The sequence below is a fragment of the Microbacterium oleivorans genome, assembly GCF_023715745.1.
Lineage (GTDB): Bacteria > Actinomycetota > Actinomycetes > Actinomycetales > Microbacteriaceae > Microbacterium > Microbacterium oleivorans_D.
Genome location: NZ_JAMBOV010000001.1, coordinates 964,470 through 1,020,632, shown reverse-complemented (window position 1 = coordinate 1,020,632; position 56,163 = coordinate 964,470). Strand labels below are relative to the sequence as shown.

The following is a 56,163-nucleotide window of genomic DNA, read 5'->3' as shown; positions in this document are numbered from 1 at the left end:
GGTGGGGGTCGGGGTGGGCGTCGCACCGGGCGAGGCGGTCGGCGCCGGAGCGGGTGACATCGTCGGCGTCGGGCTCGGCGTGGCGGTGGGCGAGGCGCTCGGCGACGGTGAGGCCGACGGCGTCGGAGTCGGCGGTGTGCCGGCGACGGCCGGCCCGGCGGTCAGGACGAGGACCGCGGTCAGCCACGCCGCGGTGAGGGTGGTGGTCCGCCGCACCATCGCACGGACCGGGGACGAATCACCGCGAGTCATGTGCCCACCGTAGGTGCCGGAGACCGCTCTCACCATGGGGGTGCGCGGCGAGGCGGCATCCGGGTATTTTGCACGGCCCTCCCGCGGACCGTGATCCACGCGGCGTCGTACCGTCGGATCATCACCGTGGAAGGACCAAGCCCGTGGACTTTCTGGACCCGCTCATCCTGGCTCGCCTGCAGTTCGGACTGACGACGCTCTACCACTACCTCTTCGTGCCGTTGACGCTCGGCATGGCCCTGACCGTGGCGATCTTCCAGACGATCTGGCACCGCACGGGTGACGTGAAGTGGCTGCACCTCACGCGTCTGTTCGGCAAGATCTTCCTCATCAACTTCGCGATGGGCGTCGTGACCGGCATCGTGCAGGAGTTCCAGTTCGGCATGAACTGGTCCGCCTACTCGCGTTTCGTCGGCGATGTCTTCGGTGCGCCGCTGGCCTTCGAGGGCCTCATGGCGTTCTTCTTCGAGGCGACCTTCATCGGCCTGTGGATCTTCGGGTGGGACAAGCTGCCGCGCCGCATCCACCTGCTGACCATCTGGGCGACGGCGTTCGGCTCCATCCTCTCGGCGTACTTCATCCTCACCGCCAACGCCTTCATGCAGAATCCGGTCGGCTACACGCTCAACCCCGAGACCGGCCGTGCCGAACTGACGGACTTCTTCGCGCTGCTCACCAACCCGGTCGCCCTCGCGGCGTTCCCGCACACGATCTTCTCGGCGTTCATGTTCGCCGCCGCCGTCATCATCGCCGTCGCCGCCTGGCACCTGCGCCGTGGACAGCACGTCGAGACGATGCGACCGGCCCTGCGCTACGGCATGTGGTTCATGATCATCTCGTTCGCCGGCACCGCCATCAGCGGCGACCAGCTCGGTCTCGTCATGGTCCAGACGCAGCCGATGAAGATGGCCGCCGCCGAGGCGCTGTACGAGAACGCGTGCGGGGCGGACGCATCCTTCTCGATCTTCTCGATCGGCACACCGGACGGCTCGCAGGAGATCTGGTCCCTGCGCGTGCCGTACCTGCTGTCGTTCCTGTCGACGCACACGCTCGACGGCTGCGTCGAAGGGCTCAACGATCTGCAGGATCTCTACACACAGAAGTTCGGTGCCGGCGTCGACTACCGTCCCGAGATCTGGGTGACCTACTGGTCGTTCCGCTGGATGATGGGATTCGGCGGGCTCGCGACCCTCATCTCCGTGGCCGGCCTCTGGGTCACCCGGAAGAAGGCGACGCGTCCCGTCGCCGGGTGGATGTGGCGCGTCGCGATCTGGTCGGCCCCGCTGCCCCTCTTCGGCAGCCTCGTGGGCTGGGTGTTCACCGAGATGGGCCGCCAGCCCTGGATCGTCTTCAGCCTCATGCTGACCGAGGACGGTGTGTCGCCCGGCGTGCCCGGGTGGACCGTGCTCATCTCCCTCCTCGCGTTCACAGCCATCTACGCGTCGCTCGCCGTCGTCGAGTTCCGCCTCATCCTGAAGGCCGCGCAGAAGGGGCCCGACCCGCTGCCCGGGCCCGACGACCCCGACCCGCGCGACCTGCCTGTCGATCAGACCCCCTCGACGGTTTACTAGGAGCCCGCCATGGATCTCGCCTACCTCTGGTTCTTCGTCGTCGGTGCCTTCTTCGTCGGCTACTTCGTGCTCGACGGATTCGACTTCGGCGTCGGGATGAGCCTGCCGTTCCTCGGCCGCGACGAGGTCTCCCGGCGCCAGGTGATCAACACCATCGGCCCGGTCTGGGACCTCAACGAGACGTGGGTCATCGTGGCGGGCGCCTGCCTGTTCGCAGCGTTCCCGGAATGGTACGCGACCCTCTTCAGCGGCTTCTATCTGCCGCTCCTGCTGATCCTGCTCGCGCTCATCCTGCGCGGCGTGTCGTTCGAGTACCGCCACCAGCGCGAGGGGCTGCGCTGGAAGCGCGGGTTCGACCGGATGATCGTCATCGGGTCGGTGGTTCCGGCCCTCCTCTGGGGCGTCGCCTTCGGCAACATCGTGCAGGGGGTGCCGATCGACGCCGACAAGGAGTTCACCGGGTCGCTGCTCACCCTCCTGAACCCCTACGGACTGTGGGTCGGGGTCACGACGCTGCTCCTCTTCTTCCTGCACGGCGTCTACTTCGTCGGGCTGAAGGCCGACGGACGCGTCCGCGACGACGCCCATGTCCTCGCCCGCCGGGTCGCGATCCCCACGATCGTGTTCGCCGCGGGGAGCGTGGTCTGGACCGCGGCCATCGCGATGGACCGCGGCGCCCCGGCACTGGCGGCCGTGATCGGATGCGGCGTCGCCGCCGCCCTCGCGCTCGTCGCCTCCGCGGTGGCCAACCTGCGGCGCCGGGACGGCTGGGCCTTCGGCCTCGGCGCCGTCACGATCGTGACGGCCGTCCTCACCCTGTGGTTCGCACTCTTCCCGTTCGTGATGCCGTCCTCGACCGACCCGGCGTTCTCGCTCACGATCGAGAACGCCTCGAGCAGCGACTACACCCTCGGCGTCATGACCTGGGCGGCGGTGATCTTCCTGCCCGGCATCCTCGCCTACCAGGCGTGGACCTATTGGGTCTTCCGCAAGCGCATCTCGCGGGCGCAGATCGAGAAGGCGGATGCCGCGGCCGCTCACTGAGCGGTCGGAGGAGGATCGATCCATGACCCCTGAGGTCGAACGGCGGCAGCCGCCCGTGGACCCGCGACTGTGGCGGTATGCGACGGCATCCCGCTCCTTCTTCGTCGTCATCGCCCTGCTCGCGCTGGCGCAGGCTGCGGTGGTCGTCGGGTTCGCGTTCCTGACGACCCGGGCCATCGTCGACGCGACGGCGGGGCGCGCCCTGTCCGGAACACTCCTCGCCCTCGCCGCCGTGGTCCTCCTCCGCTCGGCGCTCTCCCTCGCACGGGAAGGTGTCGCGGCACGCGCGTCGGCACGGGTGGAGTCCCAGCTGCGGACGGCCCTGCTCGACGGCATCACCCGCCTCGGTCCGGGCTGGACGGCGACGCGCAGCACGGCACAGCTCGCGCTCATCGCGGGCCGCGGCCTCCACGCCCTCGAGCCGTACGTGGGTCGCTACCTGCCGCAGCTCGTGCAGACCGCGATCGCCACTCCGGTGATCCTCGCCGTGATGTGGAGCGCCGACGCCGTCTCGGGACTCACGGTGCTGCTCACCCTTCCCCTGATCCCTATCTTCATGGTCCTCATCGGACTCGCGACCCGCACCGTCCAGCGACGGCAGTGGGACACGCTGAGCCGTCTCGCCACCCGCTTCTCGGAGACCGTGCAGGGGCTCGCGACACTCACCGTCTTCGGGCGCCAGCACCGTGCGTCCGACGCGATCGACCGTGTCACCGACGACTACCGTCGCGAGACGATGACGGTGCTGCGGGTGTCGTTCCTGTCCGGGTTCGCCCTGGAATTCCTCGCCTCGATCTCGGTCGCGATCGTCGCGGTCACCATCGGGTTCCGCCTGCTCGACGGATCGCTCACCCTCGGGGTCGGACTCTTCGTCCTCCTCCTCGCCCCCGAAGCGTTCCTGCCCCTGCGTCAGGTCGGCGTCCAGTTCCACGCGTCGAGCGAGGGGGTCGCCGCGACACGGGACGTCTTCGCCGTCCTCGACGAAGCCGCAGCGGTGAGCGGGTCCACCACCTCGGCGGCGCCGCTCGGAGACGCCCCGCACGAGCTGCGGATGGAGGCCGTCCGCGTGCGCGACCTGCCGCCGGTCGAGCTCGGTGCGCGCTCGGGCGAGATCGTCCTCATCGAGGGTCCGAGCGGATCGGGCAAGTCGAGCCTGCTCCACGCCCTCCTCGGTTCCGCTCCCGCCACGGGGCGCATCGAGCTCGACGGCACCGATGTGCGCACCCTCCCACCCTCCCGGTGGCTGGCCTGGGCGGGCCAGCGGCCCGGACTCGCTGCGGGCAGCGTCGCCTCGAATCTCTCGCTCGGCGACGCCGACATGCCGCGTGAGACGATCGCCGAGGCGCTGGCGCTCGTCGGTCTCGCCGACCTGGATCCCCAGCAGGTCCTCGGCGTCCAGGGGGCGGGCCTCTCGGGCGGACAGGCGCAGCGTGTCGCCGTCGCCCGGGCCCTCGCCCGCCACCTGCGCGGGCACGCGCCCGTCCTCGCCCTCGATGAACCGTCGGCGGCGCTGGACGCCGCGGCCGAGGAGCACCTGTGGCGATCGCTGCGCGCCATCGCGGATGCCGGGGCGCTGATCCTGCTCGTCTCGCACCGCGTGAGCGCCCGCGCGATCGCGGACCGCGTGGTTCGGCTGACCGCTACGGAGGTGCCGGTGTGACCACGACCCGGGAGGTTCTGCGGGCCGCCGTTCCGCCGCCGCGCCGGTTCTGGCCGGCTCTCGCCTCGGGCTTCCTCTCGGAGGCCTCGGCGGTCGCCCTGTTGGCGGTGAGCGGGTGGCTCATCGTGCGCGCGTCCGAGCAGCCCCTCGTCCTCTACATCACGACCGCCGTCGTCGGCGTGCGCGCCTTCGCCCTCTCGCGAGCCGCCTTCCGCTACACCGAGCGCCTCGCCGGGCACGACGCCGTGCTGCGTCAGCTCGCTCGCTCCCGCACCGACCTCGTGCGGCGCCTGCTCCCCCACGCCCCGGCGGGACTCGCCTCAGCGGGGCGCGGTGACACGTCGGCCGCGCTCGTCGACGACGTCGACGAGCTGCAGAACCTGCCTCTGCGCGTCCTCCTGCCGCTGGTGTCCTCGGCGACGGTCGCCGTGGGCGCCGTCGTGCTCGTCGCGGTGGTGTGGTGGCCGGCCGCGGTGGCCCTCGCCCTCTGTCTGATCGGCGCCGGGGTCGCGGCGACGGCCTGGGGGTGGGCGGCCGGAGCGCGCGCCGAGCGCGCCATCGCTCCGCTGCGTGCGAACCTGCGTGATGCGGTCCTCGACCATCTCTCGCGCCTCGACGTGCTCGTCGCCTACGGCGCGGAACGGGCGTCGCGTACCGCCGTGCAGGATGCCGACGCCGCTCTGCGCCGTGCACTGCTGCGGCGCACGACCGCACAGGCAGGAACCGCCGCCGTGGTATCGCTCGCCGCGGGCGCCGCGACGGTCCTCGCCCTCCTCGTCGCTGCTCCGGCCGCCGGGACAGGCGACCTCAGCGGTCCCGCCCTCGCCGTCGCCGTGCTCGTTCCGATGGCGGTGTTCGAGGTGTTCACCGCCGTTCCGCTGGCCGCCTCCGCATGGCGGCAGGTCCGGGCGTCGGCCGCCCGCGTCGCACAGGTCGTTCCGGCCGCGGTGCCGCCGGAGATCCCGGCGGCGGGGGCGCCGACGGCGCAGGCGCCGCCGCTGGGCGACGGTATCCGGCTGCGCGGGGTGACGGTCCGCTGGCCGGGCGCGGCACGCGACGCCCTCTCCGGCATCGACCTCGACGTGCACCCGGGCGAGCGGATCCACATCGTCGGCCCCAGCGGAGCGGGCAAGTCGACCCTCGCCCATGCGCTCGTCCGGTTCCTCTCCGTCGCGGGCGACTACACGGTCGGGGACCGCGCTGTGCAGGCCATCGCCCCCGACGACCTCCGGATGACCGTGGGGCTGTGCGAGCAGCATCCGATGCTCTTCGACGAGGACATCCGCCAGAACCTCCTCTTCGCGCGTGACACCGCATCCGACGACGAGCTCATCGCCGTCCTCGAGCGTGTCGGCCTCGGCGGATGGCTCCGCTCACGCGGCGGCCTGGACGCGCGGGTCGGCGAGCGCGGCGCGCTCGTCTCGGGCGGGCAGGCGCAGCGCATCTCCCTCGCCCGCGCCCTCCTGCGGGGCTTCCCCGTGCTGATCCTCGACGAGCCGACGGCCGGAGTCGACCCTGCCGCCGCAGACGCACTGCTCACGGACCTGCTCGGCGCTGTCGGCCCCTCGCAGGCGGTGGTGCTCATCTCGCACACCGACGTGCCGGCATCCCTCATCGACCGGACAGTCCGGATCGAGGACGGACGCGTCACCGCGGCGTGAGGTCGCTCAGGCGGTGGGCGCCTCGCGCTCGGCGGCGGCGGCGATGCGGTTCGCCATCCCCTTGAAGATGAAGCCGTGGAACGGCAGGACCGCGAACCAGTACAGGCGCCCCGCGAGGCCCTTGGGGAAGAAGACGGCACGCTGGTCGTACCGCGACCCTGATGCCTGGGGACGCGCGCGCAGCTCGAGCCAGGCGAGCCCCGGCACCTTCATCTCCGCGCGCAGGCGCAGAAGGCGCCCCTCTTCGACCGCCTCGACGCGCCAGAAGTCGATCGCGTCCCCCGCCGCGACCTTGCCGCGGCTGCGACGCCCGCGCTGCAGACCCACACCGCCGACGAGTCGGTCCATCCAGCCACGCACGGCCCAGAGGAACGGCGACGAATACCACCCGTTCTCGCCGCCGATGCCGACGATCACGCGCCACAGCTGCTCGGGGCTCGCCGACGTCGTCGCACTCTGCTCGTCCGTGAAGACGAGCCGTCCCGCCCACTCGGGGTCGCTCGGGAGCGGATCGCTCGGCACCGACGAGACCTCGGCGTCCTGCCAGCTCGTCTCCACCGCGTCGGCCTCGACCTTGCGCAGCGCGAGCCGCACCGCCTCGCGATAGGAGGTCAACCCGCCCTCGGGCCGTGGCAGCAGGTCGTCGACCGCGTGGTCGTCCATGATGCACTCGTTCTGCAGCGACGCGATGAGCGGACGCGCGATCGCCCGCGGGACGGGGGTGACGAGATTCACCCAGTGCGAGGCGAGACCCGGGGTGAGGACGGGCAGGGCGGCGATCGCCCGCTGGCGCAGCCCCGCCTCGACGGCGTACCCGTTCATCATCTGTCCGTAGCGGAGCACATCGGGCCCACCGATGTCGACGGCGCGGTTCACGTCGGGCGCGACCCGAGCCGCCGCGAGCAGGTAGTGCAGGACGTCGCGGACCGCGATCGGCTGGATGCGGTTGCGCACCCACTTCGGTGCGGGCATGTACGGGAGGACGTCGGTGAGGTGCCGGACCATCTCGAACGAAGCGGACCCCGATCCGATGACGACACCGGCCTGCAGGACCAGCGTCGGCACACCGCTGCGGAGAAGCACCTCGCCCACCGCAACGCGCGAGCGCAGGTGGGGGCTCAGATCCACGCCGGCCGGGTGAAGACCGCCCAGGTACACGATGCGACCGACGGATGCCTCGGCCGCCGCATCCGCCACGGTCTCCGCCGCGCGGAGGTCCTTCGTCTCGAAGTCGGCGCCGCCGCCCATGGAGTGGACGAGGTAGTAGAGCACATCGACGTCGTCGACCGCCCGCCCCACGGCATCCGCATCCTCCGCCGCCCCCTCGACGACCTCGACCTCGCTCCCCCAGACGAACGCCGCCAGTCGGGCCGGCGTGCGCACGAGGACCCGGACCCGGTAGCCAGCCGCCAGCAGACGCGGCACGAGCCGGCCGCCGAGGTACCCGGTCGCTCCGAGGACGAGCGCGCGCGGCGCCGACCCGTCCGTGCGGGGCTGGGCGACGAGGGCGGATTCGCGGCCGGTGGGGGCGGAGAGCTCGCTCATGTCGCCACGATAGACCGGCTGCGGGAGGGTGCGGCCCCCGCTCAGGGATCGGGTTTTGTCAAGGGACACACCCCCGGATGCGGCGGCCGGAACACCTGCGTACCGTGGAGAGATGGCCAGGTCATCCCGTCATCCGGTACACCCGTCCTCCGAAGCCCTCACCCGCTCGGCCGCCCCACCTCGCCTCGACGTGGACGACGTCGTGGTCGTCGACACGAGACGGGTGCGGACCGCCATCAGCGGCACCGTCGTCGGCAACTTCATGGAGTGGTTCGACTTCGGCATCTACGGCTATCTCGCCGTCACCATCTCGGTGGTCTTCGCCGATGACCTGCCCGCGCCCTGGAACCTGCTGGTCACCCTCCTCGGGTTCGCGATCTCCTTCCTCGTCCGCCCCATCGGCGGGCTCGTGCTCGGTCCCCTCGGCGACCGCATCGGGAGGCAGAAGGTCCTCTTCTTCACGATGGCGATGATGGCTGCCGCGACCGCGCTCATCGGCGTCCTCCCGACGAGCGCGCAGATCGGTCTCTGGGCGATCGTGCCCCTCTACGTCCTCAAGATGATCCAGGGCTTCTCGACGGGCGGCGAGTACGCCGGCGCCACGACATACGTCGCGGAGTTCTCCCCCGACAAGCGTCGAGGCTTCTGGTCGTCCTGGCTCGACCTCGGCTCGTACGTCGGCTTCGCCGCCGGCGCCTCCGTCGTCGCCCTGACGACGGTGATCACCGAGTCGGTGTGGGGCGAGACCGCGATGACCGATTTCGGCTGGCGCATCCCGTTCCTCGTCGCGATCCCGCTCGGCATCGTCGCGATCTGGTTCCGCCTCAGGATCCCCGAAACCCCCGCGTACGAGAACGCCGCCGAGACCGAGGGGGACGTGGACCGCGACGACCCGCTCGCACGCCACGGCATCGGCGGCATCCTCCGTCACCACTGGCGCGAGGTGCTGATCGGCATCGCGATCGTGGCGGCGACGAACACCGCCGGGTACGCCCTCACGAGCTACATGCCGACCTACCTCGAGAAGGAGGTCGGGGTCTCGAACCTGGGCGCCGCCGTCGCCACCGTCCCCGTGCTCATCGTCATGTCCGCCTGCCTGCCGTTCATCGGCACCCTCAGTGACCGCATCGGCCGGCGACCCGTCTACATGATCGCCGCCGGCTCGACAATCGTGCTCATGATCCCGGCCTTCGCCATCATGCAGATCGGCCAGGAGTGGGCGGTCTTCGTCGCCCTCGGGATGGTGGCGATCCCCGTCGCCTTCTACGTGGCGGTGTCGGCGTCGACGCTGCCCGCACTGTTCCCGACCGCCTCACGGTTCGGCGCGATGGCGATCGCCTACAACGTGTCGGTGTCGCTGTTCGGGGGCACCACGCCGCTGTTCAGTCAGGCGCTCATCGACGTCACGGGCAACACCTTCATGCCGGCGTTCTACATCATGTTCTTCGCCCTGCTCGGCGGCATCGCCCTGCTGTCGATGAAGGAGACCGCGAAGCGGCCGCTCCTGGGCTCGGTGCCCACCGTCGAGACGCGCGAGGAGGCGATCGAGGTCGTCGAGCGTCAGGACGAGGACCCGCTCATCGACACGTCGACGATGCCGATCCCGATGCACCGCTCATAGCGTGACGCCGTACGCGCGCGACCCGGCGGGCGACGGCAGCGGCGCGAGGCCGAGACGCGTGTAGAAGGCCATCGCCCCGGTGTTCTCCGCCGACGCCACGAGGTGCAGCCCCCGGACGCCCCGCTCGCGCAGGGCGGCGAACAGGGTCTCGATGAGGCGGCGCCCGGCCCCCTTGCCCTGCGCGAGCGGCAGCAGATCGATGTGCAGGTGCGCCGGAAACTCCGCGGCGTACCGCTCGGGCTTCTCGCCGCGACTGTAGGCGTAGAGGAGGGTGCCGTCCTGCCGGGTCACCTCTCGCTCGGGCTTGGGCCACCGGTGGAGGTGGCGCGGCCACCAGTCGTCGTGGAACCACCGCTCGAAGGCATCGGTGTCAGGGGCGGCGACGACGTATCCCGACACGGTGCCGTCCTCCTCCTCGACGACGAAGGCCAGATCGGGGTGGCGCTCGACGTAGGGCAGCACCCAGATGTGCGCCCAGATGGCGTCGTACTCGAAGATGCCCGTCGCGTCGCCACCGGCATCCGCGGTCCGCAGGCAGATCTCCGCCAGGGCGGGCTCGTCCCCCGGCCGGAAGGGCCGGATGCGGGATGCCGCGCTCATCGGCGGCCGTTCCCGAACACGCCGCGGATGACGCTGCCGATGATCGTCTGCGTCGTCTTGGATCCGAGGATCTGCTCGAGCGGCGAGGATTCGGCGCGACGCGAGGTCCGGGTCCTGCCCCCGCTGCTGCGCAGGATCCGGTCGTACTCGCGCTGCGCGTCGCGCTCGGCCTTCTCCTGCGCCTTGTCCATGGCGGCCTTCTGCTTCGCGTACTCCGCGTCGGCCTTCGCCTTGTCGGCGGCGGCCTTCGCGGCATCCGCTTCGGCGTCCGCGGCGGCCATCTTCGCGGCGAGGATCTCGCGCGCGGACTCGCGGTCGACCGGCGTGCCGTAGGTCGCCAGCAGCGGCGACGCCGCGACGGCGGCCTGCACGGCGGCGGCGGGAGTCGGGGACATGAGCCCCTGCGGTGCCCGCAGACGCGTCCACGCCACGGGTGTCGGTGCGCCGTTCTCGTTCATGACGGTGACGATGGCCTCGCCTGTGCCGAGTTCCTGCAGGACCCGCTCGAGGTCGTAACCCGACGTCGGATACGTCCCGACCGTCGCGCGCAGGGCTTTCGCGTCGTCGGGGGTGAAGGCGCGGAGGGCGTGCTGGATGCGGGAGCCGAGCTGCCCGAGCACGTCACCCGGTACGTCCTTCGGGGTCTGCGTCACGAAGAAGACGCCCACCCCCTTCGAACGGATGAGGCGGACGGTCTGGACGATCGCCGCGGTGAACGCCTTCGACGCGTCGCGGAACAGCAGATGCGCCTCGTCGAAGAAGAACACGAGCTTCGGCTTGTCGGCATCCCCCACCTCGGGGAGGATCTCGAACAATTCCGCCAGCAGGTACATGAGGAAGGTCGAGAACAGCTCGGGCTTGTCGGCGATGCCGGGCACCTCGAGGAGCGAGATGACCCCACGTCCGTCCGGAGCGGTGCGCAGGAAGTCGCGGACGTCGAACTCGGGCTCGCCGAAGAAGACGTCGGCACCGCCGTCCGCGAACGTGATCAGTTCGCGGAGGATGACCCCCGCCGTCGCCGAGGAGAGGCCGCCGAGCGTCTTCAGCTCGGTCTTGCCCGCGTCGCTGGTGAGGTGGGTGAGCACCGCCCGCAGGTCCGACAGGTCGACGAGCGGCAGTCCGTGCGCGTCGGCGTAGTGGAAGACGAGGCCCAGACTCGACTCCTGCGTCTCGTTCAGCCCGAGCACGCGGCTCAGCAGCAGCGGGCCGAATCCGGTGACGGTCGCGCGGACGGGGACGCCGGTGCCGATCCCGCCGAGTGCGAAGTACTCCGTGACGGATGCCGCGGGCTCCCACGCCTGCCCGATCGCCTCGGTGCGGGCCAACAGCTTCGGAGTGGACTCGCCCGCCGTGGCGACCCCCGTCAGGTCGCCCTTGATGTCCGCGGCGAAGACCGGGACGCCTTTGGCGGCCAACTGTTCGGCGAGCCCCTGCAGAGTGCGGGTCTTCCCCGTGCCGGTGGCCCCGGCGACGAGTCCGTGACGGTTGGTCATCGCCAGCGGGATCCGGATCTGCGCCTCTCGGACAGGGTCGCCGTTGACGAGCGCACCGAGGTCGAGGGTCGCCTCCTCGAACCTGTAGCCCGCTACGATCCGCGCGACCTCGTCGGCATCGAGGGGACCGCTCGCGGACTCCGGGGCCGCCGGGGCGGCGTCGGCGACGGGCTCCGTCGACGCGGCGGGCCTCGCCGGTTCGACGGGCTCGGTCGACGCAGCGGGCTCGGGTGCCGCGACGGAGTCCGTCGGCGCGGCATCCGTCTGCGTCCGCGCTGCCGCCGCGCGGGCGGCGGCCAGTGCCGCCTGCGCCTTCGCGAGCTTCAGCTCCGCCTCTGCGGCGGCGGCCTCTGCCTCGAGACGGGCGAGTTCGGCGGCGGCTTCCTCGGCGCTCATGCCGCTCAGCCTAGCGAGAGCCGGCGCTCGCGTTCGCGGACGACCGGGATCGTCAGAGTCGCGGCGACGAGGAGCGTCGTGGCGACCCCCAGCACCGTCCCACCCAGCGTGTCGGTCAGCCAGTGCGCGTGAACCTGGGTGCGACTGAACGCCATGAGCAGCGTCCACGCGAGTCCGACGACGACCACCCAGACGCGGGGGAAGAGGATGACCGCGACGGTGGCGATCACGGCGGCGTTCGCCGTGTGACCGGACGGGAACGACCCGTGGTCGGAGATGACGAGCATCTCCTCGGGGCGGACCCGACTGAACAGCCCCTTGAGGAACTGCACGACGAGGGCGCCGGCGATGGACGCCGCGAGGAAGAAGACGGCACCCCAGGGCCGCCGGAACAGGAACAGGAGCGCCGCGCCCGCCAGGGGCACGACGTACGTGCCGATGACCCCGGCGCCCAGGACGTTCATCAGCAGCGCGACGGGACGGATGCCGGGCAGGAACGTCGCCACGTAGCTGTTCCACCACGCGTCGAGGTCGATCAGCTCGGAGTCCGTCGACTCGACGGCGATCCCGGTCGCCACAGCCGCGACGAGGAGGATGGCGCCGATGACCGCGAGGCGCAGACCGATGCTGATCTCATGTTCGTGCGTGGGGACCGTCATCGCCCCATCCTGGCCGACATCGTCGTCCCGGACGCACCCCTTGCGCGCGCGGGACTCCATGCCTCCCACGTCACGAGACGCTATGAAACCCGCTCCCCCGGGGCTCGTGCAGATGCAGGCGAATAAGATCTTCGGGAGCGCGCCCGCGCCCATTCATCCCGACCGACGAGGCCACCCCCATGACCCCGAACGATCCCACCGGCAAGCGGACCAGCGGCAACCCCGCGACGCAGGCGCAGCTGAACCTCACCGTGAAGCAGCAGCGCGAGCAGCAGAAGCAGCAGAAGCTCGCCGAGTATCAGCGGCAGCTCGCCAAGCGCCGCCGCACGAAGACCACCTGGTGGATCGTCGGCGCCACCGCCGCCGTCGTGATCGTGGGCCTCGTGGTCGCCTCGGTCGTCCTCACTCCCCGCCCGGTGACCGTCGCGCGCGGTGACGGCGACGGCTCGGGCATCTCGGGTGTGCAGACCTTCGAGCACACCGCGAACCACGTCGAGGGCGCCGTCGACTACGAGCAGACGCCTCCCGCCGGCGGCGACCACAACGCGGTGTGGCTGAACTGCGGCGTCTACGATCAGCCCGTCCCGAACGAGAACGCCGTCCACGCCCTCGAGCACGGCGCCGTCTGGATCACCTACGACCCGGCTCAGGTCGACCAGGCCGGTATCGACGCCCTCGACGCACAGCTGCCGTCGGACTACACGATCCTCTCGCCCTACGAGGACATGGATACCCCGATCGCCGTCAGCGCATGGAACGCCCAGCTCAAGGTCGACTCCCCGGACGACGAGCGCATCGGCGAGTTCATCAAGGCCTACTGGCGCAACGTCAACGGTCCCGAGCCGGGTGCCGCGTGCACCGGCGCCCTGGACGCACCCGGCAAGCAGTGACCGACAGCACCGTCGGCGACGAGCCGGGCGTCGGGCGCACCCTCCCGCCCTGGTGGGTCGTGGTGCTCGTGGGCCTCGCCATCGCCGCGGTGGCGTTCGCGATCGGTCGCTTCTCGACGTTCGGCATCGCCGGCTCGACCCCGGGTGAGGGCTCCGCGGATGCTGGTTTCGCCCGCGACATGCAGATGCACCACGCGCAGGCCGTCGACATGGCGATGACCATCTACGCCGAGACCGAGGACGACGAGCTCCGCGCCCTCGCGTACGACATCGCGACCGGGCAGTCGTCGCAGCGCGGCGAGATGCTGGACTGGCTGGTCCGATGGGGGCTGCCGCAGTACGACGATCAGCCGATGGCCTGGATGGCGGCATCCGATTCCGCCGGCCACGCCCACGGCGGCAGTGACGGCGAGCCGCTGTCCGACGAGGAGGTCCGCGAGCAGATGGGCATGGCCTCGGATGCCGAGTTGACCGCGCTCAAGACGGCCACCGGTCAGGAGGCGGACTGCTCGTTCCTCACTCTGATGATCCGCCACCACCGGGGTGCGATACCGATGGCGGAGGCCGCGGTCGACCTCGCCTCGGACGAGCGCGTCCGCACGGTCGCCGAGACCATGATCAAGGGGCAGACGTTCGAGATCCAGGCGATGACCTCGATGCAGGAGCGCCTCGGCTGCGGCGGCTGACACGCAGACATACGAAGAGGGGGATGCCGGTGACCACCGGCATCCCCCTCTTCGTCGTTCGGGGCTCAGCCCTTCGTCGCGCCCGCGAGCAGGCCGCGCACGAAGAAGCGCTGCAGTGCGAAGAACACGATCAGCGGCACGATGATCGAGATGAACGTACCGGCCGACTGCAGGAACCAGCGGTTGCCCCAGGTTCCCGACAGCGAGTTCAGCGCCTGGGTGATGGGCAGGGCGCCGGGCGAGGCGAAGATCGTCGCGACCAGCAGGTCGTTCCAGACCCACAGGAACTGGAAGATCGCGAACGAGGCGATCGCCGGAGCGGCCAGCGGCAGGATGATCCGGAAGAACACCTGACCGTGACCGGCGCCGTCCACGCGGGCCGCCTCGATGACCTCACCCGGGATCTCCGCGATGAAATTGTGCAGCATGAACGTCGCCAGCGGCAGCGCGAAGATCGCGTGCGCGATCCAGACGCGGGCGAAGCTGTACTGCACGTCGTTGAGACCGAAGCCGGGGAAGATCGGCACCTCGTTGATCGTGAGGCCCTCCGAGAAGAGCGAGAGCAGCGGCACGAGCGCCATCTGCAGGGGCACGATCTGCAGGGCGAACACGAAGACGAACAGCGCGCTCCGCCCCTTGAAGTCGATCCACGCGAACGCGTAGGCCGCCAGAGCCGCCATGACGATCGGGAACACCGTCGCGGGGATCGTGATCGCGAGGGAGTTCACGAACGCCGCGGCCAAGGTGGTGGAGGTGCCGCCCGAGTTCAGCGCCTCGAAGTAGTTGTCGAGGGTGAAGTCGGGGTTCGTGAACACCGTCCACCATCCGGTCGACTGGGTGTCGGCTCCGGGTCGGAACGAGGTGACGAAGAGGCCGAACGTCGGGATCGTCCAGAAGATGGCGATGATCACGGCCGCGATCGTCGCACCCTTCGAGGTCAGCTTCCTGTGGGCGATCGCCTCGTTCTTGCGGGTGTCGCGCGCGACCTGACGGGCCGTGCGGTTGTCGACCGGTGTGGTGGGTGCTGCGACGGTCATCAGCGGATCTCCCTCTGCTTGGCCATCGATCGGGCGTTGTAGATGATCAGCGGCAGGACGAACAGGAACAGGACGACGGCCAGGGCCGAGGAGTGCCCGTAGCTCTGGAACCGCTGCTGCTGGTTGACCATCTCGAAGCCGAGGACGGTCGTCTCATCGCGACCGCCGGTCATGACGGCGACGATGTCGTACACCTTCAGCGAGGCGATCGTGATGGTCGTGAGCACGACGATCAGCGACGAGCGGATGCCGGGGACCGTGACGTTGCGGAACCGCTGCCACGCGTTCGTGCCGTCCAGCTGCGCCGCCTCCATCTGCTCGACGGGCACCGCCTTGATGGCCGCCGACAGGATCACCATCGCGAAGCCGGTCTGCGTCCAGATGAAGACGACGAGAAGCATGAGCGTGTTGATGACCGGCTTGATGGCCAGCCACTGCACCGGGTCGCCTCCGAAGGCCGTGACGATGGCGTTCAGCAGGCCGACCTGGTCGCCCTGGCGCGCGTCGTACATGAACTTCCAGATGATGCCGGCGCCGACGAACGAGATCGCGACGGGCATGAACACGAGCACCTTCAGGATCTTCTCGCCGCGGGCGCGGTCGATGAAGACGGCGTACGCGAGGCCGATCACGACCGAGATCGTGGGGGCCAGGAGCGCCCACAGCAGGGTGTTGACCACCGACGCCGTGCCGGTCGGGTTGGTGAACACCCAGATGTAGTTCTCGAGGCCGACGAACTGGTCGCCCGACTTGTCGAAGAACGACTTGAAGATCGTCGAGATGGCCGGGTAGATGAGGCCGAGGATCAGCATGATGCTGGCCGGGGCCATGAAGAGGATGAGCTGGAACAGATAGCCGGCGCCCTGCCGGGAACGGAAGTCGGCGAAGAACAGCAGTCCACCGACCAGCAGAGCGATCGCGACGACGTAGACCACCGCGTTCGCGTAGGGGCGCAGCAGCAGGAAGGCCAGCAGCGGGATGAGCAGGCAGGCCGCCAGCCGCATGATGAAGTAGCCGCGGCCGGGGCGCGGGGCGAACTCGATCAGGACGAGGATGATCCCGACGACGATGCCGAAGACCACCAGGATGACGGGGATCTGGACGAGCGGGTTCAGTCCGCCGAGCCAGAGGAAGAAGCTGTTGAGCGAGAACCCGATCGTGATGCGCGAGGATTCCTCGCTGGACGCCGTGAAGGCCAGCAGGAGTGCGACGGCGACGATCAGGACGAACCCGACGGCGACGACGATGCGGGTGACCGCGCGCCCCTTCGGGTCGGTGGCATGGGTGGTGACGGGAGGTTCGGTGTCGACGGGCCTGTCGACGGTCGTCTGCGACATAGGTGTCCCCTTCTGAGTACAGCGACGTACCGGGCGGAGTGGATGGGAGAAGCGGCCGGGCGTCTCAGCCCGGCCCCGCTCGGCTCAACCGATCGTCACGAGACGATCAGTTCTCGTAACCGGCCTGGATGTCGGAGAGCACCGTGTCGGTGTCCTTGCCGTCGATCCAGTCGACCATGCCCTTCCAGAACGAGCCCGAGCCCACCGTGGAGGGCATCAGGTCGGAGGCGTCGAAGCGGAAGACCGTCGACTCGTCCTGGAGCGTCGTCATCGCTTCCTTGAGGAACTCGCTGGAGGCGAGGTCGGGGTTGGCGTTCTTGTTGGCGGAGATGACACCACCGAGCTCGACACGAGCGTCGGCGAACTCGGGGGAAGCCATGAACTCCAGCACCTTCTGGGTGGACTCGTCGTCCGAGAAGCCGGCGACGAACTCGCCGCCACCCTCGACCTGGAGCTCGCCCTCGGTGTAGCCCGGCATGATGAATGCGTAGACATCGCCTTCGGGCGCGACCTCGGGGGTCTGGCCGTCCGCGGTCTGCACGTCGAGGAAGTTCGCCGACAGGAACGACGCCTGGTGGGTGAGCGCGCAGTCGCCGCTCGCGACCGCCGCGGCCACGTCACCGAAGGCCGTCGAGTTGATGCTCTTGACGTCGCCGTAGCCGGCGTTGACGTAGTCGGGGTTGAGAAGGATGTCGCCGACCGCGTCGAACGCGTCCTTGATCTGCGGGTCGGTGAACTTCACGTCACCGGCGACCCACTGGTCGTACACGTCGGGTCCGGACTGGCGCAGGACGAGGTCCTCGATCCAGTCGGTGCCCGGCCATCCCGAGGCCGCGTCGGAGGCGAATCCGGCGCACCACGCGGGTCCGCCGGTGGTCTCGACGATCTTGTCGGTCAGGGCGATCATCTCGTCCCACGTCTTGGGGACTTCGACACCCCACTCGGCGAACTGCTTCGGGGAGTACCAGACGTATCCCTTCAGGTTCGCGAGCATGGGAGCCGCGTAGAACTCGTCGTCGAACGTGCCGTAGTTCTTCCAGTCGGGCGACCAGTTCTCGTCGACCGCGCTCTCGACGGCGTCGGATGCCGGGAGCACCTTGCCGGTGTCGACGAGCGTCTTCAGCAGACCGGGCTGCGGAACGATCGCGATGTCCGGGGCGTCGCCGCCCGTGACCTTCGTGACGATGTTTCCTTCGAACGACTTGTCGCCGGTGTACTCGACCGTGATGCCGGTGTCGGCGGTGAACTTCTCGAACGACTTGTTGAGGGCGTCGGCCTCACCGCCGGTGATGCCTCCGGCGATGCGGACGGTCGTCTTCGCCTCGCCGCCCGTGCCGCCCTCGCCCTCGGTGCCACCTTCTGCACACCCGGCCAGCACCAGTGCTGCGGCGCCCAGGAGGGCGACCGGGGCAAGAAGACGGTATCGCTGTGACAATGCCATGTACTTCTCCTCTTTCGGGATCATCGTCCACCCAGAGGAGCCTTGGCCGCATCCTTGGGGAACCGATTCCAGGACAACCTACTGTTCCACGGGCCGCGACACAACAGCGAAATATCAAGGTTCTGCAACCATTAGAGTGTCGCGGGTCCGACTCCGTGGGATCGCTCTCACGGCTCGAGGCCGGAACCGGTTCCGAATTGCCCGCTCAGGCACTACGCTGAGTGCTCGACCGAGGGGGACGGTCGGACGGGGTCGAGGAGGACCGATGAGCACCATCGCCGACGTCGCACGTGAGGCCGGCGTATCGAAGGCGACGGCCAGTCGTGCCCTGACGGGCAGCACCCAGGTATCGGCCGACGCGCGCCGGCGTGTGCACGAAGCGGCCAACCGGCTCGGCTACACGCCGTCCACCAGTGCCGTCAGTCTCGCGACGGGGCGCACCCGCAACGTCGGTGTCGTGATGCCCCACGTCAATCGGTGGTTCTTCGCCGAGGTGCTCGAGGGCATCCAGGAAGCCCTGTTGGAACGGGGACTGGACCTCACGCTGTACGACGCGGACCCGGGCAGCCAGACCCGCCGCCGCGTGTTCGACGAGTTCCTCACCCGCAAGAGGTTCGACGGGCTCATCGCCGTCGGCCTGGAACCGGCCGAGAGCGAACTGGACACCCTCCTCTCCCTCAGCCGGCCGGTCGTGAGCGTCATCGGTACCGAGCGCAGCACGAGCGTGGTGACCCTCGACGATCCGCACGCGGCCGCCCTGGCGACGGCGCACCTCGTCTCACTGGGACACCGGCGCATCGCCTTCCTCGGAGGGACGTCGGCGTCGCTGTGGCCGCACGTGGAGTCCGCCCGCTACGAGGGCTACGAACGCGAGATGCGCGAGTCCGGCCTCGCCGACCACATCACCCGCACCCCCGCCGAACTGACGATGTCGGCCGGGTACGCCGCGGCGGTCGATCTGCTCAGCGACCCCGCGCAGCGACCGACCGGGCTGGTCGCCGCGTGCGACGAGGTCGCCATCGGCGCCATCATCGCGGCGCGTCGTCTCGGCATCCTCGTCCCATCCGATCTCAGCGTCATCGGCATCGATGATCACGAGAACGCCGAGATGTTCGCGCTCACGACACTGCGACAGGTGCCCCGGGAGCAGGGCGCGACGGCCGTGGAGCTGCTCATGCGCCACATCGAGGACCCGACCGCCGAGCCGACGAGCGTCATCATCCGCCCTCGGCTGGTCGTCCGGAACTCGACGTCCACGCCCACCGGCGCCTCGAGCGCCGCGGTGCGCGACGCCGCCTGGTCTTGAGGCCAGGCATCCCTCGGAAACGGCCGAAGGCCCCGGATGCCGAAGCATCCGAGGCCTTCGGAAAGGTGCGGGACCTTACTTGACGGACACCGTCGCGCCGGCGGCCTCGAGGGCCTCCTTCGCCTTGTCGGCGGCTTCCTTGTTCGCGCCCTCGAGCACGGCCTTGGGAGCACCGTCGACGACGGCCTTGGCCTCGCCGAGGCCGAGCGAGGTGAGCTCGCGGACGACCTTGATGACCTGGATCTTCTTGTCGCCGGCAGCCTCGAGGATGACGTCGAAGGAGTCCTTCTCCTCAACCTCTTCAGCAGCAGCGCCACCGCCGGCACCGGCAACGGCGACGGGGGCAGCAGCGGTGACGTCGAACTTCTCCTCGAACGCCTTCACGAACTCGCTGAGCTCGACGAGGGTGAGGCCGGCGAACTGCTCGAGCAGCTCCTCGGTGGAAAGCTTCGCCATGATGTATCTCCTAGATATGTGGGGTGTGTGTAAAAGAGCTCGCTCGTCGCTTACGCGGCGTCAGCGGTCTCCAGCTTTTCGCGAAGCGCGTCGATGGTGGCGGCAGCCTTGCCCATCGTCGCCTTCATCATGCCCGCAGCCTTCGCCAGCAGAACCTCGCGGCTCTCGAGCGAGGCGTACTTGTTGACCTCGTCGGCCGAGAGCGCGTTGCCCTCGAAGATGCCGCCCTTGATCACGAGAAGCGGGTTGGCCTTGGCGAAGTCACGCAGAGCCTTGGCAGTGGCGACGAAGTCGCCGTGCACGAAAGCGACGGCCGACGGACCCTTGAGGTCCTCGTCCAGCGCCGTGATCCCCGCGTTGTTCGCGGCGATCTTGGTCAGCGTGTTCTTCACCACGGCGTACTGCGCGTCCTGACGGATCGCGTTGCGCAGCTGCTTGAGCTGGGCAACCGTCAGACCGCGGTACTCGGTCAGCAAGACGGCGTTCGAGTCCTCGAAGTTCTTCGTGAGCTCGGCGACCGATGCATCCTTCTGCGCCATGGTCACTCCTTGATGTGTACGAGACGTCCCGCGGTGGCGGAGCGTCGGCCTCGACGGCCGGGCTGCATGAGAAAAGCTCCGGCGCAAGCGCACGGAGCTTCGGCCCGGTTTCCCGGAAGTCTGTCGTACACCTGCGCGGGCCCCTGCGATGCAGAGCTTCGATCGATGTGCGCGAGCGCACGCCGATGACCGACGGTCTTTGGCTTGTGCACCAGTGTACGCCGCGCCCGCGCGCGCACCAAATCCCGGCATCCGCTCTGCGCCGGCGTCTCGGCGACCGGCGGCGACATCATGTGCTCTGGACGAAAACACACCTCCGGAACGGTCCAGAAGGTACGCACTCGTCGAGAGCGCATGATGCGGGCAACGGGAGGAGCCTGGCCTCGACGCCGGGGGCTCAGCGACGGGGTCGGACGTGGAAGGCGGCCAACCGGGCGGCGAGCGCGTCCGGCGTGCTCAGGTCCGCCCAACCGATGCGGACGAGGCGCTTCTGCGTCACGCCTCGGATCCAGTCCTCCCGCTGCTTCTCCAGGAGCAGGATGTCATCCAGGTTCCGACCGGCACGGAGCGCCTCATCGCGGTACTTCACCGTGCCATCGAACTCGACGAAGATACTCTCCTCCTCCAGTTCGATGTCCACGCGGTAGTCCGAGCCTCCGGGCCCGCGCACCGGCACTTGGAGCGCGAAGCGGGTGAAGCCGATCTCGGCGAGCATCCAACGCGCGAGGCTCTCTCCCGTGCTCTCAGCCAGCGGGTTCGCGAAGGCGATCACCGCCTCTGCGCGAGCAGCACCGCGAGACCCGCGCTTGCGTCGGCCGATCTCGAGCGCACCCTGACGCAGGCGTTCACCCGCATCGGGATCGTCGGATTCCGACTGCGAGATACGCAGTGCGGCGTCCGCCGCAGCGACCGCCGCAGACGGAGGCAGGATGCGGCACACGTCCCAGAGCGTGCGCGCCAGTGTCGTGCAGGGCACGCCGAGGCGGACGGCGACCTCTGACGGCTCGAGGCGGTCTGCGTGTCGACGCAGCCCGAGCCGACTGGTCATGCGGTCGTCCCCCGGCATGCTCGCGTGGACCGCGTCCGGCTCATGTCGGGCGAGCGGGAGCCCCCACAGCACTGCCGCGGACTGGTACGAGAAGACGCTCGTCCCGTCCTTCATCTCGCCGTCGACCGCGGCGATCCGAACGAGGTGACGTGCCTCGGGCCAGAGTTGCTCGAACTGTTCGCTGGCGACGTAGCGGTTGCGTTGGACCCTCAGCATCCGGCCGCTCTTCACGGCAGCCGTGATGTCCCTCGACCGCCAACCGGCGCGTTCCAGCGAGGCGCGGTCGAGGATCAGCCCGCGGGCTTCCGAGAAGGAGATGTGGCGCATGCGGCGAGCATCCCGCGCGTCGCTCCGTCGTGGCCGAACGCGCTCCTCGACTGCGGAGACCAGGCGCACCTTGCCGCTCGGTGGAGAAGGAAGCGACTGCCCACATCATGTTCTCCGGACGAGGGCACACGTTTCGTACGGTTCACGGCGTGTGATCTCGGCCAGAGCACACGATGTGGACAAGAAGCAGCGCGTGCGGATGCGTCCGGGGTCAGTGCGAGGAGAACGCGGCGTCGAAGGCCGCGGCGGACGGCTCGTACGTCGAGAGGCGGCGGACGAAGGCGAGCGCCTCGGGGGCGCCGACGAGGCGGTCCATGCCGGCGTCCTCCCATTCGACCGAGAGCGGGCCGGTGTAGCCGATCGCGTTGAGCATGCGGAACGCGTCCTCCCACGGCACGTCCCCATGACCGGTGGAGATGAAGTCCCAGCCGCGGCGCGGGTCGGCCCAGGCGAGGTGCGACGACAGCCGACCGTTGCGTCCGTTGCCGAGGCGCTTCTTCGTGTCCTTGCAGTGCACGTGGATGACGCGGTCGCGGAAGTCCCAGAGGAACGACACCGGGTCGAGGTCCTGCCACACCATGTGGCTCGGATCCCAATTCAGCCCGAAGGCCTCGCGGTGACCGATGGCCTCGAGGGCGCGGTGGGTGGTCCAGTAGTCGTACGCGATCTCGGACGGGTGGACCTCGTGCGCGAATCGGACGCCGACCTCGTCGAACACGTCGAGGATGGGGTTCCAGCGGGCGGCGAAGTCCTCGTAGCCGGCGTCGACCATGTCCTGCGATGCCGGCGGGAACATCGCGAGGTACTTCCAGATCGAGGACCCCGTGAAGCCGGTGACGATGTTCACCCCGAGCTTCGCGGCCATCCGTGCCGTGTCCTTCATGCCCTCGGCCGCGCGCCGGCGCACGCCCTCGGCGTCGCCGTCACCCCAGACGCGGTCGGAGAGGATGTCGCGGTGCCGCTGATCGATCGGGTCGTCGCACACCGCCTGGCCACCCAGGTGGTTCGCGATGGCGTGCACCTGCAGGCCGTTGCGCTCGAGGATCTCCTTCCGACTGCGGACGTACGCGGCGTCGTCCCATCGGGACACGTCGAGGTGGTCGCCCCAGCAGGCGATCTCGAGTCCGTCGTACCCCCACTCCCCCGCGAGGCGCGCGACCTCCTCGAAGGGCAGGTCTGCCCACTGGCCGGTGAACAGGGTGATCGGTCGCGCCATTGCGGATCCTTTCTCGGATGCGGGGGTCCCGCGGTCAGTCGTTCGTCTGCACCCAGCGGCTCTGGTCCGCGGAGCTGCGCTCCACCGCGTCGAGGACACGCTGGACGTGCAGGCCGTCGGCGAACGACGGCCGCGGCGCGGTGCCCTCGGCGATGGCCGTCGTGAAGTCCACGACCTGGTGGGAGAAGCCGTGCTCGTAGCCGAGCATGTGGCCGGTGGGCCACCACCGCGACAGGTAGGGGTGGTCGTGCTCCGTGACGAGGATGCGGCGGAATCCGAGTTCGGTTTCAGCCGCGGTCGCGTCGTAGAAGTCCAGTTCGTTGAGCCGCTCGAGGTCGAAGGACAGCGCACCGCGCGTTCCGGACACCTCGACGCGCAGCGCGTTCTTGCGACCGGTGCGGTAGCGCGTCGCCTCGAAGGACGCGAGGGCTCCGGAGCTCAGCCGCCCCGTGAACAGCGCGACGTCGTCGACGGTGACCCGCCCGCGCTCGGTGCTCGCGGTGCCCGAGAGCCCGATGCCCTCCCCGAGCAGGGGGCGCTCCTCGACGAGGGTCTCGACGATGCCCGAGACGCTGTCGACGGTCTGCCCCGTGATGTACTCCGCGAGATCCACCGCGTGCGCGCCGATGTCGCCGAGCGACCCCGAGCCCGCCTTCGCCCGGTCGAGACGCCAGGTCATCGGTGCCTCCGGGTCCATGAGCCAGTCCTGCAGGTACTCCGCCCGCACCTGACGCACCTCGCCGATCCTGCCGGCGGCGACCAGGTCGCGGGCGAAGGTCGCGGCGGGCACCCGGCGGTAGGTGAAGCCCACCATGGCGCGGATGCCCCGCGCCGCAGCGCGCTCCGCGGCATCCGTCATCGCCTCGGCCTCGGCCACGGAGTTGGCCAGCGGCTTCTCGCAGAGGACGTGCTTGCCGGCGTCGAGCGCGGCGATCGCGATCTCGGCGTGCGTGTCGCCGGGGGTGACGATGTCGACGACGTCCACGTCGTCGCGTTCGATCGTGGCCCGCCAGTCGGTGGAGGATTCCGACCATCCCCACTTCGCTGCGGCAGCGGCGGTCGAGGCCGCGTCGCGCCCGGTCACGACGTGCATGACGGGATCGAGCGGCAGGTCGAAGAATCTAGGGGCGACCCGCCAGCCCTGCGAGTGGGCGGCGCCCATGAAGCCGTGGCCGATCATCGCGACCCGGAGCGTGTCCGTCATGTCGGTGTCCTCTCGGAGATGGTGGGGGCGCCCACGCACCGGGCGCCCCCTTCGATGATCACTCGAACGAGAGGTCGATGTACTGGTCGACGTTGTCCTTCGTGACCACCGGAGCGTCGAGGACGATCCGGTTCGGGATGCCGGGGGTGATGATGTCCCCGAGCGTCTTGTTCTGAGCGATGAGGCGCGCCAGCGCGACGCCGTCGGCCGCCTGGGTCGACGGGTAGATGACCGTCGCCTTGAGTACGGTGTCGTCGGCCTTGATGGCTTCCATCGCGGCCTTGCTGCCGGCGCCGCCCATCATGAAGAACTCGTCGCGGCCGGCCGAGTCGATCGCGGCCATGACGCCGATGCCCTGGTCGTCGTCGTGGTTCCAGATGGCGTCGATCTTCGGGTTGGCCGACAGCAGCTGGGATGCCGCGGACTCGCCGCCCGCGACCGTGAAGTCGGCGGCGACACGGGCGGAGACCTCGAGCCCGCAGTCCTCGAGCGCATCCTTGAAGCCCTGGGAGCGGTCCTGGGTGAGCGGAAGGGAGTCGATGCCGGCGATCTCGGCGACGACGGCGTCCGACTGCCCCTCGAGCTGCCCGCAGATGTAGGTGCCCGCCGAGACCCCCATGCCGTAGTTGTCGCCCAGGATCGTCGCACGAGCGGCGAACGGGCTCGAGAACTCTCGGTCGACGTTGATGACGGGGATGCCAGCCTCCATCGCGGCGATGGCGGCCTCGGTGAGCGCGGCGCCGTCGGTCGGCAGCAGGACGATCGCGTCGACACCGTCGTTGACGAAGGTCTCGACGGCGGCGATCTGAGCGATGGGGTCGTTGGTCCCCTCCGCCGTCTTCAGCTCGACGTCGTCGAAGCTGGCCGCGGCGTCGGCTGCGCCGGAGTTGATGGCGCCGAGCCATCCGTGATCGGCGGCGGGGCCCGAGAAGCCGATCGTGACGGTGTCTCCGGTCTCGGCGTTCTCCTCGGCCGAGGTCCCCTGGTCGACGACGCTGTCCTCATCGGCGCCGGTGCCCGTACAGCCAGCCAGCAGGCCGATCGCGGCAGCGGCGGCGACGCCGGTCAGGACGAGGCGCGTCCGGGCGGTCATGCGTGAGCGCATGTCTTCCTCCTTGAATGTGATGCAGCTCTGGTGTGAAGCGGCCAACGCGCCTCTCGGTTTCGAGTCCACCTGCGAGGAGGGTCAGCGCTGACGGGACGAACATAACAGAATGAATGTTGGATTCGTCAACTTTTGTTTCTAAATCGACAGAAGTTCCGACACCGGAATTGAGGCGGTTGTCGGGTGTCTGCGACGCGGATGCCGCGATCCGTGCCCACGCATGCGGAGATTCTGAGTCTCGCGCCGCTCGAAGTCGGCATGTTATGTTCACCGCGTGATCAAAGTCGACCATGCATCGTCATTACTCGACGTCCGGGGGGTGGCGAAAGCCTTCGCCGGCGTTCGTGCGCTCCGCGGCGTCGACCTCGAGGTCCGCGCCGGCGAGGTCCACTGCATCCTCGGTCAGAACGGGGCGGGCAAGTCGACGCTCATCAAGACGCTCGCGGGCGTCCATCGGCCGGACGAGGGCGAGATCCGGTGGGCAGGCGAGGTCGTCGAGATCCCGGACCCGGATGCCGGGCTCGCCCTGGGCATCGCGACGATGTACCAGGAGCTCGACGTCGTCGACGGCCTGACCATCGCGGAGAACATCTTCCTCGGCCACGAGCTGTCCCGCGCCGGGTTCACCCGACGCGGCGAAGCCGCCGCGAGGACTCGTGAGCTCCTCCGCCGGCTGGGACACGGAGGCCTCTCCCCCCACGTCGAGGTCAGCCAGCTGAGCGCCGCCAACAAGCAGATCGTCGCGATGGCCCGCGCTCTCTCCCACGACGTGAAGCTCATCATCATGGACGAGCCGTCGGCCGTCCTCGACACGCACGAGGTCCAGAACCTGTTCGGCGTCGTGCGCGAGCTCACCGCCGCCGGCATCGCCGTCGTCTACATCACCCACCGACTCGAGGAGATCCGCCAGATCGGCGATCGCATCACCGTCCTCAAGGACGGCAGGACCACCGCGACGGGGCTGCCGGTTGCCGACACCCCGACGCCGGAGCTCATCCGCCTGATGACCGGCCGCGAGGTCGCGAACGTGTTCCCCCCGCACGCTCCCCTCCCCACCGACGCCCCCGTCGTGCTGGACGTGGACGGCCTCTCGCTGCGCGGCGTGTTCGAGGATGTGTCCTTCCAGGTGCGCGCCGGCGAAGTGGTGGGCCTCGCCGGGCTCGTCGGGTCGGGCCGCTCCGAGATCCTCGAAACCGTCTACGGCGCCCGTCGCGCGACGGCCGGCACCGTATCGGTCGCCGGCCGTCGACTGCGGCGGGGCTCGGTCGTCGACGCGGTCGCCGCGGGCGTCGGACTCTCGCCCGAGGAACGCAAGAGCCAGGGGCTCGTCCTCGACGAGCCGATCTCGATGAACGTGAGTCTCCCCTCCATACCGCGATTCGCTCGCGCAGGATTCCTGGACTTCCGCGCGGAACGGACCGCTGCCCGGCAGCAGATCGACGCCCTGGAGCTCCGACCCGCAGACCCCGATCGTCCAGCGCGAACGCTGTCCGGCGGCAATCAGCAGAAGATCCTGCTCGCCCGGTGGCTCGTGCACGGGACCCGGGTCCTCCTGCTCGACGAACCCACACGCGGCGTCGACGTCGGTGCCCGCGCGGAGATCTACGCGCTCATCCGGCGGCTCGCCGCCGAGGGCAACGCGGTCGTGATCGTCTCGAGCGAGATCGAGGAGGTGATCGGCCTGTCCGACACCGTGCTCGTCGTCGCGGAGGGTCGCATCCTCTCCACCGTCCCCTCCACCCAGATCGACGAGCACGCAGTGCTCGACCTCGTCATGAAAGGAACCGCCGCGTGAGCGAGCAGACCACCGCGGGGGCGGACACTCCCCTCACCCCGACAGAGCCCACGACGACGACATCCACCGTCGCCACGCCGGATGCGCCGATGTGGCGACGCATCCTCTCCGGCTCCGTCGGGCGCAACCTCGGCCTCGTCCTGGCCCTGCTCGTCCTCGTGGTCGTGGGGGCGGCGACAGCACCGGACACCTTCCTCGGCCTGTCGAACATCATGGTGATCCTCCGTCAGGCGTCGATCGTCGGAGTGATCAGCATCGGGATGACGCTCGTCATCATCGCGGGCGGGATCGACCTGTCGGTCGGCTCGGTCCTCGGCCTCGCCTCGGTGGTGGGTGCACTCGCCGCGGTGCAGGACCTCGCCGACCAGACCCACTGGATCGTGATGGTGGTCGTCGCCCTGGCGGTGGGCGTGTTCGCGGGACTGCTCAACGGCATCGTCATCGCCTACGGCAACGTGGTCGCCTTCATGGCGACCCTCGCCATGCTGGTGGGCGCTCGCGGACTCGCCGAGATCCTCGCCGACCGCCGCACCCTGCAGGTCGGCGGGCAGCGGGAGTTCATCACCTTCATGAACCTCGACATCCTCGGCGTCGACATGCTCATCTGGATCTTCCTCGTGGTCGCCGTCCTCGGCTGGGTCCTGTTGAACCGGACGACCTTCGGGCGGCGCACGGTCGCGATCGGCGGCAACCGCGAGGCGGCGCGCCTGGCCGGCATCGACGTCAAGCGCCACGTCCTGTACCTCTACGCCCTCTCGGGCCTCTGCGCAGGCATCGCCGGTGTGATGATCCTCGGCCGCACGACGGCGGGCACGTCGGTCAACGGTCAGCTCTACGAACTGGACGCCATCGCCGCCGTCGTGGTCGGCGGAACCCTCCTGATCGGCGGCCGCGGCACGATCACGGGCACCGTGCTGGGTGTCCTGATCTTCCAGACCCTGACCAACGTCTTCATCCAGAACAACCTCACGTCGTCGGTCCAGGCCGTCGCGAAGGGCGTCATCATCGTCGTGGCGGTCCTGCTGCAGCAGCGGTTCGCTCGCCCCGCCGGCCGCGCGTCCTGAGCCCTCGCCCCCGGCGTCACATGCACGGCGCCCAGGACCGCCGGGGGGACAATTGACGACAGCCGGGGCCCGCCGGCAGCAGGACCTGGAAGAAGTGACCCGATGACAGACTCCCCCTCCCTCGCCAGCGGTGTCAGCGAGCTCTTCCAGCTGCTGCGCGACGGAGTACCGCGCACCCGGGCAGAGCTCGCCAAGTCGACGGGGCTCGCGCGCTCGACGATCGCCGCGCGGGTCGACGAGCTGATGCGGATCGGGCTCGTCACCGCGGTCGCCGACAAGGTGTCGACCGGCGGGCGCCCACCGTCCCAGTTCGCGCTCAACCCCGGCGCGAAGGTCGTCATCGCGGCCGACCTCGGCGCCTCTCACGCGACGGTGGCGATCGCGGACCTCGCCGGGACGATCCTCGCGGAGTTCTCCGAGCGGATCGACATCGCCGACGGACCGGATGCCGTCCTCTCCTGGCTCCTGGACGGCGCGCGCAGACTGCTCGCCCAGGTCGATCGAGACGACACCGCCGTCGCCGCGATCGGCATCGGTGTCCCGGGACCCGTCGAGCACTCCAGCGGCAAACCGTCGACCCCGCCGATCATGCCGGGGTGGGACGGGTTCGACATCCCCGGCTGGCTGCAGGCGCACATCGCCGTGCCGGTGCTGGTCGACAACGACGTGAACACGATGGCCCTCGGCGAGCGCGCGACGGCCTGGCCGTCGGTCGACAACCTCCTCTTCGTCAAGATCGCGACCGGCATCGGGGCGGGTCTCATCTCGGACGGACACCTGCAGCGCGGCGCGCAGGGCGTCGCCGGCGACATCGGGCACGTCCACATCGCGCGCGGCGGGGATGTGCCCTGCACGTGCGGCAACCGCGGCTGCCTCGAGGCGCTCGCCTCGGGTCCCGCGATCGCTCGGAGCCTGCGCGCAATGGGGGTGGAGGCCCACACCGTGGGCGACGTGGTCGATCTCGTCAAGAACGGCAACGTCGACGCCATCCAGGCGGTCCGGCAGGCCGGGCGCGACATCGGCGAGGTGCTCACGACGTGCGTCAGTCTCGTGAATCCGTCGGTCATCGCCATCGGTGGATCGATGGCCCGTGTCGGCGAGCACCTGATCGCCGGCGTCCGCGAGGTGGTCTACGCCCGCTCCGCTCCGCTGGCCACGGCGCATCTGTCCATCGTGCAGTCGGCGACCGGCGCCGAGGCGGGTGTTCTGGGCGCCAGCATCCTCGCCGTCGAACATGCGCTCTCGCGGGACGTGCTCGCCGCCGGCGTCGCGACCGTCTGACCGGGCGACGGCCGCGCGGCGGGTCGGGTACGTCGTGCGGGAGGGGCGACTTAGGATCGACGGGTGACCCCCGAACTCGCCGCCCGGATCGTCGCGGACTCCCGCGACCGGGTGGCGTGGATGCGGGCCCGCTCCCGCGGGATCACCGCGACCGACGTCGCCTCCCTCACCAGTGAGAAGGCGATCTCCCGGGCCGCCGAGGCCAAGCTGAACGGCTCGGGATTCAGCGGCAACGCCTACACCGACCACGGTCGGCGTCGCGAGCCCGAGATCGCCGCATGGGTCGCGGCGACCCACGGCATCCGCCCGTCGTCGGCCCTGTTCCACGCCGAGATCGAGAAGCGGCACCTCGCGACACCGGACGGGATCATGGTGGATGCCGCCGGCCGGGTCACACTCGCTGAGATCAAGACGACCAACAAGACCTGGAAGTCGATCCCGCGCACGTATCTCCGCCAGGTGTGGTGGCAGCAGCACGTCCTCGGCGCCGAGCGCACGCTCGTGGTGTGGGAGGAGCACCAGGATTTCGTTCCCCTGCGGGACGAGCCGCGGTGCGCCTGGATCGACCGTGACGAGGCGGAGATCGGCTCTCTCGTCCGACTGGCCACCGCTCTGATCGACGAGCTCTACCACCGCACGACCGGTAAGACTCCGCCGGTGCGCGAGGTGGCCGCGCCTGTCAGTCGTCGCGAGCAGCTGCGGGAGCGCGACATCTTCCGCGCCCTCGCCCTCGCGGACTGACCCGCGCCGCCCCCTCTGCCCGCGGGGGTTCTTCGGCGTGCCCTCATCACAGATGGTTGACGTGGATCAAACATAGGCATATCGTTGACTTCAATCAAATGTTGACTTGAATCATCTAACAGGAGTTGCATGACCACCTCGACCCCCACCGCTGCGCGCCGGGTCCTCGCCCCGCTGTCGGGGCTGCTCCTCGGCATGTTCGTGTCGATGATCGCCTCGACGGTCGTCTCGACCTCGCTGCCCGTCATCATCCACGACCTCGAGGGCGACCAGGGCGCCTTCACCTGGGTGGTGACCGCGACGCTGCTCACCACAGCGATCTCCACCCCGATCTGGGGCAAGCTCGCCGACCTCGTGAACCGTAAGGCGCTGTACCAGATCGCACTCGTCATCTTCGTGCTCGCCACCGCGGCGGCCGGATTCGCCCAGGACCCGGGAACGCTCATCGCCTTCCGCGCCGTGCAGGGTCTCGGCGCCGGCGGCCTCGCGGCCCTCAGCCAGGTCCTCATGGCCGACATCATCAGCCCGCGTGAGCGCGGCCGCTACATGGGCCTGTTCGGCGCCGTCATGGCCGTCGCGACCGTCGGCGGACCTCTGCTCGGCGGTGTCATCACCGACGCGTTCGGATGGCGCTGGAACTTCTTCGTGTCCCTGCCGATCGCCGTCGCGGCACTCATCATGGTGCAGCGCACCCTGCCCCACTCGAGCGTGAGCAGCCGTCGTCCGAAGATCGACTACCTCGGCATCGTGCTGCTGTCGACGGCGGTCTCACTCCTGCTCATCTGGGTCACCAGCGCCGGCTCCAGCTTCGACTGGTGGGGCATCGAGACCATCCTCATGGTCGGTGGCGCCCTCCTCGCCGCGGCGCTGTTCGTGGTCGTCGAGCTGCGCACCAGCGAGCCCCTCGTGCCGCTCACGCTCTTCCGCGATCGCACCTTCACCCTGGCGGTCGTCGCATCGATCGCGACGGGGATCGCGATGTTCGGCGCGTCGGTCTTCCTCGGCCAGTACATGCAGATGGCCCGCGGCGCGACCCCGACCGAGGCCGGTCTCATGACGATCCCGATGATCGCCGGACTGCTGCTCTCATCGGTCGGTGTGGGTGCGCTCATCACCCGATTCGGTCACTGGAAGCCGTACCTCGTCGTGGGCAGCATCCTGCTGACCGCGGGGGCGTCGCTCCTGTCGACGATCCACTACGACACCGACTTCTTCCTCGTCTCGGTCTACATGTTCCTGCTGGGCGCGGGTGTCGGCATGACGATGCAGAACCTCGTCCTCGCCGTGCAGAACACCGCCAAGCCCTCGGAGATCGGCGTCGCGAGCTCGGGAGTCACCTTCTTCCGGAGCCTCGGCGGCACGGTCGGCGTCTCGCTCATGGGCGCGGCGCTCGCCGCACGGGTCACCGACTTGTTCGGGGGCGCGCAGGAGAAGATCGCCGCGGCTCTGACCGCTCTCGGTCCGGAAGGAGCGACCTGGGCGAAGCAGCTCGCCTCCGGTGCCCTCCCCCGCGTGGCCACCATGCCGGAAGGTCTGCGCGTGATCGTCGAGGACATCTACGCCCAGGGCATCTCGTCGGCGTTCCTCATCGCCGTACCGTTCGGCGTGATCAGCATCCTGGCCGTGATCTTCCTGCCGAACCGCAGCCTCAGCACCATGACGACGACCGAACGTCGCCAGGCGTCGGAAGCCGACCTGGCCACGGTGTCCGTTCCCGCGGGAATGGACGCGGTCACCGCGACGGCCACCGTCCCCACGATCGTCTCGGATGCCGCGACGGACGAGCCCGCGGCGGAGGCGCGTCGGTAACATGGACACGATGTCCGCCTCGACCGATCGAGAGGCCCGCACCGCCGCGGTGCGGGCCCTCGAGGGCGAGTTCAGCGACCTGATCACGCTCTTCCGACGCAAGATCACCGAGAACGCGAATCGCGTGAGCCCGGGGATGCTGCCCGGCGCATACAAGGTCTTCACGACGATCGTCCGGCATGAGCCGGTCACCCAATCCGCCCTCGCCGAGATGCTCCTCCTCGACAAGGGCCAGCTCAGCCGCAGTGTCCGCGAGCTGACCGAGCTCGGACTCATCGAACGCACCCCTGACCCCAACGACGGCCGCTCGAGTCTCTTGAGCGCGACCAGCCTCGGACGAGAGCGGCTGGCCGACGCGCGCGGCCCGCAGGAGGGTGCGCTCCTCGCAGCCCTCGAGGACTGGCGCGTCGAGGACATCGAGAACCTCGCCCGTCTGCTCCACGCCCTCGTGGCCGGATCACAGCCCGACGGCGGCCCCACCGCATAGGTCACCGTCGGGCTTCTCGCTCCGGTGATGCCGGCGTAACACCATCGAGACAATGGCGCGATTGACTGGTCTTCCACCGAGCACCCCCAGCGCTCGCCGTCGAGCGAAGGTGAGAAGGAGCAGCCGATGCGATTCCGGCCGCTGCGATCCGCAGCCCCCAGTGCGAGCGAGGTCGTCGAGGTGACCGCTCCTCCCCCCCTCATGCGGGGGATCGTCTACGACACTCCCGGCGGAGCGGAGGCGCTTCGCGTCGCCGAGCTCCCCGTGCCGAAACCGGCCCTCAGCGAGCTGCTCGTGCGCGTCGTCGCCGCCGGGATCAACCCGATCGACGCCAAGACGCGTGCCGGCCGCGGCCTCCACGGGCTGGTCACCGATCCCACGACGAGCCCGCTCGGATTCGACTTCAGCGGTGTCGTGGTCGCGAGCCCGTTCGAGGCTCATCCCCTGCAGCCGGGTGATCCTGTCTTCGGCATGGTGCCGTTCCCGCGCTCCGGGGGGAGCTACGCCGACTACGTTGTCGTGCCCTCGCTGTCGGTGGCGCGCAAGCCTGCGTCCCTCTCCCATGTCGAGGCCGCGGGCGTGCCGGTCGCGGCCCTCACCGCGTGGGGACTCGTCGTGGAGACTGCTCATGCGCACGAGGGCCAACGCGTCCTCATCCATGCCGGCGCGGGCGGCGTGGGGCACTTCGCCGTCCAGCTGGCGGCCTATTTCGGGGCGCACGTGACGGCGACGGGCTCGGAGCGCAACCTGGGCTGGCTGCGAGAGCTGGGGGCATCCGTCGCCATCGACTACACGACCACACGCTTCGAAGAGGTCGTCGGCGAGGTCGACGTCGTCATCGACCTCGTGGGCAACGTCCACGCCGACACCGGCACGCGATCCCTGACGGTCCTGCGACCCGGCGGTCTCTATGTGATGGTGCCCACGGGGGCGTGGGACGGATACGCGGATGCCGCAGCGGCGGCAGGCGTGCGCGCCACGTCGTACAAGACCGTCCCCGACGGTTCCGCCCTCTCGACGCTCGGTCGCCTCCTGGACTCGGGTGCCGTCCAGGTCTACATCGATCGGGTCTTCGACCTCGCCGACGCGGCCGACGCGCACCGAGAGCTCGAACTCGGGCACACGCGCGGCAAGGTCGTGCTGAGCGTGGCGGACGCCTGATGCGCCGCATCCGCCTCGTCGTCCGAGGCATCGTCCAGGGCGTCGGGTTCCGGTTCGCGATGCAGCACACCGCACGTGCGGCCGGTGCCACAGGATGGGTGCGCAACCTGTCGAACGGCACGGTCGAGGCCGAGGTGCAGGGCGACGCGGCTGCCGTCGAGGCGGTCGTCGACTGGGCGGCGAAGGGGCCGCGCGGGGGTGTCGTCGACGACGTCGTCCTGACCGAGGTCACGCCGCAGGACGACGAGGCGGACTTCGAGATCCGCCGCGACGCCTGACGCGTCAGTCCTCGAGGGGCCGGAGGATCCGGTCGAGGAAGCGCCGGGTGCGCTCGTTCTGCGGCGCCGTGAACAGATCACGAGGGTGGCCGCTTTCGACGATGACACCGCCGTCGAAGAAGACCACCTCGTCGGCGACCTGCCGCGCGAAGCCGAGCTCATGGGTGACGATGACCATCGTCCATCCCTCGTCGGCGAGCTCCTTGAGCACGAGGAGCACCTCGCCCACGAGCTCCGGATCGAGCGCGCTGGTCGGCTCGTCGAACAGCAGGACCTCGGGAGCGAGCGCCAGCGCCCGCACGATGCCGACCCGCTGCTGCTGTCCGCCGGACAGCTCGTGCGGATAGGCATCCCGCTTCTCTGCCAGTCCGACGCGAGCGAGCAACCGCTCGGCGTCGGCGACGGCCGCATCCTTCGCGATCCCCCGCGCGTGCACGGGTCCCTCGATCACGTTCTCGAGGACCGTCAGGTGCGGGAACAGGTTGTGGTGCTGGAAGACCATCGCGGAGCGGTCCCGCAGCGCGGCGCGCTGCCGCTTCGCCACCCGCCCCTTGGTCGACTCGGCGAAGTCGTGCGCCTGGCCGTCGGAGAAGCTGACCACCCCGGCGTCGGGGGCCTCGAGCCCGTTGAGGCAGCGGAGCACCGTGGTCTTGCCCGAACCGCTGGGACCGATGAGGCAGACGACCTCACCGCGACGCACGGCGAAGTCCACGCCGTCCAGGACGACGTTGTCACCGAAGGACTTGCGCAGCCCGGTGACCTTGAGGAGGGGTGCATCAGTGTGCGACACGGCGATCGAGCCTCCGTTCGATGCGGTCCTGACCGAAGGAGAGGACGAGGCAGAAGAGCCAGTAGATGACAGCGGCCTCGATGTAGACGACGAGGAACTCCGAGCTGAACGCGGCGATGCGCTGCGCCGCGAGGAACAACTCGGCGACCGTGATCTGGGCGACGAGCGACGTGTCCTTCACGAGCGAGATGAACGTGTTCGACAGCGGGGGGACCGACACGCGGGCGGCCTGCGGCAGGATGATGCGGCGGAGCGCCGTCGCCCGCGGCAGCCCGACCGTGAAGGCCGCCTCCCACTGCCCCTTGGGGACCGAGAGGATGGCAGCGCGGATGACCTCGGCGGCGTACCCGCCGACGTTCAACGACAGTGCGATCACCGCGGCCGGCCAAGCCTCGAGGCGGATGTCGATCTGCGGCAGACCGTAGTAGACGACGAAGATCTGGACGAGCAGCGGTGTGCCGCGGATGACGGAGATGTAGAACCGGGCGACGCCCGACAGCACCCGGTTGCCCGAGATCCGCATCAGCGCCGCGGCGATCGCCAGCACGAGACCGACCGCGAACGAGACGACCGCGAGGGGGATGGTCACCGTCACCCCGGCGACGAGCATCGGCCAGAACGAGCTCAGGACCAGCTGCCATGTGTCGGCGTCCACCGGCATCCTTTCGCAGAACGGGCGACGGGCTCGACGGGCGCCTCACAGCGCCACGCCGAGCCCGCCGGGGCCGGAATCACTCGGTGACGTCGGCTCCGAAGTAGGTCTCGCTGATCTTCGCGAGGGTTCCATCTTCGCGCAGCTCGTCGAGCGCGTCATCGATCTTCTCGATCAGGGCCGTCTTGTCTTTGGTGGCGACGACGGCGCTCTGGGCGGGGTCGGTCTCGGCCGCGATCTTCAGGCCCGTGGGTCCGTTGGTCTTCTCGTAGTCGAGGAACGTCAGCTTGTCGTTGACCGTGGCGTCGACCCGGCCCTGACGCAGCAGCTCGACGGCCTGCGCCCATCCTTCGATGGGGGTGACGTCGGCACCGGCCTCCTCGGCGAGCTGGAAGAAGTTGCTCGTGAGCGACTGCGCGGTCTTCTTGCCCTTCAGATCGGCGAAGCTCGAGATCGAGTCGTCGTCCTCCTGCACCACGACGACGCTCGGCGAGACGGTGTACGGCTCGCTGAAGAGGTACTTCTCCTCGCGCTCGGGGTTGATGGAGACCTGGTTGGCGATGACGTCGACACGGCCGGCGTCCAGACCGGCGAAGATGCCGTCCCACTGCGTCTCCTGGAACTCGACCTTCAGGTCGAGCTTCTCGGCGACCGCCTCGATGATCTCGACGTCGTAGCCGACGAGCTTGCCGGTCTCGTCGTGGTAGGTGAAGGGACGGTAGGTGCCCTCGGTCGCGACCGTCAGCGTGCCGGACTCGGCGAGTCCGAGGTCCTCTCCACCGGCGGCCGGCTGCCCCGAGTTCGTCGAGCAGGCGGTCAGCGCCAGGACGGTGCTGAGGGCGAGTGCTCCGAGAGCGGCGGTACGACGGGACATGGATCTCCTTGGTGAGGGGGTGGAAGGCGGTCGCGCACCAGCGGTGGCGGGCGCGACCCCCCAGTACAACACGCGGAGCCGTGAGATCTTCCCCGCGTGACGGACTGTGTCAGCGCGGCAGCCCCGCAGCCAGCTCTGCGAAGACCGCCGCCGCGTCGTCCTGCCGCGACAGCCCGGCGGCCTGCCCGGCCCACAGCGACACCAGGTCGCGATCGTGCGGGGCGGCGGAGCGGAACGCTCCCGTCAGCCAGTTCTGCGCGGGGAAGGGGGCGATCGCCCCGGCGCGCTCGATCGTGTGCACTGCCCGATTCGGGATGCCGCGGGCCAGGCGACCGCTCATCGCCCGGGTGAGCACCGTATCGGTGTCGGTGGCCGAGGCCAGCGCCGCTCGGTGCCCGTCCGACGCCGCCGACTGCCGCGTGCGCAGGAAGGCGCTCCCCACCTGCACCCCGGATGCGCCGAGCGCGAAGGCGGCGGCGACGCCTCTGCGGTCCGCGACGCCTCCGGCCGCGAGGACGGGGACGCCGACGGCGTCGACGACCTGCGGCACGAGGGCGAAGGTGCCCACGAGCGACTCCTCGGCGCGCCGCAGGAAGCTCACCCGGTGACCGGCCGCCTCGGCACCGCTCGCCACCACGGCGTCGACACCACCGTCCGCCAGCGCCACCGCCTCGGCGACCGACGTCGCGGTGCCGAGGACGCGGATGCCACGCCGGTGCGCCTCGGCCACGACGCCCGGCGCGGGCACGCCGAAGACGACGCTGAGGGCTGCAGGTGCGGCATCCCACACCGCCTCGAGCTGTTCTTCCCAGGAGGGCAGGAAGGATGCGGGCAGTGACGGCGGCTCGACACCCGCTGCCTCGAACAGGGGAGCGACGGCGTCGCGCGCCGCCGTCAGGTCGACCTCGTCGGGGCGCACCTCGTCACCCGTCGGCAGCCAGAGGTTCAGAGCGAAGGGTCGGCCGGTCGCGGCGCGGAGCGCGGCCGCTGTCTCGCGGATGCGATCGCCGGAGTACCCGTACAGCCCGAAGGAGCCGAGGCCGCCCGCCTCGCTGACACTCGCCGTCAGAGCGATCGAGGAGAGTCCGCCGAAGGGACCCAGCACGATCGGGGCGTCGATTCCCAGGAGCGTCTGCAGATCACCGGCCACGCTCCCGACGTTACCAATGCCGGGAACGACGAAGGGGCCCCACCCGGAGGTGGAGCCCCTTGCTGTCAGTGACCTCAGACGAGAGCGTTGACGTCCAGCGGGATGCCGGGACCGAACGTGGTCGAGATGGCGCCCTTCTGGATGTAACGGCCCTTCGCGCTCGAGGGCTTCAGGCGCACGATCTCTTCGAGAGCGGCGGTGAAGTTCTCGTTGAGTTGCTCAGCCGTGAACGACGCCTTGCCGACCACGAAGTGGACGTTGGCGTGCTTGTCGACACGGAACTCGATCTTTCCGCCCTTGATCTCCTCTACGGCCTTGGCCGGGTTGGGGGTCACGGTGCCGGTCTTGGGGTTCGGCATGAGGCCGCGGGGTCCGAGGACCTTACCGAGGCGACCGACCTGGCCCATGAGCTCGGGGGTGGAGACCGCCGAGTCGAACGCGGTGTAGCCACCGGCGACCTTCTCGATGAGCTCGGCGCCACCGACCTCGTCCGCACCTGCGGCGATGGCCGCTTCGGCGGCGGGACCGGTCGCGAACACGATGACGCGGGCGGTCTTGCCGGTGCCGTGGGGCAGGATGACCGTGCCACGGACCATCTGGTCCGCCTTGCGCGGGTCGACGGCGAGCTTCAGCGCGACCTCGACGGTCGAGTCGAACTTCGCGGAGCCGGTCTCCTTCGCGAGGGCGACAGCCTCCTCGGAGGAGTAGAACGTGGAGCGGTCGATCTTCGCCGCTGCTGCTTCGTAAGCCTTGGACTTAGCCATGATGATCTTCCCCTCAGTCCTCGACCGTGATGCCCATGGAGCGGGCGGTGCCGGCGATGATCAGCGAGGCGGCCTCGATGTCGTTCGCGTTCAGGTCGGGCATCTTGGTCTCGGCGATCTGACGGACCTGGTCCTTGGTCAGCTTCGCGACCTTGACGGTGTGCGGGGTCTTCGAACCCTTGGCGACGCCGGCGGCCTTCTTGATGAGCTCCGCAGCGGGCGGGGTCTTCAGGACGAAGGTGAAGCTGCGGTCCTCGTAGACGGTGATCTCGACGGGGATGACGTTGCCGCGCTGCGACTCGGTCGCGGCGTTGTACGCCTTGCAGAACTCCATGATGTTGACGCCATGCTGACCGAGCGCGGGGCCGATCGGCGGCGCCGGGTTGGCGGCACCGGCGTTGATCTGAAGCTTGATCAGGCCGGTCACCTTCTTCTTCGGTGCCATTCCTCTTCCTTTCACGAGCGGGACGGATGCCCCGTTCTCCCACGGCCCCGGCGGTTCCGGGTCGTGGTGGTGTCCGTGCGCGCGACGAAGCGACACACAAACCACATGAGTCTACCGCATCCGGCATCCCCGGGCGAATGGCGAAGGCCCCGCCGCAGCGGGGCCTTCGCGACGCGTCTCTTACTGCTTGGTGACCTGGTCGAAGCTGAGCTCGACCGGGGTCTCGCGCTCGAAGAGCGAGACGAGGACCGTGAGCTTGCCGCTCTCGGGCTTGATCTCCGAGATCGACCCGGGCAGGCCCGCGAACGAGCCCTCCTTGATCGTGATGGTCTCACCGATCTCGAAGTCGACCTCGGTGACGACCGAACGCGCCTGCGTGGCGGAGCCCTTGGCGGCACCGGCCTTGGCGGGGGCGACCTCCTTGGCCTCGACGAGGGGCTTCAGCATGTTGAAGGCCTCTTCGAAGCGCAGGGGCGTGGGGTTGTGGGCGTTGCCGACGAAGCCGGTGACACCGGGCGTGTGACGCACGACCGACCAGGTGTCCTCGTTGAGCTCCATGCGGACCAGGACGTAGCCGGGGATCCGCACGCGGTTGACCATCTTGCGCTGGCCGTTCTTGATCTCGACGACGTCCTCCATCGGGACCTCGACCTGATAGATGTCGTCCTCGACCTCGAGCGTCGACTTGCGCTGCTCGATGTTGGCCTTCACCTTGCGCTCGAAACCGGCGTAGGAGTGGATGACGTACCACTTGCCCTCGAGCGAGCGCAGCTCCTGACGGAACGCCTCGTACGGGTCCTCGGGGGTCTCGTCCTCGTCCTCGTCCTCGCCGAGCTCCGGACCGTCGTAGGGGGCGACCTCGTCGGCGGCGGCGGCGGCGCGCTCGGCCTCTTCGTCGGCGAGCGACTCGGTGAGCACCTCGGCTGCGGCCTCGGCCTCATCGGCCTGGTCGATCTCGAGCGCGTCGTTCACGATGCGGTCGGCCTCAGGGTCCTCGATCACGACGGCATCCTCTCCGGTGGGCTCGTCATCTGCGGATTCGTCGTCCTCGATGTGCAGCGCGGCGTGCTCGGCGGACTCGGCGGAACGCTCCTGGCCGGCCAGGACGTTGCCCTCCTGGGCCTCGTCGTCCTCGCTGGACTGCTCCGCGGCGGTCGACCAGTCGGCGTCGTCGACATATCTTTCGGTCACGTCATTCACTTCCCTGCAGGTTCGGCTTCGATGTTCAGCGGTGAGGCGGCGGATTCTCCGGATGATCCGGGATGCCGTCCGTCACCGCGACGGATGGTCGTCCGTTCGTCAGCTCGGCACGTCGAAGACGATGTCCGTGACCCAGGTGAAGAGCAGGTCGAGCCCGTACACGATCGCCATCACGACGACGACGAATCCCAGGACAACGAGCGTGAACTTGACGAGCTCCTGCCGGGTCGGCGTGACGACCTTGCGGAGTTCGGCGATCACCTGGCGGATGAAGAGGGCGATCCGCTGGAAGAAGTTGAGCTTCTTCTCACGGGTGGCGCCGCTGCTGGCAGCGACGACCTCGCCGTTCGGCTCATCCTGGACCATTCAACCCACCTGTTGCTCGGTTCGAGTCAGCTGACGCTGACGCGCAGGGCGGACAGGAATCGAACCTGCAACCTGCGGTTTTGGAGACCGCTGCTCTGCCAATTGAGCTACCGCCCTAAGGTCTTGCGACCCGGGGATCCGCATCCCGTCCGACCCATGGGCACGGCAAAAGAATGCAGACAACTGCGCACACCAGCATACGGCATGCCTTGCGGGGTGGCGAACGCACGCACTCCCACGCGACCGCCGAACGGCATGGCTAGGCTTGTTCGGCCGTCGCGTCGCGGCAGCGCCGGAGGGGGTTCCGGCGCACGCACGATCAACGATCTCGAGGAGCCCGGTGACCGACAGTTCCGCCGCCCACCAGTTCCAGGTCGACCTCCGGGGGGTCATCGATCTCCTCAGTCGGCACATCTATTCGAGTCCGCGCGTGTTCCTGCGCGAACTCCTGCAGAACGCAGTGGATGCGATCGCCGCCCGACGCGGCCTCGACGGCGGCGGGGGCCGCATCCGGATCACCCCCGTGAGCGACGCGTCGGCCGAGTTCGTCCTGCGGGACGACGGCATCGGACTCACCGAAGCCGAGGTCGCCGATCTGCTCGCGACGGTGGGGCGCAGCTCGAAGCGCGACATCTTCGACCTGCCGCGCAGCGACTTCCTCGGTCAGTTCGGGATCGGGATGCTGTCGTGCTTCATGGTCTGCGACACGATCGTCATCCGCTCGCGCAGCGCCGCCGGCGGTGACGCCGTCGAGTGGACCGGGCACGCCGACGGGACCTTCACCGTCGCGCCGCACACCGGTGACGTCCCCGTCGGGACGAGCGTCCACCTGACCCCGCGACCGGATACGCGCTCGCTCCTCGGGACGAGCACGGTGCTCGAGCTCGCCGAGACGTTCGGGCGATACCTGCCGCACACCGTCGTCGTCGATCTGCCCGGCGGCGGCGAGGCCACCGTGACCGAGAGCGCACCCTTCCTCGACGGCGACCTGGAACGTCAGCTCGGCTACGGCCGCGAGCTGATCGGGGCGGAGCCGCTCGACGTCATCCCGCTGCACGTGCCGGGCACGCAGACCCGCGGCGTGGCCTTCGTCCTGCCCTTCGCCCCTCCCCCGGGCGCCCGCCAGAGCACCCGCGTGTACCTGCGACGGATGCTGCTGACCGAGCGCGCCGACGACCTGCTCCCCGCCTGGGCGTTCTTCGCACGTGCCGTCGTCGACTCGGGGGCGCTGCACCCGACGGCCAGCCGCGAGTCCCTGGTCGACGACGACGCGCTGGAGCAGACGCGGCAGGAGATCGGCGAGGCGATTCGTCGCTGGATCCTCGAGCTCGCACTGCAGGATCCGGTCCGACTCTCGCAGTTCGTGTCGATCCACGAGGTCGCCCTCAAATCCCTCGTCCGCCACGACGACGAGCTCGCGCGTTTCATCGTGCGCTGGCTCTCCGTCGAGACGACCGCCGGGCGACTGCGCATCGAGGAGGTGGCGCGCCGGTTCCCGCTCGTCCGCTTCGCCGAGACCGTCGACGAGTTCCGTCAGGTGGCGAGCATGACCGCATCGAGTGGTGTCCTCGTCAACGGCGGGTACCTGTACGACGCCGACCTGGTCCGCCGCATCCCCGAGCTGTTCCCCGGCGTCGAGGTCGAGCGCGTGGACGTCGTCGGGCAGATCGACCGGCTGGACCTGCCGCCGCTCGATGACCGCGCGACCGCCACCGGCCTCGAGGATCGCGCCCGGGGTGCGCTGCCGGATGTCGACGTCGTCGTCCGGAGTTTCGAGCGGCCGGAGCTGCCGGGGCTGTTCGTCGCCGACCCCGAGGTGCTCCGCGCACTCGACCGCGGGCGCGCCCGGAGCGCCGGCGGCGCCCTGTGGGGTGGCGTCCTGGACCGTGCGGCGAGCATCGTCTCCGCGGGGCGAGGCGTCGACGAGCCCGCCGCGCGGCTGTGCCTCAACTGGACCAACCCCATGATCCGCAGGCTCGCCGCGACCGCGCCCGGCCGAGTGTTCGAGCTGAGCGTCCAGCTGCTCTACGTGCAGTCGCTGCTGGCCGGCCATCATCCGCTGGGACCGGACGACCGCGCCCTCATGTCGACGGCGCTGACCGAACTCGTCGACCGCGCGATCGCCGCCGACGCACCGCCCGCGACCGAAGGAGTCTCATGACCGGTTACGCCACCCGCATACGTTCCCTCTTCGACGAGATCGACAACACCCCGTGGGGGCCGCAGGAGCAGGCTCTCGTCGCGCAGGCGGTCGCCCTCGCGCAGGAGAGCGGGGACGAGCGGCTGGAGTACGAGGCGCGCCTGCGGCAGACCTCGAGCGCCAACATGAGCGGCGACACCGACCTCATGCTGACCTCGTTCGCGTGGTGCCTCGCCCACCACGACGCCGATCCCGAGCGCTTCCCGGCGACGGTCGAGCCGGCGGGCGACCTGCTCTGGCAGTACAAGTGGATGGCGAGCGCCCTGGCCGGGTCGCCGGAATTCTCCCCCGCGCAGATCGGTGCGGTGCTCGATGACATGGAGGCGCACTACGAGCGCGCCGGCATCGGCCCGAGCGGCGTGCTCATGGCGCGGTTCGAGGACGCCTGGGCCGCCGGCCGCATGGACGAGGCGACCGAGCTGCAGCGCACGCTCGAGGCGACCCCCCGCGACGACTACAGCCACTGCGACGCGTGCGTGCGCAGCCAGTTCGCCGGGTTCTTCATCGAGACCGGCCGGGAAGACGACGCCATCCGGCTCGTCGGCGAGATGATCGAGAACGGCTTCTCGTGCGGCGAGGAGCCCGAGCACGCGCTCTCGCGCATCCTCCTGCCCTACCTGCGCGCCGGCATGTTCGACGAGGCCCGCACCGCGCACCTGCGGAGCTACCGGCTCGCGAAGGACAACCCCGACAACCTCGCGATCGTCGCCAAGAACGTCGTGTTCTGCGCGGTGACGGGCAACGAGGCGCGCGCCCTCGCGCTCGTCGAGCGGCACCTCCCCTGGCTCGTGCACGACGGCCTCAACGCCGATGCGCACGGCGCTGCGCTGGGGTCGTTCGCACTCGCCCTCGACGCCGTCGGGGCGGCGGGCCACCCGGATCTGACCGTCCGCGGCGCCGACGCCGATGCGCTCGCGCCGGTGTTCGGGACGCACGACGGGCCGTGGCGAGTCGACGAGCTCGCCGCTGCGGCCTGGGCGGCGGCGGCGTCGATCGCGGCGGCCTTCGATCGCCGCAACGGCACCGACGCCCACACCCGCACCCTCGAGCGGCTGCGAGAGACCGGTGCGGAGCGCTACGACGTCCCGATCCGCACGCACGACTTCTCGTCCGTGGCGACTCCCGCCCCCGCCGTCACGCGAGAGGAGCGACTCGAGCGCGCCGTCGCCCTCGCGCACGCGGGATCGTCCGCCGCCCTCCAGCCGTTGACCGAGCTGGTGACGGATGCCGCGCCCGCCGAGCGCGTGAGGCTGTCGTCGCACCTGCTGGGCGGCCTCGTCGCGACCGAGCGTATCGACGAGGCGGAGGCGTTCCTCCCGCAGCGGATCGCCGCGCTGCGCGCGGCCGGACACGCCGCCCAGGCCGATCTCGAGGAGCGCCTCGGTCTGCTCCTGTTCGGGAAGGATCTCGCCGAGGCGGGCGCGCTCCTGCAGGACGAGGTCGGCGCGGCACAGGCCGCACCCCCGGAGGTGCGCGCGGACCTGCTTCAGACGCTCGCCGTGGCACGGATGTACGAGGGCGCCTTCGCCGAAGCCCGCGAGCACGCGCGCACGGCCGCCCTGCTGTTCGCCGAGGCCGGCGACGAGTCCCGTGAGCAGGGTGTGCGGCTGCTCGAAGTGGATGCCGCAGCATCCGCTTCCCAGTTCGACGACGCACGGGAACTGGCGGCCGACCTGTTGGCCGCACCCCTGAGCGACGGCCGCCGCGCACGGACGCTCGCGTCGCGGGCGCGCCTGCGCGGCGTCGCCGAGCAGTTCGAGGCGGGTGCCGCGGACGCCGACGAGGCCGTGCGGCTGCTGCTCTCGCTCGGCGCCGACGACCTGCGCGTGGGCGAGGCGTTCCTGCTCGCCGGTGCGCTGCACGAAGACGCCGGAGCGGCCTCCCTCGCCGCCGGACGGTATCGGTCCGCAGCGGAGCGGTTCGAGTCCGCCGGCGCGCCGACCGCCCATGCGCGCTACCGGCTCGGGCGAGCGCTCATTGCGGCGGACATGCCCCAGGAGGCGACCGACGCGCTCCACGAGGTGCTGCAGGAGGAGACGGCAGCCGAGGTCCCCGCAGGGTCCCGGGCGATCACCGTCGGCCTGATCGCCCGCGCCTACGAGGGCGCGGGCGACTACGGCAACGCCGTCGGCGCGTGGGGATTCGCCGCCGACCTGCACGAGGAGGCCGGCGAGGCCGAGGGGCAGGCGCACGCGCTCGTGCAGCAGGGGCGTCACCTCGGCAACTTCGCCGAGTTCGACGACGCCGTGCTCGCGTTCGACACCGCGATCAGCCTGATCCGGGGCAGCGAGGATCAGGTGGGGCTTCTCGCCGAAGCCCTGCACCTGCTCGCACAGGCCAAGATGCAGCGCGGAGACGAGGACGCCGTCGCCGTCGTCGACGAGTCGCTCGCCCTCGGTCGCGCGAACGACGCACACTGGTACGTCGCCGATGTGCTCGACACGCGCGCGCGGCTGTTCGCCTCCCGGGGCGAGACCGACGTGGCGGTGGCCACCGCTCTGCAGGCGGCGGACGCGTTCGCCCACGCAGGTGATGCGCCGTCCGGCGCCGGCTCGGAACTGCTGGCGGCCCGGCTCCTGGTCGGCGCGGAGAGGCCCGCCGATGCGGTGGCGGCGTACCGCTCGGCCCTCGACCACGCCGGGGAGAACGAGCCCGTCCGCCAGCAGGCGGCACTCGAGCTCGGCGACGTCTACGAGAGCCTCGGACGCCACGCCGACGCAGCGGAGATCCGCGCGACGGTCTCGATCTGAGACGCACGACGAGGGGGCGGCATCCGATCGGATGCCGCCCCCTCGTCGTCCCGTCAGCCGACGCGGATGAGCTTCTTGTTGACGAACTCGTCCGCCGCCAGCAGCCCCATCTCGCGGCCGGTGCCGCTGCGCTTGATGCCGCCGAAGGGCAGCCCCGGCTCGTCGGCGAGGACCAGGTTGACGTAGACCATGCCTGCGTCGATCTTGTCGGCGACGCGCGTCGCCTGCTCGGGGTCGGTCGTGTAGACGTACGACCCCAGCCCGAAGGGGGTGTCGTTGGCGAGGCGGACCGCCTCGTCCTCGTCGGCGACCCGGTAGACGACGCCTGCGGGACCGAACAGCTCCTCACGGTAGACGTCCATCTCGGGCGTGACGCCGGTGAGCACGGTCGGCGCGAAGAACGCGCCGTCACGGGTGCCTCCGGTGACGATCGTCGCGCCCTGGGCCGCGGCATCCTGGATCTGCTTCTCGAGACGCTCGGCGGCGGCGAGCGAGGACAGCGGCCCGAGGACGGTGTCGGAGCTCCACGGGTCGCCGACGCTCGCCGCCGACATCTTGGCCGTGAACGCCTCGACGAACGCGTCGTACAGGCCGTCGACGACGATGAAGCGCTTGGCCGCGTTGCACGACTGGCCGGTGTTGTCCAGACGCGCGTCGACCGCCGCCTGTGCGACGGCGTCGATGTCGTCGGTGGAGAGCACGATGAACGGGTCCGACCCGCCGAGCTCCAGCGCGACCTTCTTGAGGTTCCGTCCGGCGACCTCGGCGACGGCGGCACCGGCACGCTCCGAGCCGGTCACCGAGGCCCCCTGCAGCCGCGGGTCCGCGATGACGTCGGCGGCCTGCTCGTTCGTCAGGTAGACGTTGGTGTACGCCCCCTCGGGGAAGCCCGCGTCACGGTACATCGCCTCGATGGCGGCTGCCGACTCGGGGCACTGCGGCGCGTGCTTCAGGAGGATCGTGTTGCCGAGCGCCAGGTTCGGCGCCGCGAAGCGGGCGACCTGGTAGTAGGGGAAGTTCCACGGCATGACACCGAGGAGCACGCCCAGGGGCGTCTTGCGGATGACGGCGGTGCCGTCGCCGTCGATGGGGACGGGGGTGTCGGCGGTGATCTCGTCGATGTGGTCGGCGTAGTACTCGGTGATGTCGGCGGCGAAGTCGACCTCGCCGAGCGCCCCGTCGATCTGCTTGCCCATCTCGCGGACGATGATCTTCGCGAGCTCCTCGCGACGCTCGCGGTGCAGCTGCGCGACGCGGCGCAGCAGGTCGGCGCGCTCGGCGGGGGTGGAGGTGCGCCCCCACCCGCGGGCGGTCTCGTCCGCACGCGCGAGTGCGCTCTCCACCTCGTCGGCGGTCGCGGTCGGGTAGGTGGCGTGGGTCTGCCCCGTGGCGGGGTCGATGACGGCGTAATCGCTCATGATGCTCCTCTTCGTCCCGCTCACGCGGGGATCAGGGTGTACTTCACGTTCAGGTATTCGTGGATGCCTTCGAGGCCGCCTTCGCGACCCATGCCGGACTGCTTGACACCGCCGAACGGCGCGGCGGCGTTCGAGACGACCCCGACGTTCAGCCCCATCATGCCGGTCTCGAGCCGGTCGATCATCCGGTGGCCGCGGGCGAGGTCCTGCGTGAAGACGTAGGAGACCAGGCCGTACTCGGTGTCGTTGGCGAGGCGTACGGCCTCGTCCTCATCGGCGAAGGTGGTGATGGCGAGGACCGGTCCGAAGATCTCCTCGCGCAGGATCGCGCTGCCGGGCACGACGCCTGCGACGACCGTCGGCTCGTAGAACGTGCCCGGCCCCTCGAGGGCGTTGCCCCCGGCGAGGATGCGGGCGCCGCGCGCGACGGCATCGCCCACGAGCTCAGTCGCCTTCGCGACCGCACGGTCGTCGATGAGCGGGCCGATCTGCACGCCGTCCTCGGTGCCCCGGCCGATGGTCATGTCGCTCACACGCTCGGCGATGCGCCGGGAGAACTCGGCAGCGACCGCCTCGTGCACGATGAAGCGGTTGGCCGCCGTGCACGCCTGACCGATGTTGCGGAACTTCGCGAGCATCGCGCCGTCGACGGCCTTGTCGAGGTCGGCGTCCTCGAACACGACGAACGGCGCGTTGCCGCCGAGCTCCATCGAGACGCGGAGGACTCCTTCGGCCGCCTGTGCGATGAGCTTCTGGCCCACGGGGGTCGAGCCCGTGAAGGAGAGCTTCCGCAGCCGCGGGTCGGCGATGATCGGCCCCGAGACCGAACTCGACGACGCCGTCGTGATGACGTTGACGACACCGGCGGGCACCCCCGCCTCCGCGAGCAGCTGCGCGAAGAAGAGAGTGGTGAGCGGCGTGAGCTCCGCCGGCTTGATCACGACGGTGCAGCCCGCGGCGAGCGCCGGGGCGATCTTGCGGGTCGCCATCGCGAGCGGGAAGTTCCACGGGGTGATGAAGAAGGAGGGACCGACGGGCCGCTGCGAGACGACCATCCGCCCGGTGCCCTCGGGATTCATCCCGTAGCGCCCGGTGATCCGCACCGCCTCCTCGCTGAACCAGCGGAGGAACTCGCCGCCGTAGGCGACCTCGCCGCGCGACTCCGCGAGGGGCTTGCCCATCTCGAGCGTCATGAGCAGCGCGAGATCCTCCTTCCGCGCCTGGACGAGATCGAAGGCGCGACGCAGGATCTCGCTGCGCTCCCGCGGGGCGGTCGCCGCCCACGCCTCCTGCGCGGCGACAGCCGCGTCGAGGGCCCGGATGCCGTCGGACGGCGAGGCGTCCGCGATGCGGCGGATCACCTCTCCCGTCGACGGGTCGAAGACGTCGAGCGTCTTACCCTCCTCGGCATCCACCCACTGGCCCCCGATGAAGAGCTGGTTCGGGACGGCGGAGAGGAGCTCGGACTCGCGGGAGGTCATCGGATGTTCTCGCTTTCTGCGCGCAGCTTCCGCGCGCTGGGGGGTGCGTCCATCGTGAGCGTCTGCCCGCGGAAGAACGCCGGACGGCGAACGGACTGCCAGATCATGGTGAGGATGCCCACGACGATGATCAGCATGCCGAGGATGAAGACCAGTCCCACCCCGAACACCTCGGAACCGGATCCGTAGGCCGGGTCCATCGAGTCGATGAGCGTCGTGACGAAGATGACGGCGAGGATCACCCCGCCCACGAGCGGCGACACGAGCGTGAACAGGAAGGACCGGACCGAATCGAACCACTGCCTGCGGAAGTACCAGACGCACGCGAACGCGGTCAGCCCGTAGTAGAAGCAGATCATCATCCCGAGGGACAGGATCGTGTCGGTGAGGACGTTCTCGCTGAGGAGCCTCATCACCGCGTAGAACACGGCGGCGACGACGGAGGACACGATCGTCGCGAACCCGGGTGTGAAGAACCGCGGGCTGACGGCGGCGAACCGCCGCGGCAGGGCGCCGTAATGCCCCATGGCGAGCAGCGTGCGCGCCGGTCCGACCGCCGTCGACTGGAGGGATGCCGCTGAGCTCGACAGCACCGCCAGCGAGACGAGGAACGCCAGAGGCCCGAGCACCGGGCCCGACAGGGCGAAGAAGACGTTCGCCGAGATGTCCTCGTTGCCGAGCCCGAGCTCACCGGTGCCGACGCCGGCGAACATCATCAGACTGACCGACAGCGCGAGGTACAGCGCCATCACGACGACGACCGTCACCATCGCGGCGCGGCCAGGCGTGCGGTCGGGGTCCTTCGTCTCCTCGTTCATCGTGAGGACGACGTCCCAGCCCCAGAAGATGAAGATCGACAGCGAGATCCCCGCGGCGAAGGCGCTGAAGCTCGACACCTCGAACGGGTTGACCCACGACCAGTCGAAGGCGAGGTGGTCGATGCCGTCTCCGCTGAAGCTCTTCACGAAAGCGGCGACGGCGAACAGGACCAGCACGACGACCTGGAATCCGACGAGGACGTACTGGAACTTCTGCGTGGTCTGCATGTCGCGGTAGGACACGAGCGTGGCGCCCACAAGGAACAGGAGACACACTCCGACGTTGATGAACGGGTTGAAGGCGAGGTCGGCGATGGCCTCGTTCCCGGTGATCTGTGCGATCAGCAGGAAGAGGAACTCGACCGCGATCCCGGCGAGGTTCGACAACACGATGACGGTGGCGGCGATCAGCCCCCATCCCGTCATCCAGCCGATCCACGGGCCGAAGGCGCGGACACCCCACGTGAAGCTCGTGCCGGAGTCGGGCATCACCCGATTCAGCTCGCGGTACCCCAGAGCGACGAGCAGCATCGGGATGAACCCGACGAGGATCACGGCGGGGACCTGGACACCCACAGCGGAGACCGTGGGTCCCAGGGAGGCGGTGAGCGTGTAGGCGGGGGCGATGGTGGAGACGCCGATCACGACGGCTCCGACCAGGCCCACCGTTCCGGCGCTCAGGCCCTTGGCGGAGATCGCGGCGTCTGTGGCCCCGGGGATCTTCTCTGCGGCGTGCTGGCTCATCGTCGAGCTCCTTCGGGTCAGCGGGACTGTTCGGGGGTGCGGGTGCGGGGCACGACGACCATCGGGACCGGGATCTCGCTCAGCAGCTTCGCCGCGACGGAACCCAGGAAGAGGCGACGCGGCTGGGCCAGGCGGCTCGAACCGACGAGGATCAGCTCGCCCGGCAGCCAGTCGAGGTGCGCGACGGCGTCCTCGATGCTGTCGCCCTTCGCCGTCACGATGTCGGCCCGGACGCCCTCGGGGATCGCGGCGAGCACGTCGTCCAGGACCTTCTCGGCGTGGGCGGCTCCAGCGAGGCGGATGACGCCGGTGTCGACCGACGGCGGCAGGTCGACTGTGACGAGCGAGACGAGCCGCAGCGACGCCCCCGTGGCCGTCGCGAGCGCGACCGCCTCCTCGAGGAGGACGTCGGCACCGGCCCGCGTGCCGACCGCGACGGTGAGTCGCGGCACACCGGCATCCGTCACCCGCTTGCGGGCACCGCGCGGCACCAGGACGACCGGGACGTCGGACGAGTGCAGGAGCTGGCTGGTGGTCGACCCGAGCCGGTGACGACCGCGCGCTCCCCCGTCGGCCGCGCCCACCACGAGGTGCGAGGCGCCGAACTCGTCGGCGGCCTCGACGAGGCCCTCCGCGAACGAGTCGGCGTACCGCGCGTGCTCCCGGTGCACGACGCCCGCCGGGACGCCGGCGGTGGCCTCGGCGAGCCAGGACTCGGCCTGGCCGAGCAGGTACCGGTCGTAGGAGGCGTCGGGCGGGGTGATGACGCTGCGTCCCTCGCCCGGCAGGACGAGCACGATGTCGAGTTCCGCGCCGGATGCCGCGGCCAGACCACCCGCGACCGCGACCGCGTCGCGGCCGGCTTTCGTCGCGGTGTACCCGACGACGATGCGGCCGCTCATACCCGGCCGTCCGCGAGGATGTTCCGGGCGGCGAGGCGGCCCATGCGGATCGCCCCGTCGACGTGCTGGTAGCCGGCGCCGGCGATGTCGCTGCAGGCGAAGTGGATCGGACCGACGGGCGTGCGCACATCCGCGCCGTACCGGTGGAGTCCGCCCATGTCGAAGCTCGCCGCGTACGCGCCGCGGGTCCACTCCTCGGTGCCCCAGTCGCTCTCGTAGTAGACGACCGGGTCCTTCGCCTCGGGGCCGTAGTAGTGCGACAGGGACTCGAGGATGCGCTCCTTGCGCTCCTCGGCGCTGAGCCGGAACATGTCGTCCGCGTTCCGGTCCGACACGAAGCCGACGAGGGTGCCGCGGGGGTCCTCGTGGTTCGTGTTGTCGTACGCCTCGTGGCAGATCTCGTACGGGCTGAACGCCGTGCCCGAGAGCCCCTTCTCACGCCAGAACGGCGTCTCGTAGACCGCGTGCACCTTGATCACGAAGCCCATCGAGATGTGCTGGTGCATCTGGTGCTGCAGGCGCGGCATCGGGGGGACGAACGAGATCCGGTCGTAGAGCACGGGCGCGAGCGCGAGGATCGCGCTGCGGGCGCGGACGGTGAGTCCTTCGGCGTGCACCGTGACACCGGCATCCGACCACTCGAGCGTGCGCACCGGACGGTTCAGGAGGACGTCGTCGCCGAGGCGCTCGGCGAGGAGGACCGGCACCTGCTGGAGGCCCCCCACGACACGCTTGTCGAGGATGAAGTCCGCGTCGACGAGGTGCGAGTAGCTGCCCGCACTGGCGGCCATGAGGAGGGACTGCAGAAGCGAGAACGCGTGCGTCGGCTTGGTGAGCATCGCCGACCCGGTCGCGAAGGCGAGGTTCCGCACCGCCTCGTCGTCGTCGGTCTGCTGGCGCAGCCACGCATCCCACGTGATGGTGTCCCACTCGGCGGCCTTCGGATGCGCGTACGGCCGGTCGGGGTCGATCTCGGCGACCATCGCGTCGAGTCGGCGGGTGATCTCGTCGATCGTCCGCTCGGTCTCGGGGCTCACGGGGAACATCTCCCCCCTGAAGCGGGAGACGGTGCCGTCGGGCCCGACGTAGACGCTGTCGCCCTCGCGGTAGCGGCTGAAGGTCTCGAGGCCGAGTTCGGCGACGGTGTCGATGAGCGCGTCCTGGTCGGGCGAGACCCACTGGCCGCCGAGCTCGAGCATCGCGCCATCGATGACGTCGGTCCACAGGCGCCCGCCGACGCGTTCGCGCGCCTCGAGCACGGCGACGGACAGGCCGGCCTTGCGCAGTTCGTTCGCGGCGGTGAGCCCGGCGGCGCCCGCTCCCACGATCACGACGTCACGGGTGATCTCAGTCATTCACGGCTCCTTCGTCAGCGAGGTGGTCGTCGGCGCGTGGTCGGGCCGGCGACGGAGGTTGCGCCGCACGAGCGGCCAGAACACGAGCAGGACGGCGGTCGCGATGAGGCTGGTCCACACCTGGGCGCGGCCGGACTCGGTCGTCAGCATGATGGCGACCACGGCCACGATCGCGGCGATGAGCAGGATGTTCAGCCACGGGTGCAGCCACACCTTGAGCTTCAACGCGGCGACCTCGTCGGGCGTCATCTTCTGCCGCAGCCGCATCTGCGTGAGAGCGATGAAGACGTAGACGAACAGGGCGACCAGACCCGCCGAGTTCATGATGAAGTCGAAGATGCCCGAGCTCGGCGCGACGAAGTTCACGAGCGTCGCGATCAGCCCGCCGATCGTCGACGCGAAGAGGGCGAACACCGGCACACCTGTCCGCGAGCGGCGGGCCACCACCTTCGGGGCGAACCCCTTGTCGGCGAGCGCGGCGAACATGCGCGAGGCCGAGTACAGGCCGGAGTTGAGCACCGAGATCACGGCGGTGAAGATGACCAGCTGCATGATCACGTCGGCGAAGGGGATGCCGAAGCGGGACAGCGCGATCGTGAAGGGCGCGTTCGCGACGTCCGTCGGCACGGGCAGCTCGTCCCACGGGACGACGGTGACGATGACCAGGACGGACCCCACGAAGAAGAGGAGGATCCGCCAGATGATCGTGCTCGTGGCCTGCCGGATCCCCTTGGCCGGGTCGACGGACTCGGCCGAGGCCATGACGGCGATCTCGGTGCCGAAGTACGAGAAGATCACGAGCGCGACGCCGGTGAAGGCGACGCCGATGCCGTTGGGAGCGAACCCGCCGTGCTCCCAGAGGTTCGGCACCGCGAACGTCGCATCCGGCCAGAGCCCGAGGGCGAAGAGGATGCCGGCGCCCAGGAAGACGACGATCGCGAGCACCTTGATGCTGGCGAGCCAGAACTCCACCTCGCCGAAGGTCCGCACCGAGATGACATTCGTGCCCACGAAGATCGCGATGAGGATCAGCGACCACGCCCACGACGGCAGCGCGGGGAGCCAGGTGTGCAGGGTCTCGCCGCCGAGCACGGCCTCATAGGCGAGCACGCCGACCCAGAAGTACCAGTACAGCCAGCCGACGAGATAGGCGGCCCAGTCACCGAGTCCGACGCGCGCGTACTCCATGAAAGATCCGATGGCGGGGCGCGACGCCGCCATCTCGCCGAGCATCCGCATCGCGAAGAAGACGAGCAGGCCGCCGATGAGGTACGACACGATCGCGGCCGGTCCGACCTCGCGGATCACATTTCCGGACCCGACGAACAGGCTCGCCCCGATGATCCCGCCGAGGGTGATCATCGTCACGTGACGCGAGCGCAGCTTGTTGGAGCGGGCCTGCGTCACCGCGCCGAGCCCCGCCGACGTCTCGGGAGAGACCGGCTGCGACCAGTTGTCGGACCCCGCCATACTCAGACCGTCTTCAGCGCCTGCGCGAGGACGTCGAGGCCCTCGGTCAGCAGGTCGTCGCTGATCGACAGCGGAGGCAGGAAGCGGATCACGTTGCCGTAGGTGCCGCACGTGAGCACGATGACCCCTTCGGCGATACAGGCCTTCGCGACCGCGGACGTGAGCGCACCGTCCGGCGCCCCGGTCGTCGGGTCGACGAACTCGATCGCGATCATGGCGCCGAGTCCACGCACCTCGGCGATGCGGGGGTCGGATGCCGCCATCGCGCCGAGCCGAGCCGTCAGCAGCGCCTCGATCCGCTGCGCGCGCTCGATGAGACCGTCGTTCTCGAACGCGTCCATCGCGGCGAGCGCGGCCGCGCACGCGACGGGGTTGCCGCCGTACGTGCCGCCGAGGCCGCCGGTGTGCGTCGCGTCCATGATGTCGGCGCGTCCCGTGACCGCGGCCAAGGGCATTCCCCCAGCGATGCCCTTGGCCGTGGTGATCAGGTCCGGAACGATGCCGAAGTGCTCGCTCGCGAACATCGCGCCGGTGCGGGCGAAGCCCGACTGCACCTCATCGGCGATGAAGACGACGCCGTTCTCGCGGCACCAGTCGACGACCGCGGACAGGAACCCGTCGGCGGGGACGACGAAGCCGCCCTCACCCTGGATGGGCTCGATGATGACGGCGGCCAGGTTGTCGGCACCGACCTGCTTCTCGATCATCGAGATCGCGCGGGCCGCGGCATCCGCGCCGGACAGTCCGTCACGCAGCGGGTACGAACCGGGCACGCGGTAGATCTCGGAGGCGAAGGGACCGAAGCCGCTCTTGTAGGGCATGGACTTGGCGGTGAGCGCCATCGTGAGGTTGGTGCGGCCGTGGTAGGCGTGGTCGAAGGCGACGACGGCCTGCTTGCCGGTGAACTTGCGGGCGATCTTGACGGCGTTCTCGACGGCCTCGGCGCCGGAGTTGAACAGGGCGCTTTTCTTGGCGTGGTCGCCGGGGGTGAGCCGGTTGAGGTTCTCGGCGACCTCGACGTACGACTCGTACGGCGAGATCATGAAGCACGTGTGCGTCAGCTGCGCCGCCTGCGCGGCGATCGCCTCGACGACCTTCGGATGCGCGACGCCCACGGTGGTGACGGCGATGCCCGAGCCGAGGTCGATCAGCGAGTTGCCGTCGGCGTCGACGACCACGCCGCCGCCGGCGGCGACGGCAGCGATCGGGACGGTGTGCCCGACACCCGCAGCGACGGCGTCGGCCTTGCGCGAGAGCAGCTCCTGCGAGCGGGGTCCCGGGATCGCGGTCTCGAGGCGGCGCTCCTGGGGAAGGGACGGTCCGCCCAGGGGCGTGGTGACGGCTGCGGTCGAGGTGCTCATGCGGCGAGCGTAGGGGCGACCGGACGCGCGGTCATTCGCCATGACGTCTATTCTCGGTTCATCGCTGTACATCGCGTACACCGGGAGGGAGCCGACATGGTCACCCGTGATGCGGAGCCGACCCTGCGCGCCCTGCTCGCGCGCCGCGAGCTCGCGCTGCGACTCGCGGACGGCGAGGACGCGCTCCGGCCCGGAGCCCTGGACCGACCCACGCGATGGGTGCACAGCTCGGACCTCGACGATCCGACACCGTTCCTGGCCGAGGACCTCGTCCTGCTGACCACCGGCACGCAGTTCCCGGCCGGTGAGGACTACCCGTTCGACGCGTACGTGCGGCGCCTGGTCGACCGCGGCGTCGCGGCGCTCGGATTCGGGACCGAAGTCGTGCGCGACGGCATCCCCTCGGGGCTCGCAGCGGCGTGCCGGAACGCGGGGCTGCCCCTCTTCGAGGTCCCCTACAGCACGCCGTTCATCGCCGTCGCCCGCGCGAACGCCGAGGCGGTCGCGGCGCAGGCGTACGCGCGGCGCACGTGGGCGCTCTCGGCACAGCGGGCCCTCGCCCTCGCCGCCCTGCGGCCCGACGGTCTCGGCGCCACGATCGCCGAGCTCGCCAAGCAGCTGGACACGTGGGTCGGGATGTACGACGCCGCGGGCGAGCTGGTGCGCGAGCACCCGGTCGGCGCGCTCTCCCCCGGCGCGGCCGAGACGCTGCGGACCGAGGTGGGTGCGGTGCTCCGGCGCGGCGCGCGCGCCGGGTCGTCGCTGCACTCGGACACGGACGCGTTCACCCTGCAGACCCTCGGACGCGGCGGCGAGCTGCGCGGTGTCCTCGCGATCGCCGCGGGCGAGCTCGACCGCGCCGGCCGCGACGTCGTCACCGCGGTGATCGCGATGGCGGGGCTCGCGCTCGAGCAGCACCAGCGTCTGTCGCGCGCACGCAAGGCGCTGCGTTCGGGGATGGTGCGGTCGCTCCTCACCGGCGACCCGGCACTCGCCCGCCAGATCTCCCGGGACGTGTGGGGCGCCCTGCCCGCCGCACCGGTGGTCGTCGCGGTGACGGATGCCGCCGGCCGACGCGCGGACTCCCTGCTCGACCTGCTCGAGCTCCGCGCCGAGGAGCGCCACGGGGGCCTGTTCTTCGGCGGGGTCGATGACGACGTCGTGATCGTGGTCCCGGCATCCGCCGCCGCTTCCCTCGACGAGTTCGCCGACCGCTTCGAGGCGCGGCTGGGAGTGTCCGAGCCTGCACCGTACGCCGCGTTCGCGCGGGCGGTGGATCAGGCCCGCGCGGCGCGCGGCCGGGCGGCGGGTGCTGGTGTCGCACGTTTCGCGGAGGTGCAGGCCGGCGGCATCCTGTCGGCGCTGTCGGCGGGGACCGCCCCCACGGTCGCCGCCGCCTTCCTCGAACCGCTGCGTCGGCAGGACCGCGAGCACGGCGGGCGGCTCGAGGAGACCCTGCGCGCATGGGTCGCCGCGGACGGCTCGAACGACGGCGCCGCGGCAGCCCTCGGCGTGCACCGACACACCGTCCGCAGCCGCCTCTCCGCCGCCGAGCGGGTGCTCGGCACAGATCTGTCCTCCTTCGCCGGCCGCGCCGAGGTGTGGGCCGCCCTCCAGCTCGGAGGCTGACGCACGGGCACGCTGGCGGCCGTCGCGGACGCCGCCGAACGGCGGATAGCTCACTCCGGCGCGTGCGCCTCGAGGAACTCGTAC

Annotated in this window: 49 protein-coding genes and 1 tRNA gene (1 of these 50 cut by a window edge); 19 read left to right on the top strand and 31 right to left on the bottom strand. The window is 70.0% G+C overall.

Annotated elements, in window-relative coordinates; translation table 11 throughout:
- Positions 1 to 187, bottom strand: a 187-nt coding sequence (locus M3190_RS04780; RefSeq protein ID WP_251578942.1) for a hypothetical protein, incomplete at its 3' end; no start/stop codon positions are given.
- A 208-nt stretch (positions 188 to 395) separates the two neighbouring features.
- Here M3190_RS04780 and M3190_RS04775 point away from each other — a divergent pair.
- From M3190_RS04775 to cydC, 4 genes are read left to right on the top strand one after another with little or no spacing between them, the layout of a single operon-like run.
- The gene (locus M3190_RS04775; protein ID WP_251578940.1) at positions 396 to 1,823 is read left to right on the top strand and encodes a cytochrome ubiquinol oxidase subunit I; all 1,428 of its coding nucleotides are present in this window, start codon (positions 396 to 398) and stop codon (positions 1,821 to 1,823) included.
- Positions 1,824 to 1,832: 9 nt separating this feature from the next.
- Positions 1,833 to 2,867: a cytochrome d ubiquinol oxidase subunit II gene (cydB, locus tag M3190_RS04770; protein WP_251578938.1), complete on the top strand. Its 1,035-nt coding sequence runs from the start codon at positions 1,833 to 1,835 to the stop codon at positions 2,865 to 2,867.
- Between the two features lie 22 nt (positions 2,868 to 2,889).
- The gene (gene cydD, locus M3190_RS04765; protein ID WP_251578936.1) at positions 2,890 to 4,527 is read left to right on the top strand and encodes a thiol reductant ABC exporter subunit CydD; all 1,638 of its coding nucleotides are present in this window, start codon (positions 2,890 to 2,892) and stop codon (positions 4,525 to 4,527) included.
- On the top strand, positions 4,524 to 6,188 hold the full coding sequence (gene cydC / locus M3190_RS04760; protein ID WP_251578927.1) for a thiol reductant ABC exporter subunit CydC: 1,665 nt from the start codon (positions 4,524 to 4,526) through the stop codon (positions 6,186 to 6,188). The genes cydD and cydC overlap by 4 nt, the downstream gene beginning before the upstream one ends.
- 6 nt (positions 6,189 to 6,194) lie before the next feature.
- On the opposite strand, the gene M3190_RS04755 is transcribed toward cydC, so the two are convergent.
- Positions 6,195 to 7,733 (bottom strand): SDR family oxidoreductase, encoded by a 1,539-nt coding sequence (locus M3190_RS04755; RefSeq protein WP_251578918.1) that lies wholly within the window; start codon positions 7,731 to 7,733, stop codon positions 6,195 to 6,197.
- A 190-nt stretch (positions 7,734 to 7,923) separates the two neighbouring features.
- Between M3190_RS04755 and M3190_RS04750 the strand changes: the two genes are divergently transcribed.
- Complete coding sequence (locus M3190_RS04750; protein WP_251579004.1) at positions 7,924 to 9,354, top strand: MFS transporter; 1,431 nt, start codon at positions 7,924 to 7,926, stop codon at positions 9,352 to 9,354.
- Here M3190_RS04750 and M3190_RS04745 read toward each other — a convergent pair.
- From M3190_RS04745 to M3190_RS04735, 3 genes are read right to left on the bottom strand one after another with little or no spacing between them, the layout of a single operon-like run.
- Positions 9,349 to 9,954: a GNAT family N-acetyltransferase gene (locus M3190_RS04745; protein WP_251578916.1), complete on the bottom strand. Its 606-nt coding sequence runs from the start codon at positions 9,952 to 9,954 to the stop codon at positions 9,349 to 9,351. The two genes, M3190_RS04750 and M3190_RS04745, sit on opposite strands and share 6 nt — an antisense overlap.
- Positions 9,951 to 11,843, bottom strand: a complete 1,893-nt coding sequence (locus M3190_RS04740; RefSeq protein ID WP_251578914.1) for a helicase HerA-like domain-containing protein — start codon at positions 11,841 to 11,843, stop codon at positions 9,951 to 9,953. The genes M3190_RS04745 and M3190_RS04740 overlap by 4 nt, the downstream gene beginning before the upstream one ends.
- Positions 11,844 to 11,848: 5 nt before the next feature.
- Positions 11,849 to 12,502: a phosphatase PAP2 family protein gene (locus tag M3190_RS04735; RefSeq protein ID WP_251578912.1), complete on the bottom strand. Its 654-nt coding sequence runs from the start codon at positions 12,500 to 12,502 to the stop codon at positions 11,849 to 11,851.
- Positions 12,503 to 12,681: 179 nt separating this feature from the next.
- On the opposite strand from M3190_RS04735, the gene M3190_RS04730 reads away from it, so the two are divergent.
- Positions 12,682 to 13,392 carry a DUF3105 domain-containing protein gene (locus tag M3190_RS04730; protein ID WP_251578906.1) on the top strand — a complete coding sequence of 237 codons (711 nt, stop codon included), beginning with the start codon at positions 12,682 to 12,684 and terminating at the stop codon, positions 13,390 to 13,392.
- On the top strand, positions 13,389 to 14,078 hold the full coding sequence (locus M3190_RS04725) for a DUF305 domain-containing protein (protein WP_251578904.1): 690 nt from the start codon (positions 13,389 to 13,391) through the stop codon (positions 14,076 to 14,078). The genes M3190_RS04730 and M3190_RS04725 overlap by 4 nt, the downstream gene beginning before the upstream one ends.
- Before the next feature lie 65 nt (positions 14,079 to 14,143).
- Here the strand turns inward: M3190_RS04725 and M3190_RS04720 are convergent, their stop codons facing one another.
- The 3 genes from M3190_RS04720 to M3190_RS04710 all read right to left on the bottom strand — a co-directional run bounded on the left by M3190_RS04720 (position 14,144) and on the right by M3190_RS04710 (position 17,893).
- Complete coding sequence (locus M3190_RS04720) at positions 14,144 to 15,115, bottom strand: carbohydrate ABC transporter permease (protein WP_251578902.1); 972 nt, start codon at positions 15,113 to 15,115, stop codon at positions 14,144 to 14,146.
- Positions 15,115 to 16,452: a carbohydrate ABC transporter permease gene (locus M3190_RS04715; RefSeq protein ID WP_251578900.1), complete on the bottom strand. Its 1,338-nt coding sequence runs from the start codon at positions 16,450 to 16,452 to the stop codon at positions 15,115 to 15,117. Before M3190_RS04715 ends, M3190_RS04720 begins: the two co-directional genes overlap by 1 nt.
- Before the next feature lie 106 nt (positions 16,453 to 16,558).
- Complete coding sequence (locus M3190_RS04710) at positions 16,559 to 17,893, bottom strand: ABC transporter substrate-binding protein (RefSeq protein WP_251578898.1); 1,335 nt, start codon at positions 17,891 to 17,893, stop codon at positions 16,559 to 16,561.
- Positions 17,894 to 18,158: 265 nt separating this feature from the next.
- Here M3190_RS04710 and M3190_RS04705 point away from each other — a divergent pair, with 265 nt between their 5' ends.
- On the top strand, positions 18,159 to 19,199 hold the full coding sequence (locus tag M3190_RS04705) for a LacI family DNA-binding transcriptional regulator (RefSeq protein WP_251578889.1): 1,041 nt from the start codon (positions 18,159 to 18,161) through the stop codon (positions 19,197 to 19,199).
- A 75-nt stretch (positions 19,200 to 19,274) separates the two neighbouring features.
- On the opposite strand, the gene rplL is transcribed toward M3190_RS04705, so the two are convergent.
- From rplL to M3190_RS04675, 6 genes are all read right to left on the bottom strand, one after another.
- A complete protein-coding gene (gene rplL, locus M3190_RS04700) occupies positions 19,275 to 19,655 on the bottom strand; it encodes a 50S ribosomal protein L7/L12 (protein ID WP_018186979.1) in 381 nt (126 codons plus the stop codon).
- 50 nt (positions 19,656 to 19,705) lie between these two features.
- The gene (rplJ, locus tag M3190_RS04695; RefSeq protein WP_064002996.1) at positions 19,706 to 20,194 is read right to left on the bottom strand and encodes a 50S ribosomal protein L10; all 489 of its coding nucleotides are present in this window, start codon (positions 20,192 to 20,194) and stop codon (positions 19,706 to 19,708) included.
- A gap of 397 nt (positions 20,195 to 20,591) precedes the next feature.
- Positions 20,592 to 21,569 carry a hypothetical protein gene (locus M3190_RS04690; protein ID WP_251578887.1) on the bottom strand — a complete coding sequence of 326 codons (978 nt, stop codon included), beginning with the start codon at positions 21,567 to 21,569 and terminating at the stop codon, positions 20,592 to 20,594.
- Positions 21,570 to 21,780: 211 nt separating this feature from the next.
- Entirely contained in the window at positions 21,781 to 22,785 is a 1,005-nt protein-coding gene (locus tag M3190_RS04685) for a sugar phosphate isomerase/epimerase family protein (protein ID WP_251578885.1), read from the bottom strand.
- Positions 22,786 to 22,819: 34 nt separating this feature from the next.
- Positions 22,820 to 23,965 (bottom strand): Gfo/Idh/MocA family protein, encoded by a 1,146-nt coding sequence (locus M3190_RS04680; RefSeq protein WP_251579001.1) that lies wholly within the window; start codon positions 23,963 to 23,965, stop codon positions 22,820 to 22,822.
- 82 nt (positions 23,966 to 24,047) lie between these two features.
- A complete protein-coding gene (locus M3190_RS04675) occupies positions 24,048 to 25,094 on the bottom strand; it encodes a substrate-binding domain-containing protein (RefSeq protein ID WP_251578883.1) in 1,047 nt (348 codons plus the stop codon).
- Between the two features lie 319 nt (positions 25,095 to 25,413).
- Between M3190_RS04675 and M3190_RS04670 the strand changes: the two genes are divergently transcribed.
- The 8 genes from M3190_RS04670 (at position 25,414) to M3190_RS04635 (ending at position 33,710) form a co-directional block, all read left to right on the top strand.
- Complete coding sequence (locus M3190_RS04670) at positions 25,414 to 26,889, top strand: sugar ABC transporter ATP-binding protein (RefSeq protein WP_251578881.1); 1,476 nt, start codon at positions 25,414 to 25,416, stop codon at positions 26,887 to 26,889.
- On the top strand, positions 26,886 to 27,953 hold the full coding sequence (locus M3190_RS04665; RefSeq protein WP_251578879.1) for an ABC transporter permease: 1,068 nt from the start codon (positions 26,886 to 26,888) through the stop codon (positions 27,951 to 27,953). The genes M3190_RS04670 and M3190_RS04665 overlap by 4 nt, the downstream gene beginning before the upstream one ends.
- 102 nt (positions 27,954 to 28,055) lie before the next feature.
- Complete coding sequence (locus M3190_RS04660) at positions 28,056 to 29,234, top strand: ROK family transcriptional regulator (protein ID WP_251578877.1); 1,179 nt, start codon at positions 28,056 to 28,058, stop codon at positions 29,232 to 29,234.
- Positions 29,235 to 29,297: 63 nt separating this feature from the next.
- The gene (locus M3190_RS04655; RefSeq protein ID WP_251578875.1) at positions 29,298 to 29,975 is read left to right on the top strand and encodes a YqaJ viral recombinase family protein; all 678 of its coding nucleotides are present in this window, start codon (positions 29,298 to 29,300) and stop codon (positions 29,973 to 29,975) included.
- Between the two features lie 129 nt (positions 29,976 to 30,104).
- Complete coding sequence (locus M3190_RS04650) at positions 30,105 to 31,784, top strand: MDR family MFS transporter (RefSeq protein ID WP_251578865.1); 1,680 nt, start codon at positions 30,105 to 30,107, stop codon at positions 31,782 to 31,784.
- 10 nt (positions 31,785 to 31,794) lie between these two features.
- Positions 31,795 to 32,271, top strand: coding sequence for a MarR family winged helix-turn-helix transcriptional regulator (locus M3190_RS04645; protein ID WP_251578863.1), 477 nt, complete (start codon positions 31,795 to 31,797; stop codon positions 32,269 to 32,271).
- Between the two features lie 126 nt (positions 32,272 to 32,397).
- The gene (locus tag M3190_RS04640) at positions 32,398 to 33,432 is read left to right on the top strand and encodes an NADP-dependent oxidoreductase (RefSeq protein ID WP_251578854.1); all 1,035 of its coding nucleotides are present in this window, start codon (positions 32,398 to 32,400) and stop codon (positions 33,430 to 33,432) included.
- Positions 33,432 to 33,710, top strand: a complete 279-nt coding sequence (locus M3190_RS04635) for an acylphosphatase (protein ID WP_251578852.1) — start codon at positions 33,432 to 33,434, stop codon at positions 33,708 to 33,710. The genes M3190_RS04640 and M3190_RS04635 overlap by 1 nt, the downstream gene beginning before the upstream one ends.
- Positions 33,711 to 33,714: 4 nt before the next feature.
- Here the strand turns inward: M3190_RS04635 and M3190_RS04630 are convergent, their stop codons facing one another.
- The 9 genes from M3190_RS04630 to M3190_RS04590 form a co-directional block, all read right to left on the bottom strand.
- Complete coding sequence (locus M3190_RS04630; RefSeq protein WP_251578850.1) at positions 33,715 to 34,500, bottom strand: amino acid ABC transporter ATP-binding protein; 786 nt, start codon at positions 34,498 to 34,500, stop codon at positions 33,715 to 33,717.
- Complete coding sequence (locus M3190_RS04625) at positions 34,487 to 35,161, bottom strand: amino acid ABC transporter permease (protein WP_251578848.1); 675 nt, start codon at positions 35,159 to 35,161, stop codon at positions 34,487 to 34,489. Before M3190_RS04625 ends, M3190_RS04630 begins: the two co-directional genes overlap by 14 nt.
- Positions 35,162 to 35,231: 70 nt before the next feature.
- Positions 35,232 to 36,026, bottom strand: a complete 795-nt coding sequence (locus tag M3190_RS04620; protein WP_251578846.1) for an amino acid ABC transporter substrate-binding protein — start codon at positions 36,024 to 36,026, stop codon at positions 35,232 to 35,234.
- A 109-nt stretch (positions 36,027 to 36,135) separates the two neighbouring features.
- A complete protein-coding gene (locus M3190_RS04615) occupies positions 36,136 to 37,176 on the bottom strand; it encodes an NAD(P)H-dependent flavin oxidoreductase (RefSeq protein WP_251578844.1) in 1,041 nt (346 codons plus the stop codon).
- A gap of 74 nt (positions 37,177 to 37,250) precedes the next feature.
- Positions 37,251 to 37,940 (bottom strand): 50S ribosomal protein L1, encoded by a 690-nt coding sequence (rplA, locus tag M3190_RS04610; protein ID WP_064002981.1) that lies wholly within the window; start codon positions 37,938 to 37,940, stop codon positions 37,251 to 37,253.
- Positions 37,941 to 37,953: 13 nt separating this feature from the next.
- Positions 37,954 to 38,385 (bottom strand): 50S ribosomal protein L11, encoded by a 432-nt coding sequence (gene rplK, locus M3190_RS04605; protein WP_064002980.1) that lies wholly within the window; start codon positions 38,383 to 38,385, stop codon positions 37,954 to 37,956.
- A gap of 180 nt (positions 38,386 to 38,565) precedes the next feature.
- Complete coding sequence (gene nusG, locus M3190_RS04600; protein WP_251578842.1) at positions 38,566 to 39,576, bottom strand: transcription termination/antitermination protein NusG; 1,011 nt, start codon at positions 39,574 to 39,576, stop codon at positions 38,566 to 38,568.
- A gap of 108 nt (positions 39,577 to 39,684) precedes the next feature.
- Entirely contained in the window at positions 39,685 to 39,951 is a 267-nt protein-coding gene (secE, locus tag M3190_RS04595) for a preprotein translocase subunit SecE (RefSeq protein WP_064002978.1), read from the bottom strand.
- Positions 39,952 to 39,995: 44 nt separating this feature from the next.
- Positions 39,996 to 40,068, bottom strand: a tRNA-Trp gene (locus M3190_RS04590).
- A gap of 223 nt (positions 40,069 to 40,291) precedes the next feature.
- Here M3190_RS04590 and M3190_RS04585 point away from each other — a divergent pair.
- Together M3190_RS04585 and M3190_RS04580 are read left to right on the top strand one after the other, a co-directional pair.
- Entirely contained in the window at positions 40,292 to 42,112 is a 1,821-nt protein-coding gene (locus M3190_RS04585) for an HSP90 family protein (RefSeq protein WP_251578831.1), read from the top strand.
- The gene (locus tag M3190_RS04580) at positions 42,109 to 44,901 is read left to right on the top strand and encodes a tetratricopeptide repeat protein (protein WP_251578822.1); all 2,793 of its coding nucleotides are present in this window, start codon (positions 42,109 to 42,111) and stop codon (positions 44,899 to 44,901) included. Before M3190_RS04585 ends, M3190_RS04580 begins: the two co-directional genes overlap by 4 nt.
- A 53-nt stretch (positions 44,902 to 44,954) precedes the next feature.
- Here M3190_RS04580 and M3190_RS04575 read toward each other — a convergent pair whose 3' ends face one another.
- Genes M3190_RS04575 through gabT form a run of 7 tightly spaced genes read right to left on the bottom strand, consistent with a single transcriptional unit; the run spans position 44,955 to position 54,450 of the window.
- Positions 44,955 to 46,319: an NAD-dependent succinate-semialdehyde dehydrogenase gene (locus M3190_RS04575; protein WP_251578814.1), complete on the bottom strand. Its 1,365-nt coding sequence runs from the start codon at positions 46,317 to 46,319 to the stop codon at positions 44,955 to 44,957.
- Between the two features lie 20 nt (positions 46,320 to 46,339).
- Positions 46,340 to 47,800, bottom strand: a complete 1,461-nt coding sequence (locus M3190_RS04570; protein ID WP_251578806.1) for an NAD-dependent succinate-semialdehyde dehydrogenase — start codon at positions 47,798 to 47,800, stop codon at positions 46,340 to 46,342.
- A complete protein-coding gene (locus tag M3190_RS04565) occupies positions 47,797 to 49,362 on the bottom strand; it encodes an APC family permease (RefSeq protein ID WP_251578798.1) in 1,566 nt (521 codons plus the stop codon). The genes M3190_RS04570 and M3190_RS04565 overlap by 4 nt, the downstream gene beginning before the upstream one ends.
- A 17-nt stretch (positions 49,363 to 49,379) precedes the next feature.
- A complete protein-coding gene (locus tag M3190_RS04560) occupies positions 49,380 to 50,264 on the bottom strand; it encodes a universal stress protein (RefSeq protein WP_251578790.1) in 885 nt (294 codons plus the stop codon).
- Positions 50,261 to 51,619: a flavin monoamine oxidase family protein gene (locus M3190_RS04555; protein WP_251578781.1), complete on the bottom strand. Its 1,359-nt coding sequence runs from the start codon at positions 51,617 to 51,619 to the stop codon at positions 50,261 to 50,263. Before M3190_RS04555 ends, M3190_RS04560 begins: the two co-directional genes overlap by 4 nt.
- Entirely contained in the window at positions 51,620 to 53,089 is a 1,470-nt protein-coding gene (locus M3190_RS04550; protein ID WP_251578774.1) for an amino acid permease, read from the bottom strand.
- A 2-nt stretch (positions 53,090 to 53,091) separates the two neighbouring features.
- Positions 53,092 to 54,450: a 4-aminobutyrate--2-oxoglutarate transaminase gene (gene gabT / locus M3190_RS04545; RefSeq protein WP_251578766.1), complete on the bottom strand. Its 1,359-nt coding sequence runs from the start codon at positions 54,448 to 54,450 to the stop codon at positions 53,092 to 53,094.
- A 96-nt stretch (positions 54,451 to 54,546) separates the two neighbouring features.
- On the opposite strand from gabT, the gene M3190_RS04540 reads away from it, so the two are divergent.
- A complete protein-coding gene (locus M3190_RS04540) occupies positions 54,547 to 56,079 on the top strand; it encodes a PucR family transcriptional regulator (RefSeq protein ID WP_251578734.1) in 1,533 nt (510 codons plus the stop codon).
- A gap of 50 nt (positions 56,080 to 56,129) precedes the next feature.
- Here the strand turns inward: M3190_RS04540 and M3190_RS04535 are convergent, their stop codons facing one another.
- Positions 56,130 to 56,163, bottom strand: the 3' end of a protein-coding gene (locus tag M3190_RS04535; protein WP_251578732.1) for a helix-turn-helix transcriptional regulator. Its footprint extends 1,439 nt past the window's final position; 34 of the gene's 1,473 nt are visible here — the last part of the coding sequence; the start codon falls outside the window, past its right edge; it ends in the stop codon at positions 56,130 to 56,132.

Excerpts from the sequence above, each read along its gene's own strand:
- cydB (WP_251578938.1), top strand. The coding sequence starts at position 1,833 with ATGGATCTCGCCTACCTCTGGTTCTTCGTCGTCGGTGCCTTCTTCGTC.
- cydD (WP_251578936.1), top strand. The coding sequence starts at position 2,890 with ATGACCCCTGAGGTCGAACGGCGGCAGCCGCCCGTGGACCCGCGACTG.
- M3190_RS04755 (WP_251578918.1), bottom strand. The coding sequence starts at position 7,733 with ATGAGCGAGCTCTCCGCCCCCACCGGCCGCGAATCCGCCCTCGTCGCC.
- M3190_RS04745 (WP_251578916.1), bottom strand. The coding sequence starts at position 9,954 with ATGAGCGCGGCATCCCGCATCCGGCCCTTCCGGCCGGGGGACGAGCCC.
- M3190_RS04740 (WP_251578914.1), bottom strand. The coding sequence starts at position 11,843 with ATGAGCGCCGAGGAAGCCGCCGCCGAACTCGCCCGTCTCGAGGCAGAG.
- M3190_RS04735 (WP_251578912.1), bottom strand. The coding sequence starts at position 12,502 with ATGACGGTCCCCACGCACGAACATGAGATCAGCATCGGTCTGCGCCTC.
- M3190_RS04730 (WP_251578906.1), top strand. The coding sequence starts at position 12,682 with ATGACCCCGAACGATCCCACCGGCAAGCGGACCAGCGGCAACCCCGCG.
- M3190_RS04720 (WP_251578902.1), bottom strand. The coding sequence starts at position 15,115 with ATGACCGTCGCAGCACCCACCACACCGGTCGACAACCGCACGGCCCGT.
- M3190_RS04715 (WP_251578900.1), bottom strand. The coding sequence starts at position 16,452 with ATGTCGCAGACGACCGTCGACAGGCCCGTCGACACCGAACCTCCCGTC.
- M3190_RS04710 (WP_251578898.1), bottom strand. The coding sequence starts at position 17,893 with ATGGCATTGTCACAGCGATACCGTCTTCTTGCCCCGGTCGCCCTCCTG.
- M3190_RS04705 (WP_251578889.1), top strand. The coding sequence starts at position 18,159 with ATGAGCACCATCGCCGACGTCGCACGTGAGGCCGGCGTATCGAAGGCG.
- rplL (WP_018186979.1), bottom strand. The coding sequence starts at position 19,655 with ATGGCGAAGCTTTCCACCGAGGAGCTGCTCGAGCAGTTCGCCGGCCTC.
- rplJ (WP_064002996.1), bottom strand. The coding sequence starts at position 20,194 with ATGGCGCAGAAGGATGCATCGGTCGCCGAGCTCACGAAGAACTTCGAG.
- M3190_RS04690 (WP_251578887.1), bottom strand. The coding sequence starts at position 21,569 with ATGCGCCACATCTCCTTCTCGGAAGCCCGCGGGCTGATCCTCGACCGC.
- M3190_RS04685 (WP_251578885.1), bottom strand. The coding sequence starts at position 22,785 with ATGGCGCGACCGATCACCCTGTTCACCGGCCAGTGGGCAGACCTGCCC.
- M3190_RS04680 (WP_251579001.1), bottom strand. The coding sequence starts at position 23,965 with ATGATCGGCCACGGCTTCATGGGCGCCGCCCACTCGCAGGGCTGGCGG.
- M3190_RS04675 (WP_251578883.1), bottom strand. The coding sequence starts at position 25,094 with ATGCGCTCACGCATGACCGCCCGGACGCGCCTCGTCCTGACCGGCGTC.
- M3190_RS04660 (WP_251578877.1), top strand. The coding sequence starts at position 28,056 with ATGACAGACTCCCCCTCCCTCGCCAGCGGTGTCAGCGAGCTCTTCCAG.
- M3190_RS04650 (WP_251578865.1), top strand. The coding sequence starts at position 30,105 with ATGACCACCTCGACCCCCACCGCTGCGCGCCGGGTCCTCGCCCCGCTG.
- M3190_RS04645 (WP_251578863.1), top strand. The coding sequence starts at position 31,795 with ATGTCCGCCTCGACCGATCGAGAGGCCCGCACCGCCGCGGTGCGGGCC.
- M3190_RS04640 (WP_251578854.1), top strand. The coding sequence starts at position 32,398 with ATGCGATTCCGGCCGCTGCGATCCGCAGCCCCCAGTGCGAGCGAGGTC.
- M3190_RS04635 (WP_251578852.1), top strand. The coding sequence starts at position 33,432 with ATGCGCCGCATCCGCCTCGTCGTCCGAGGCATCGTCCAGGGCGTCGGG.
- M3190_RS04625 (WP_251578848.1), bottom strand. The coding sequence starts at position 35,161 with ATGCCGGTGGACGCCGACACATGGCAGCTGGTCCTGAGCTCGTTCTGG.
- M3190_RS04620 (WP_251578846.1), bottom strand. The coding sequence starts at position 36,026 with ATGTCCCGTCGTACCGCCGCTCTCGGAGCACTCGCCCTCAGCACCGTC.
- rplA (WP_064002981.1), bottom strand. The coding sequence starts at position 37,940 with ATGGCTAAGTCCAAGGCTTACGAAGCAGCAGCGGCGAAGATCGACCGC.
- rplK (WP_064002980.1), bottom strand. The coding sequence starts at position 38,385 with ATGGCACCGAAGAAGAAGGTGACCGGCCTGATCAAGCTTCAGATCAAC.
- secE (WP_064002978.1), bottom strand. The coding sequence starts at position 39,951 with ATGGTCCAGGATGAGCCGAACGGCGAGGTCGTCGCTGCCAGCAGCGGC.
- M3190_RS04580 (WP_251578822.1), top strand. The coding sequence starts at position 42,109 with ATGACCGGTTACGCCACCCGCATACGTTCCCTCTTCGACGAGATCGAC.
- M3190_RS04575 (WP_251578814.1), bottom strand. The coding sequence starts at position 46,319 with ATGAGCGATTACGCCGTCATCGACCCCGCCACGGGGCAGACCCACGCC.
- M3190_RS04570 (WP_251578806.1), bottom strand. The coding sequence starts at position 47,800 with ATGACCTCCCGCGAGTCCGAGCTCCTCTCCGCCGTCCCGAACCAGCTC.
- M3190_RS04565 (WP_251578798.1), bottom strand. The coding sequence starts at position 49,362 with ATGAGCCAGCACGCCGCAGAGAAGATCCCCGGGGCCACAGACGCCGCG.
- M3190_RS04560 (WP_251578790.1), bottom strand. The coding sequence starts at position 50,264 with ATGAGCGGCCGCATCGTCGTCGGGTACACCGCGACGAAAGCCGGCCGC.
- M3190_RS04555 (WP_251578781.1), bottom strand. The coding sequence starts at position 51,619 with ATGACTGAGATCACCCGTGACGTCGTGATCGTGGGAGCGGGCGCCGCC.
- M3190_RS04550 (WP_251578774.1), bottom strand. The coding sequence starts at position 53,089 with ATGGCGGGGTCCGACAACTGGTCGCAGCCGGTCTCTCCCGAGACGTCG.
- gabT (WP_251578766.1), bottom strand. The coding sequence starts at position 54,450 with ATGAGCACCTCGACCGCAGCCGTCACCACGCCCCTGGGCGGACCGTCC.
- M3190_RS04540 (WP_251578734.1), top strand. The coding sequence starts at position 54,547 with ATGGTCACCCGTGATGCGGAGCCGACCCTGCGCGCCCTGCTCGCGCGC.